General features: G+C 67.5%; 54 protein-coding genes, 1 tRNA gene and 1 pseudogene (1 of these 56 cut by a window edge). 35 read left to right on the plus strand and 21 right to left on the minus strand.

Annotation, left to right across the window (positions count from 1 at the left end):
* A protein-coding gene (serB, locus tag ABD088_RS12700; protein ID WP_343902294.1) for a phosphoserine phosphatase SerB crosses the window boundary here: on the minus strand, positions 1 to 271 show its 5' end (the start). Its footprint begins 659 nt before the window's first position; only the first 271 of its 930 coding nucleotides appear in the window; it begins with the start codon at positions 269 to 271; its stop codon lies beyond the left edge, outside the window.
* Between the two features lie 132 nt (positions 272 to 403).
* On the opposite strand from serB, the gene ABD088_RS12705 reads away from it, so the two are divergent.
* Genes ABD088_RS12705 through ABD088_RS12715 form a run of 3 tightly spaced genes read left to right on the plus strand, consistent with a single transcriptional unit; the run spans position 404 to position 2,828 of the window.
* Positions 404 to 1,195, plus strand: coding sequence for an ABC transporter ATP-binding protein (locus ABD088_RS12705; protein ID WP_343902295.1), 792 nt, complete (start codon positions 404 to 406; stop codon positions 1,193 to 1,195).
* A 14-nt stretch (positions 1,196 to 1,209) separates the two neighbouring features.
* On the plus strand, positions 1,210 to 2,004 hold the full coding sequence (locus ABD088_RS12710) for a sulfite exporter TauE/SafE family protein (RefSeq protein ID WP_343902296.1): 795 nt from the start codon (positions 1,210 to 1,212) through the stop codon (positions 2,002 to 2,004).
* Positions 2,004 to 2,828: a TrmH family RNA methyltransferase gene (locus tag ABD088_RS12715; protein WP_343902297.1), complete on the plus strand. Its 825-nt coding sequence runs from the start codon at positions 2,004 to 2,006 to the stop codon at positions 2,826 to 2,828. Before ABD088_RS12710 ends, ABD088_RS12715 begins: the two co-directional genes overlap by 1 nt.
* Positions 2,829 to 3,115: 287 nt before the next feature.
* Here ABD088_RS12715 and ABD088_RS12720 read toward each other — a convergent pair whose 3' ends face one another.
* Positions 3,116 to 3,421, minus strand: coding sequence for an EthD family reductase (locus tag ABD088_RS12720; RefSeq protein ID WP_343902298.1), 306 nt, complete (start codon positions 3,419 to 3,421; stop codon positions 3,116 to 3,118).
* Between the two features lie 259 nt (positions 3,422 to 3,680).
* On the opposite strand from ABD088_RS12720, the gene ABD088_RS12725 reads away from it, so the two are divergent.
* The gene (locus tag ABD088_RS12725) at positions 3,681 to 3,935 is read left to right on the plus strand and encodes a type B 50S ribosomal protein L31 (RefSeq protein WP_343902299.1); all 255 of its coding nucleotides are present in this window, start codon (positions 3,681 to 3,683) and stop codon (positions 3,933 to 3,935) included.
* Between the two features lie 58 nt (positions 3,936 to 3,993).
* On the opposite strand, the gene ABD088_RS12730 is transcribed toward ABD088_RS12725, so the two are convergent.
* Entirely contained in the window at positions 3,994 to 4,323 is a 330-nt protein-coding gene (locus ABD088_RS12730) for a GNAT family N-acetyltransferase (protein ID WP_343902300.1), read from the minus strand.
* 127 nt (positions 4,324 to 4,450) lie between these two features.
* Between ABD088_RS12730 and lplAB the strand changes: the two genes are divergently transcribed.
* The gene (gene lplAB, locus ABD088_RS12735) at positions 4,451 to 5,557 is read left to right on the plus strand and encodes a lipoate-protein ligase LplAB (RefSeq protein ID WP_343902301.1); all 1,107 of its coding nucleotides are present in this window, start codon (positions 4,451 to 4,453) and stop codon (positions 5,555 to 5,557) included.
* On the opposite strand, the gene pepN is transcribed toward lplAB, so the two are convergent.
* The 3 genes from pepN to glgC are packed head-to-tail and all read right to left on the minus strand — an operon-like array spanning position 5,554 to position 10,980.
* A complete protein-coding gene (gene pepN, locus ABD088_RS12740; RefSeq protein ID WP_343902302.1) occupies positions 5,554 to 8,178 on the minus strand; it encodes an aminopeptidase N in 2,625 nt (874 codons plus the stop codon). The genes lplAB and pepN overlap by 4 nt on opposite strands.
* Positions 8,179 to 8,214: 36 nt before the next feature.
* Positions 8,215 to 9,693, minus strand: a complete 1,479-nt coding sequence (locus tag ABD088_RS12745) for an SDR family NAD(P)-dependent oxidoreductase (protein ID WP_343902303.1) — start codon at positions 9,691 to 9,693, stop codon at positions 8,215 to 8,217.
* Between the two features lie 45 nt (positions 9,694 to 9,738).
* Positions 9,739 to 10,980 carry a glucose-1-phosphate adenylyltransferase gene (gene glgC, locus ABD088_RS12750; protein WP_343902304.1) on the minus strand — a complete coding sequence of 414 codons (1,242 nt, stop codon included), beginning with the start codon at positions 10,978 to 10,980 and terminating at the stop codon, positions 9,739 to 9,741.
* Between the two features lie 103 nt (positions 10,981 to 11,083).
* On the opposite strand from glgC, the gene glgA reads away from it, so the two are divergent.
* Positions 11,084 to 12,292, plus strand: coding sequence for a glycogen synthase (glgA, locus tag ABD088_RS12755; protein WP_343902305.1), 1,209 nt, complete (start codon positions 11,084 to 11,086; stop codon positions 12,290 to 12,292).
* Between the two features lie 66 nt (positions 12,293 to 12,358).
* On the opposite strand, the gene ABD088_RS12760 is transcribed toward glgA, so the two are convergent.
* Both ABD088_RS12760 and ABD088_RS12765 read right to left on the minus strand, forming a co-directional pair.
* Positions 12,359 to 14,470 carry an acyl-CoA dehydrogenase family protein gene (locus tag ABD088_RS12760; protein WP_343902306.1) on the minus strand — a complete coding sequence of 704 codons (2,112 nt, stop codon included), beginning with the start codon at positions 14,468 to 14,470 and terminating at the stop codon, positions 12,359 to 12,361.
* A complete protein-coding gene (locus ABD088_RS12765; protein WP_343902307.1) occupies positions 14,467 to 15,237 on the minus strand; it encodes a TetR/AcrR family transcriptional regulator in 771 nt (256 codons plus the stop codon). Before ABD088_RS12765 ends, ABD088_RS12760 begins: the two co-directional genes overlap by 4 nt.
* Before the next feature lie 64 nt (positions 15,238 to 15,301).
* Here ABD088_RS12765 and ABD088_RS12770 point away from each other — a divergent pair, with 64 nt between their 5' ends.
* From ABD088_RS12770 to ABD088_RS12780, 3 genes are read left to right on the plus strand one after another with little or no spacing between them, the layout of a single operon-like run.
* Entirely contained in the window at positions 15,302 to 16,630 is a 1,329-nt protein-coding gene (locus tag ABD088_RS12770) for an acetyl-CoA C-acetyltransferase (RefSeq protein ID WP_372710457.1), read from the plus strand.
* A gap of 2 nt (positions 16,631 to 16,632) precedes the next feature.
* A complete protein-coding gene (locus tag ABD088_RS12775; protein ID WP_343902308.1) occupies positions 16,633 to 17,970 on the plus strand; it encodes a 3-oxoacyl-ACP reductase in 1,338 nt (445 codons plus the stop codon).
* Positions 17,967 to 18,842, plus strand: a complete 876-nt coding sequence (locus ABD088_RS12780) for a MaoC/PaaZ C-terminal domain-containing protein (RefSeq protein ID WP_343902309.1) — start codon at positions 17,967 to 17,969, stop codon at positions 18,840 to 18,842. Before ABD088_RS12775 ends, ABD088_RS12780 begins: the two co-directional genes overlap by 4 nt.
* Here the strand turns inward: ABD088_RS12780 and ABD088_RS12785 are convergent.
* Together ABD088_RS12785 and ABD088_RS12790 are read right to left on the minus strand one after the other, a co-directional pair.
* Positions 18,839 to 20,116 carry a glycosyltransferase gene (locus ABD088_RS12785; RefSeq protein ID WP_343902310.1) on the minus strand — a complete coding sequence of 426 codons (1,278 nt, stop codon included), beginning with the start codon at positions 20,114 to 20,116 and terminating at the stop codon, positions 18,839 to 18,841. The genes ABD088_RS12780 and ABD088_RS12785 overlap by 4 nt on opposite strands.
* A gap of 73 nt (positions 20,117 to 20,189) precedes the next feature.
* The gene (locus tag ABD088_RS12790; RefSeq protein ID WP_343902386.1) at positions 20,190 to 20,468 is read right to left on the minus strand and encodes a hypothetical protein; all 279 of its coding nucleotides are present in this window, start codon (positions 20,466 to 20,468) and stop codon (positions 20,190 to 20,192) included.
* A 25-nt stretch (positions 20,469 to 20,493) separates the two neighbouring features.
* Between ABD088_RS12790 and ABD088_RS12795 the strand changes: the two genes are divergently transcribed.
* On the plus strand, positions 20,494 to 20,841 hold the full coding sequence (locus ABD088_RS12795; RefSeq protein ID WP_343902387.1) for a hypothetical protein: 348 nt from the start codon (positions 20,494 to 20,496) through the stop codon (positions 20,839 to 20,841).
* A gap of 242 nt (positions 20,842 to 21,083) precedes the next feature.
* Here ABD088_RS12795 and ABD088_RS12800 read toward each other — a convergent pair.
* Positions 21,084 to 21,878, minus strand: a pseudogene (locus ABD088_RS12800) (M23 family metallopeptidase); the annotation flags it as partial.
* 227 nt (positions 21,879 to 22,105) lie between these two features.
* A tRNA-Leu gene (locus ABD088_RS12805) sits at positions 22,106 to 22,190 on the minus strand.
* Between the two features lie 159 nt (positions 22,191 to 22,349).
* On the opposite strand from ABD088_RS12805, the gene ABD088_RS12810 reads away from it, so the two are divergent.
* Complete coding sequence (locus ABD088_RS12810) at positions 22,350 to 23,678, plus strand: M20/M25/M40 family metallo-hydrolase (protein ID WP_343902311.1); 1,329 nt, start codon at positions 22,350 to 22,352, stop codon at positions 23,676 to 23,678.
* 19 nt (positions 23,679 to 23,697) lie between these two features.
* Positions 23,698 to 24,855, plus strand: coding sequence for an acyl-CoA dehydrogenase family protein (locus ABD088_RS12815; RefSeq protein WP_343902312.1), 1,158 nt, complete (start codon positions 23,698 to 23,700; stop codon positions 24,853 to 24,855).
* Between the two features lie 7 nt (positions 24,856 to 24,862).
* Here the strand turns inward: ABD088_RS12815 and ABD088_RS12820 are convergent, their stop codons facing one another.
* Positions 24,863 to 25,105, minus strand: coding sequence for a DUF5703 family protein (locus ABD088_RS12820; protein ID WP_343902313.1), 243 nt, complete (start codon positions 25,103 to 25,105; stop codon positions 24,863 to 24,865).
* Positions 25,106 to 25,149: 44 nt separating this feature from the next.
* On the opposite strand from ABD088_RS12820, the gene ABD088_RS12825 reads away from it, so the two are divergent.
* The 3 genes from ABD088_RS12825 (at position 25,150) to mshC (ending at position 27,625) form a co-directional block, all read left to right on the plus strand.
* Positions 25,150 to 25,419 carry a hypothetical protein gene (locus tag ABD088_RS12825; protein ID WP_343902314.1) on the plus strand — a complete coding sequence of 90 codons (270 nt, stop codon included), beginning with the start codon at positions 25,150 to 25,152 and terminating at the stop codon, positions 25,417 to 25,419.
* A 73-nt stretch (positions 25,420 to 25,492) separates the two neighbouring features.
* Entirely contained in the window at positions 25,493 to 26,317 is an 825-nt protein-coding gene (locus ABD088_RS12830) for an undecaprenyl-diphosphate phosphatase (RefSeq protein WP_343902315.1), read from the plus strand.
* Between the two features lie 39 nt (positions 26,318 to 26,356).
* The gene (gene mshC / locus ABD088_RS12835; RefSeq protein ID WP_343902316.1) at positions 26,357 to 27,625 is read left to right on the plus strand and encodes a cysteine--1-D-myo-inosityl 2-amino-2-deoxy-alpha-D-glucopyranoside ligase; all 1,269 of its coding nucleotides are present in this window, start codon (positions 26,357 to 26,359) and stop codon (positions 27,623 to 27,625) included.
* Between the two features lie 24 nt (positions 27,626 to 27,649).
* On the opposite strand, the gene ABD088_RS12840 is transcribed toward mshC, so the two are convergent.
* Positions 27,650 to 28,519, minus strand: coding sequence for a PAC2 family protein (locus tag ABD088_RS12840; protein WP_372710578.1), 870 nt, complete (start codon positions 28,517 to 28,519; stop codon positions 27,650 to 27,652).
* 90 nt (positions 28,520 to 28,609) lie between these two features.
* Here ABD088_RS12840 and ABD088_RS12845 point away from each other — a divergent pair, with 90 nt between their 5' ends.
* The 18 genes from ABD088_RS12845 (at position 28,610) to ABD088_RS12930 (ending at position 49,050) form a co-directional block, all read left to right on the plus strand.
* Entirely contained in the window at positions 28,610 to 29,341 is a 732-nt protein-coding gene (locus tag ABD088_RS12845) for an HAD family hydrolase (protein ID WP_343902317.1), read from the plus strand.
* A complete protein-coding gene (locus tag ABD088_RS12850; protein ID WP_343902318.1) occupies positions 29,338 to 30,522 on the plus strand; it encodes a site-2 protease family protein in 1,185 nt (394 codons plus the stop codon). Before ABD088_RS12845 ends, ABD088_RS12850 begins: the two co-directional genes overlap by 4 nt.
* 29 nt (positions 30,523 to 30,551) lie before the next feature.
* Positions 30,552 to 31,646 (plus strand): tRNA (adenine-N1)-methyltransferase, encoded by a 1,095-nt coding sequence (locus ABD088_RS12855; protein WP_343902385.1) that lies wholly within the window; start codon positions 30,552 to 30,554, stop codon positions 31,644 to 31,646.
* A gap of 96 nt (positions 31,647 to 31,742) precedes the next feature.
* A complete protein-coding gene (gene arc / locus ABD088_RS12860) occupies positions 31,743 to 33,518 on the plus strand; it encodes a proteasome ATPase (RefSeq protein WP_343902319.1) in 1,776 nt (591 codons plus the stop codon).
* A 2-nt stretch (positions 33,519 to 33,520) separates the two neighbouring features.
* Positions 33,521 to 35,119 (plus strand): depupylase/deamidase Dop, encoded by a 1,599-nt coding sequence (gene dop / locus ABD088_RS12865; protein ID WP_343902320.1) that lies wholly within the window; start codon positions 33,521 to 33,523, stop codon positions 35,117 to 35,119.
* An 89-nt stretch (positions 35,120 to 35,208) separates the two neighbouring features.
* Positions 35,209 to 35,412, plus strand: a complete 204-nt coding sequence (locus ABD088_RS12870) for a ubiquitin-like protein Pup (RefSeq protein ID WP_343902321.1) — start codon at positions 35,209 to 35,211, stop codon at positions 35,410 to 35,412.
* 2 nt (positions 35,413 to 35,414) lie between these two features.
* The gene (gene prcB, locus ABD088_RS12875; RefSeq protein ID WP_343902322.1) at positions 35,415 to 36,194 is read left to right on the plus strand and encodes a proteasome subunit beta; all 780 of its coding nucleotides are present in this window, start codon (positions 35,415 to 35,417) and stop codon (positions 36,192 to 36,194) included.
* Positions 36,194 to 36,913, plus strand: a complete 720-nt coding sequence (gene prcA / locus ABD088_RS12880) for a proteasome subunit alpha (protein WP_343902323.1) — start codon at positions 36,194 to 36,196, stop codon at positions 36,911 to 36,913. The genes prcB and prcA overlap by 1 nt, the downstream gene beginning before the upstream one ends.
* 2 nt (positions 36,914 to 36,915) lie before the next feature.
* A complete protein-coding gene (pafA, locus tag ABD088_RS12885) occupies positions 36,916 to 38,286 on the plus strand; it encodes a Pup--protein ligase (protein ID WP_343902324.1) in 1,371 nt (456 codons plus the stop codon).
* Between the two features lie 112 nt (positions 38,287 to 38,398).
* Positions 38,399 to 39,355, plus strand: a complete 957-nt coding sequence (locus ABD088_RS12890; RefSeq protein WP_343902325.1) for an FKBP-type peptidyl-prolyl cis-trans isomerase — start codon at positions 38,399 to 38,401, stop codon at positions 39,353 to 39,355.
* Between the two features lie 22 nt (positions 39,356 to 39,377).
* Positions 39,378 to 39,773, plus strand: a complete 396-nt coding sequence (locus tag ABD088_RS12895) for an FKBP-type peptidyl-prolyl cis-trans isomerase (protein ID WP_343902326.1) — start codon at positions 39,378 to 39,380, stop codon at positions 39,771 to 39,773.
* Positions 39,774 to 39,846: 73 nt separating this feature from the next.
* Positions 39,847 to 41,892: a helix-turn-helix transcriptional regulator gene (locus ABD088_RS12900; protein ID WP_343902327.1), complete on the plus strand. Its 2,046-nt coding sequence runs from the start codon at positions 39,847 to 39,849 to the stop codon at positions 41,890 to 41,892.
* The gene (locus ABD088_RS12905; RefSeq protein WP_343902328.1) at positions 41,889 to 42,254 is read left to right on the plus strand and encodes a hypothetical protein; all 366 of its coding nucleotides are present in this window, start codon (positions 41,889 to 41,891) and stop codon (positions 42,252 to 42,254) included. The genes ABD088_RS12900 and ABD088_RS12905 overlap by 4 nt, the downstream gene beginning before the upstream one ends.
* A 22-nt stretch (positions 42,255 to 42,276) precedes the next feature.
* Complete coding sequence (tatA, locus tag ABD088_RS12910; RefSeq protein WP_343902329.1) at positions 42,277 to 42,522, plus strand: Sec-independent protein translocase subunit TatA; 246 nt, start codon at positions 42,277 to 42,279, stop codon at positions 42,520 to 42,522.
* 6 nt (positions 42,523 to 42,528) lie between these two features.
* Complete coding sequence (tatC, locus tag ABD088_RS12915) at positions 42,529 to 43,332, plus strand: twin-arginine translocase subunit TatC (protein WP_343902330.1); 804 nt, start codon at positions 42,529 to 42,531, stop codon at positions 43,330 to 43,332.
* A 51-nt stretch (positions 43,333 to 43,383) separates the two neighbouring features.
* Positions 43,384 to 46,230: a DEAD/DEAH box helicase gene (locus tag ABD088_RS12920; RefSeq protein WP_372710449.1), complete on the plus strand. Its 2,847-nt coding sequence runs from the start codon at positions 43,384 to 43,386 to the stop codon at positions 46,228 to 46,230.
* A gap of 86 nt (positions 46,231 to 46,316) precedes the next feature.
* The gene (locus ABD088_RS12925; RefSeq protein WP_343902332.1) at positions 46,317 to 47,933 is read left to right on the plus strand and encodes an amidohydrolase; all 1,617 of its coding nucleotides are present in this window, start codon (positions 46,317 to 46,319) and stop codon (positions 47,931 to 47,933) included.
* A 385-nt stretch (positions 47,934 to 48,318) separates the two neighbouring features.
* Positions 48,319 to 49,050, plus strand: coding sequence for a polyprenol monophosphomannose synthase (locus tag ABD088_RS12930; protein WP_343902333.1), 732 nt, complete (start codon positions 48,319 to 48,321; stop codon positions 49,048 to 49,050).
* 91 nt (positions 49,051 to 49,141) lie between these two features.
* Here ABD088_RS12930 and ABD088_RS12935 read toward each other — a convergent pair whose 3' ends face one another.
* The 4 genes from ABD088_RS12935 to ABD088_RS12950 form a co-directional block, all read right to left on the minus strand.
* Positions 49,142 to 49,489, minus strand: a complete 348-nt coding sequence (locus tag ABD088_RS12935) for an RNA polymerase-binding protein RbpA (RefSeq protein ID WP_343902334.1) — start codon at positions 49,487 to 49,489, stop codon at positions 49,142 to 49,144.
* 196 nt (positions 49,490 to 49,685) lie between these two features.
* Positions 49,686 to 50,642 (minus strand): SPFH domain-containing protein, encoded by a 957-nt coding sequence (locus tag ABD088_RS12940; protein ID WP_343902335.1) that lies wholly within the window; start codon positions 50,640 to 50,642, stop codon positions 49,686 to 49,688.
* Positions 50,643 to 50,729: 87 nt separating this feature from the next.
* Positions 50,730 to 51,194: an NfeD family protein gene (locus ABD088_RS12945; protein WP_343902336.1), complete on the minus strand. Its 465-nt coding sequence runs from the start codon at positions 51,192 to 51,194 to the stop codon at positions 50,730 to 50,732.
* Between the two features lie 126 nt (positions 51,195 to 51,320).
* Complete coding sequence (locus tag ABD088_RS12950; RefSeq protein ID WP_343902337.1) at positions 51,321 to 52,181, minus strand: putative RNA methyltransferase; 861 nt, start codon at positions 52,179 to 52,181, stop codon at positions 51,321 to 51,323.
* Positions 52,182 to 52,221: 40 nt separating this feature from the next.
* On the opposite strand from ABD088_RS12950, the gene ABD088_RS12955 reads away from it, so the two are divergent.
* Positions 52,222 to 54,321: a S9 family peptidase gene (locus ABD088_RS12955; protein ID WP_343902338.1), complete on the plus strand. Its 2,100-nt coding sequence runs from the start codon at positions 52,222 to 52,224 to the stop codon at positions 54,319 to 54,321.
* On the opposite strand, the gene ABD088_RS12960 is transcribed toward ABD088_RS12955, so the two are convergent.
* The 3 genes from ABD088_RS12960 to ABD088_RS12970 all read right to left on the minus strand — a co-directional run bounded on the left by ABD088_RS12960 (position 54,318) and on the right by ABD088_RS12970 (position 56,386).
* Positions 54,318 to 55,004, minus strand: coding sequence for a peptide deformylase (locus ABD088_RS12960; RefSeq protein ID WP_343902339.1), 687 nt, complete (start codon positions 55,002 to 55,004; stop codon positions 54,318 to 54,320). The two genes, ABD088_RS12955 and ABD088_RS12960, sit on opposite strands and share 4 nt — an antisense overlap.
* Positions 55,001 to 56,155 (minus strand): cell division protein ZapE, encoded by a 1,155-nt coding sequence (zapE, locus tag ABD088_RS12965; RefSeq protein ID WP_343902340.1) that lies wholly within the window; start codon positions 56,153 to 56,155, stop codon positions 55,001 to 55,003. Before zapE ends, ABD088_RS12960 begins: the two co-directional genes overlap by 4 nt.
* Before the next feature lie 66 nt (positions 56,156 to 56,221).
* Positions 56,222 to 56,386, minus strand: coding sequence for a hypothetical protein (locus tag ABD088_RS12970; RefSeq protein WP_343902341.1), 165 nt, complete (start codon positions 56,384 to 56,386; stop codon positions 56,222 to 56,224).
* A gap of 53 nt (positions 56,387 to 56,439) precedes the next feature.
* On the opposite strand from ABD088_RS12970, the gene ABD088_RS12975 reads away from it, so the two are divergent.
* Positions 56,440 to 56,994 carry a GNAT family N-acetyltransferase gene (locus ABD088_RS12975; protein WP_343902342.1) on the plus strand — a complete coding sequence of 185 codons (555 nt, stop codon included), beginning with the start codon at positions 56,440 to 56,442 and terminating at the stop codon, positions 56,992 to 56,994.
* The last annotated feature ends 2 nt before the right edge of the window (positions 56,995 to 56,996 follow it).

Genomic DNA, 56,996 nt, shown 5'->3' on the forward strand with positions numbered 1-56,996 from the left:
CATGTTCGGCGCCGTCACCTCGCAGCTCGGCGACCAGTGCGGCCCCCGAGGTCTGCAGCGGATCCCGAGCATCCGCCGTCGTGCCCCCTGCACCCGGTGTGTGGGACACAGCGCGTCGGGTTCCTGCGTAGCCCGGCCCCTCGAAGGTGGTGCAGTCATGCACCGCAAAGCCGTGGGAGGCCAGGACGGCGTCGAGTGCGGCGGCATCCAGCCGGGACGAGGGCGCATCGTCGAGACGGTGGTGGGATACGAGGTAGGCGCAGATCTCCATGGGGGTGATTCTTTCGTGCCGGGGCCCGGGCGCGCCAGTTCGCGTCGGCCGGTGGCCCGCTGTGCGACGCGGCCGGGGGCACGCGAGCCCACGTTTGGTTGATCATGGCGGTGTTGCCTTAGGGTTTTGACCATGAATGATGTGCTTTCCTTTGCCGGAATCGACGTGGTCCGGGGTCAGAAGAACCTCCTGACGGGTATCGACTGGCAGGTGAAGGACGATGAGCGGTGGGTTGTCCTGGGCCCGAACGGTGCGGGAAAGACCACGCTGTTGCAGATCGCCGCGGCGCGCATGCACCCCACGCGGGGCACCGCTTCGATCCTCGATGAGACCCTGGGACGCGTCGACGTGTTCGAGTTGCGTCCGCGCATCGGGCTGTCCTCCGGCGCCCTGGCCTCCCACATCCCCGCCCACGAAACCGTATTGAACACCGTGGTGACCGCCGCCTATGGCACCACCGGTCGGTGGCGCGAGAAGTACGATCCGATGGATGAGCGGCGGGCCTTCACCCTGTTGCATGACTGGGGCATGTCCACGCTCATCAACCGGAAGTTCGGTTCCCTGAGCGACGGCGAACGCAAACGCGTGCAGATCGCCCGCGCCCTGATGACCGACCCGGAACTGCTGCTGCTGGACGAGCCCGGAGCCGGCCTGGATCTGGCTGGCCGCGAGGACCTGGTGGCGCGCCTGTCCGAGTTGGCGGCCGATGAGGAGGCCCCGGCGATGGTCCTGGTGACCCACCACCTCGAGGAGATCCCGCCGGGGTTCACCCACGCCCTGTTGCTGAACGAGGGATCCATTGTCGCGGCGGGTCCGATCGGGGACACGCTCACCGAGGCCAACCTGGCGGGCACCTTCTCCATGGACCTCGCCCTGCGCGTGGACGCCGGCCGGTACACCGCCGTCGCCCGCCACGGCGCCTAGGACCGCCGCCGCCCATGGATCTGTGGAGGGAACTGCTCGTCGGCTTCGCCGGCCTCTGGGCCGGGACGATCAACACCATCGTCGGCTCCGGATCGCTGGTGACCTTCCCCGTGCTGGTCGCACTGGGGTATGCCCCGGTGAACTCGATCATCTCCAACGCCATGGGGCTGGTGGCCGGCGGGTTCTCCGGTGCCTGGGGGTACCGTCGGGAGGCACGCAGCGTCCCGAAGACCATGCTGAAACTGCTGCCGGCCTCGCTGCTCGGTGGCATCCTCGGGGCGTTCCTGTTGCTGCACCTGCCCGAATCCGTGTTCGGGTACGTGGCACCGGTACTCATCGCGATCGCGGTGCTGCTGGTCATCTTCCAGCCCCGCCTGGCCCGCTGGGTGCGGGAGCGGCAGGTCGGCGGGGAACTGCGTCCGACGCACGCCGATGAGCAGAAGCTCCCACCACTGGTCTACGTCCTGGTTTTTCTGATCGGCGTGTACGGCGGCTACTTCACCGCGGCGCAGGGCATCCTGCTCATGGCAGTGCTCGGGATCTTCTTCCACGGTTCGCTGCAACAGTCCAACGCCATCAAGGTCATCCTCTCGCTGGTGGTCAACCTCGTCGCCGCGGTTTCCTACCTGCTCTTCGCCTTTGACCGGATCAACTGGCCGATCGTGGCGCTGATCGCCGTCGGCTCGCTCATCGGCGGCTTCATCGGCGCCAAGGTGGGCCGCAAGCTCTCGCCCCTGCTGCTGCGCGGATTCATCGTGGTGCTGGGCCTTGTGGCGCTGGTGAACATGATCGCCAAGCTGGTCAACTGATGCCGGTCATCGAGTTGGAATCCTCGGCCGACCCGCGGGTCGCCGACTACGTGGCCCTGTCCGACGCCGCCCTGCGCCAACGCACCGATCCGGGCCGGGGGCTCTACATCGCCGAGAGCTCCAAGGTCCTGCGCCGGGCGCTGGCCGCAGGACATGTGCCGCGTTCGTTCTTCCTGGCCCCCAAATGGCTGGACGGCCTCTCCGACGTCCTCGACGCCTACCCCGAGGTGCCGGCCTTCGTCGGGGCGCCGGGCATGCTGGAGGAGATCACCGGATTCCACCTGCACCGTGGTGCCCTGGCGGCCATGAACCGGCCCGCCCCGGTTCCGTTGGCCGAGGTGATCGACGGGGCCCAGGCCAACTCGACACCGGGGCGCTCGAGGATCGCCATCTTTGAAGACATGGTCGATCACACGAATTTGGGGGCGGCCTTCAGATCAGCGGCTGCCATCGGGGTCAACGCGATCCTGATCAGCCCGCGCTGCGCCGATCCGCTGTACCGGCGCTCCATCAGGGTTTCCATGGGAACCGTCTTCCAGATTCCCTGGGCGCGGATCGACTCCTGGCCCGCCGACATCGATGTGCTCAAGGAAGCCGGGTTCACGCTTGCGGGGATGACCTTGGGGGAGGGCGCGATCACCCTGGACGAGCTGGCTGCCGAGGACCATCAGCACTTGGCGTTGGTGTTTGGTACCGAAGGAGACGGACTGAGTGAGCCCACGGACCGGAAGCTCGATCGGCGCGTGACGATCCCGATGATGGGTGGAGTCGACTCGCTCAATGTCGCGGCGTCGGCCGCTGTTGCCTTCTACGCGACGAGATGACGGGCCACTGAGAACGGCGCTCAGGGGGCAGATCTTCAGGCGCGCTTTTCTTCCTCTCGAGGAATCACCGGTGCAGTGGAATCCACGGTGTCCCGCGACCCGCTGTTCGATCACCGCCATTAGTCCACCCCCGGCAGCCAGAGCCAGCAGCGGAATAATTGCCGCGCGCCCCCGAGGGACCCTGTGGCCCAATTGCTGGCCAGGCGGAAGGCGGCGGGCCCGTGGGTTCCGTTCCAGCCCGACGCGCTGAGGGCGCTGCCGTCCGCCAGGTTCACGACTACTGGTATTTAGCCGATCTGCGGGGTGACCGGGTAATCCAGCATCACGGCACCCCCAGTTGCGTAGTTGGGCACGTCTGCCTGGACGGCTTGGCCTTCCGGTGAACTCAGCGCGGCAACCATGTCGGCGTGGCTGGAAAAATCACCTTCGAACACCGCGAAGTACGGGGATCCGTCGCCGGTGACTGCAAGTGAATAGCGTGAGGCCTTCAGGCCCGGGAGCTGCGCAGCCAAGGGTAGATGTTTGTTGATGTAGTGGTCCTCGAACACCGCGCGGTCCGTGGGCTCGGGGTACAGAACGAGTAATTTATGCATGAGCGTGGATCCTTTCCGAAAACCTCGCAGGTGATAGCTGACGACCCTAACCCAAGACCGCAGGTGAGATCCATCACTCTCGGCGCATGCCGCGAGGTGGACCGCGGCTGGGGGTCGGGAACTGCGCCCCCGCTGAGCGCGGCGATTTCCGTCGCTGTCCGGCCGTGGGCTATAGTAAACAGTCGGTTCCGTGTCGAACGGAACGACGTACCCGTATGGCTGCTGGCAAAATCCAGGGGCTCGAGCAAAGGTTTACAACATGAAGTCCAACACGCACCCGCAGTACGCGCCGGTCATCTTCAACGACCTCGCCTCCGGCGAAAAGGTCCTGATCCGCACCACCGCCACGTCCAAGAAGACGGCCGAGTGGGAAGATGGCAACACCTACCCGATCATCGACGTCGAGATCTCCGCTGCCTCGCACCCGTTCTACACGGGCAAGCAGCGCATCATGGACTCGGCCGGTCGCGTCGAGCGCTTCAACGCCCGCTTCAAGGGCTTCGGTAAGAAGTAGGCACGGGCTTCATGTCCCAGGGGACCCTTCGGGGTCCCCTGCGTCGTTAACGAGCGGTTCAGTCGAAGAGGGCCATGTGCGCGCTGCCCACCGGGTCGATGTGCTCGGCGAAGTCGTCGTGCGTCGTGGTCCACTTCTTGACGTAGGGGCACATCGGCACGACACGGAAGCCCGCGTCCACTGACTGCCGGACGGCTTCGCGGGTCAACGTCGAGGCCAGGCCCCGGCCACCGAAGGCATCGTCGATGACCGTGTGGTAGAGGATGCGTTGCGGTGTTCCGTCATCCTCGGTATCACGGTAGGACGAGGACCCCGCAGTCTCCCCGTCCACGGTGATGTCATAGCGGTGCTTGGTGGTATTGAGTGTGACGTCGATGGCTTCGGCCATGATGGCTCCTTCGGGTGGCTGTCGCTGGCGGTTTGATGGTGGGGTTTCCGGCCGCGCGTCAGGCCGGACGGCGCTCATGCCCGCCAGTGTAGCCCGGGGGAGCGCCGGCAGTTACTAGGATGGGTGCATGCCAGTTGATGATGCAGCACCCCGCGAAGCCAGCCCCTACACCCACCACGGCGAATACAAGGTCCCCGGCGGCAAGCTCGTTGTCGCCGACCTCGAGGTGGCCGACATCGGCCCCGACGCACGGATCGTCCGGGCCAACATCAATGGCGACTTTTTCCTCGAACCCGACGAGGCGCTGGACGACATCAACTCGGCCCTCGTCGGACTGGACGCGGCCTCACCCCACTCGAGCATCCGCGACGCCGTCGACGCGGCGGTGGACGATGACGCGGTCATGTTCGGCTTCGATCCTGCTGCCGTGGCGACCGCGGTCCGCCGGGCCCTCGGACATGCCACCGGGTGGGAAGACCACGACTGGGAAGTCATCGGCCCGCGGCCTCTGCCCATTGCGGTGAACGTCGCGCTGGATGAGGTGATGACACGTGAGGTCATGGAGGGCTCCCGCCGTCCCACCCTGAGGATCTGGGACTGGAACGAGCCCGCGGTGGCGATCGGCAGTTTCCAATCCGTGCGCAACGAGATCGACCCCGAGGGGGCGGCCCGGCACGGGGTGACCGTCGTGCGCCGGATCAGCGGCGGCGGGGCGATGTTCATGGAGGCCGGCAACTGCATCACCTATTCGCTCTACCTCCCGGCATCGCTGGTCGACGGCATGAGCTTCGCCGATTCCTATCCGTTCCTCGATGCCTGGGTCATGGAATCGCTGCAACGCCTGGGGGTGGAGGCCTTCTACAAGCCGCTGAACGACATCGCCACCCCGCAAGGGAAGATCGGGGGAGCGGCCCAGAAGCGCTTCGCCGGCGGCGCTGTCCTGCACCATGTCACGATGAGCTACGACATCGATGCCGACAAGATGACCGACGTGCTGCGCATCGGCAAGGAGAAGATCTCCGACAAGGGCATCGCCAGCGCGAAGAAGCGTGTCGACCCGCTCAAGCGCCAGGCAGGCATCCCACGCGCGGAGATCATCGAGACGATGATCTCCACGTTCGCCGCGCGCTACGGTGCCACCCGGACGGAGATCGGGGAGGCGACGCTGGAACGGGCCGACCGGCTCGCCGATGCGAAGTTCCGCACCGACGAGTGGTTGAACCGGGTTCCCTAGACGGCTGCCTGCCCGCGCAGTGCCCGTGCCAGCTGGTCCCGCTGCTCGATGATGATGCGCCGCAGGGCCCGGGGTGCATCGGCGTTGGACTCCAGCCAGGCATCGGCGGTGAACAGGACCGGGTGGGAGGCCGGGCCCTCCGGGCCGAGGTCCTGGTCGCCGGGGAACAGCCCCTGCACGGTCCGGGTGGCCAGCCCGATGCTCCGCTCGGCCCAGATCCCCGCCAGTGCCGGCCAGTAGCGCTCATAGTATGGGTCGGTGAGTTCGTGCGTGCCGACCAAGAAGCCATCCACTGTCGCGGTGAGCACGTCGTTGGACAGGGCGAGCCCATCGGCCCCGACACCGGTCAGGGCCGCATCAAACGCTGCACCCTTGACCTCCGCCGCGGGACGGGCTGCCATCGCCAGGGCGTGGCCCACGGAGGCGACCGCTGACGGGTGGCCCGCCCGCTCGGCATCGAGTGTCGCGGCGTCGGCGTGGCCACGCGCTGCGGCGGCCTGCAGCAACGCCCAGCGCAGCTGCTCGTCCACGGTCAGGCCAACGACCGGAGCCGAACCGTCCAGCAGGCCGGCGGTGACCTCGTCCAGACCACCGTGGCGGGCCAGCCCCGCCAGCCGCCGGGCAAACGCGACCTGCGCATCGGAACCGGGCTCGGCACCGAGCAGGAACCCGTGGACGGCACGCGCCAACGCCTCCTGCTCGGTCTGCCGGACCGCCGGCGGGCAGTAGCGCCGCACCGCGGATTCGGCCTGGTCCAGGATCATGGTCAGCACACCCACGTCGGTGATGGTGTCCACATGCCGGCGCACTGCCTGCAGGAACACCGGCGCCGGGAGGACCGCGTCGCGGACCATGGACCAGAGAGCTGCCCAGGCGGTGGCACGGGCCAGCGGTTCGGCCAACGATCCCAGGTGCTCCAGCAACACCGCCAGGCTGCCGTCGTCGAACCCGACCTTGGCGTAGGTCAGATCCCCGTCGTTGGGCAGGATGAGCGCGGGACGCGGTGCGCCCACCAGCTCGGGGACCTCGGTGCGGGCACCGGAGACGTCCATCCGGAAGCCGCCGGAGCGCTCCAGGGCGCCATCGCGCAGGTCGAAGGTCCCCAGACCCAGCGTGTGGGGGCGGACGGCGGAGGCACCCGTGGTGGGGTCCACGCCCTCCTGGACGATGACCGCAGAGGTGATGATCCCGTCGCCGTCCTCCTCCAGCTCCACCCGCAGCGAACCCACGCCCGCGGTGCGCAGCCACGCATCCGCCCACGCACCCATATCCCGGCCGGACGCCTCCTGGAGCACCGCGAGGAAGTCGGCCAGCGACGTGTTGCCGAATTCGTGCCGGCGGAAGTATGTGCGGGCCGCTGCGGTGAACGCCTCCCGTCCCACGAATGCATCGAGCTGTTTGAGCACCGAGGCGCCCTTGGCGTAGGTGATGCCGTCGAAGTTCTGCCGGGCGGCCTCCAGATCGGGGATGTCCGCGACGATGGGGTGGGTGGTCGGCAACTGGTCCTGCACGTAGGCCCACGCCTTGCGGCGGTTGGCGAAGGTGACCCAGGCGGTGTCGAAGCCGGTGGCCTCGTCGACGGCCAGGGTGCCGATGAAGTCGGCGAAGGACTCCTTCAGCCACAGGTCATCCCACCAGCGCATGGTCACCAGGTCGCCGAACCACATGTGCGCCATCTCGTGCATGATCGTGTTCGCCCGGCCCTCATACTGGGCCTCGGTGGCCCGCGAGGTGAAGACATAATGTTCGGTGAAGGTCACCAGTCCGGGGTTTTCCATCGCGCCCAGGTTGTATTCGGGGACGAACGCCTGCTCGTACTTGCCCCACGGGTAGGGGTAGTCGAAGAGCTCGTGGAAGAAGTCCAGCCCCTGCTTGGTGGTGGCGAACAGGGCGTCGGGGTCGAAGTGCGGTGCCAGCGAGGCGCGGCATGTCAGGCCCAATGGGACCTCGAGCGTGCTCCCATCGGCCAGGGTGCGGTGCCACCTGTCGGTGACGTAGTGGTAGGGGCCCGCCAGGATCGTGGTGATGTACGTGGACATCGGCAGGGTGGTGGCAAAGCGGCTGGTCGCGGTGCCGTCGCCGTGGTCGGTGCGTTCGGCGATCGACTGGTTGGAGGCCACATGCCAGCAGGCGGGGGCGGTCACGGTGAACGTGAACGGCGCCTTCAGATCCGGCTGTTCGAACGTGGCGAACACCCGCCGGGCATCGGCCGGTTCGTACTGCGTGTAGAGGTAGGTCTGGCCATCAACCGGGTCCACGAACCGGTGCATCCCCTCACCGGAGGTCGAATACAGGGCAGTGCCGTCGACCTCGACGACGTTCTCCCCGGGCTCGGTGGTGACGTGGATCCGCGAGCCATCCACGGCGGTCTCCACCTCGAGCGCCCGTCCATTGTGCACGACGGCGGTGACCCCACCATGGATGGAATCCAGGAAGGTGGCCACACCACCTGCGGTGGCGGTGAAGGCCACCCGGGTGCGGGAGCGGTAGCCCGCCACGGAGGCGTCCGGGGCCCCACTCAGATCGAGGGCCACCTCGTAGGAGTCGAGGGCAAGGAGCCCGGCACGCTCGGCGGCTTCGTCGCGGGTCAGGTTCTGGTTCTGGGGCTGCTGGTTATCCACCCCACCATTGAACCATGAAGCAGGTGTTGCACATCACTACCAGGGGGAGGGCCGGTAGTCCTTGATGAAGCAACCGCGCAGGTCCTCGCCCGCTTCTCCGGCGACGATCGGGTGGTAGACCCTCGCAGCACCGTCGATGAGGTCCAACGGTGCGTGCCAGCCTTCGGCGGCGTGGCGGATCTTGGATTCGTGCGGACGCTCATCGGTGATCCAGCCGGTGTCCACCGCGGTCATGAGGATCCCATCGGTTTCCAGCAGTTCCTCGGCAGCCGTGCGGGTGAGCATGTTCAACGCGGCCTTGGCCATGTTCGTGTGGGGATGCCCTGCACCCTTGTAGACACGCGAGAACTGGCCCTCCATCGCCGAGACATTCACGACGTACTTGCGCCGGGATGCCGCCGCTGCCATCGCCGGGCGCAGCAGGCTGGCCAGCAAGAACGGTGCAGTGACATTGCACAACTGGACTTCCAGCAGTTCCAAGGCCTCCACCTGGCCCAGGTTCTGCGTCCAGCTGTTCACGGACACCAGGTCCGGGACGAGTCCGCCGGCATCGATGGCGGTCCCGGCGGCGATGCGTTCCAGCGATGCCGAACCCGCGGTCATGGCCAATTCAGCCAGGCGCTCGGGGGGCACGCCCATGGTCGATTCCAGCGCCGCAGTATCGAGGTCGAAGGCAGCTGCCAGTGCCTGCGGGTGGGCCTGCGGGGCAACTCCTGCACCCCAGACCTCGGGCCCGCCGTTGGCGGTCGAGAGCTCAGGGGCCAGCGGGCGCGCCTCCGCCTCGATGAGGTGTCGGTAGGCATTGCCGGAGCGGCGGACCGTCTGCGCCGCATTGTTGATGAGGATGTCCAAGGGGCCGTCGGCGGCCAGCCGTTCGGCCAGTGAGACCACCTGGGACGGGTCACGCAGGTCGATGCCCACGATCCGCAGCCGATGTAGCCAGTCACCACTGTCATCCAGCGCGGCGAAACGGCGCGCCGCATCGGCGGGGAAGCGGGTGGTGATGGTGGTGTGTGCGCCGTCGCGCAGCAGCCGCAACGCGATGTGCATGCCGATCTTTGCCCGCCCCCCGGTCAGCAGGGCCCGCCGACCGGTCAGGTCCACGCGGGCTTCGCGCCAATGCCGGCCGCTGGCCGCGCAGTCGGGGCAGAGCAGGTGGTGGAAGGCATCGACCTTCGTGAACGGCTGCTTGCAGATATAGCACTTGCGCGGCTGCCGGTACTCCCCGGCGCTGCCGTCGGCGGTGGCCGAGGAGAGGTCGAGTCCCTCGGTCTCGTCGTCCAGTCGGCTCGCGGCCCCCGTGGCGGTCCGTTCCATCACCTCGCGATCCGCGTCCAGGACTGCTTGGCGCGCTTCGGTGCGGCGGGCGCGCTTGACCTCCTTGAACATCTTCGCGGTGGCGCGGCGCACGGCGATGAACTGCTCATCGTCGTCGGGCAGCTGGTGGATGCGCTCCAGGACGCCCAAACAGGCGGCCAGGTCGTCGGGGGTGATGGGGGAGAAATGCTCAGTCATGACGGGAGAACTCTACCGCCTGCACCCACCGATCGACGATCCGGCCTACGCCGTGACCTCCTGCCCCTTGGCGAGGATGGTCAGGCCTGATTCGGTCACCGTGAAGCCGCGGGAACGGTCCAGGTCGGCGTCGACTCCGATGGTAGCCCCGGGGGGAACGACGACGTTCTTGTCGATGATCGCATGCTGGACCACCGCGCCGGCGCCGATGACGACGTTGTCCAGCAACACCGACGTGGACACCTTTGCCCCGGCGTCCACCCGCACGTCCAGGGACAGCACCGAACTGATCACGGTGCCACCGGAGATCACGACGCCGGAGGCCAGCAGCGAATCGTGCGCCTCCCCGGGGGTGCCGTCCTTGGCGCGGATCAATTTGGTCGGCGGCGAGCTGTGGTGGCGGGTGTGGATCGGCCACTCGTGGTTGTAGAGGTTGAATTCGGGGATGGGTGCCACCAGGTCCATGTGGGCGTCGTAGTACGACTCCAGGGTGCCGACATCGCGCCAGTAGCGCACGCGCCGCAGGTCTTCGCCGGGGACGGGGTTGGCGGAGAAGTCGTAGACCGCGCAGTCACCGCGTTCGACGAAGCCGGGGATGATGTCCCCGCCCATGTCGTGCTTGGTGTCCTCCCGATCGTTGTCGCTGCGCAGGGCCTCCAACAGGGCCGAGGTGGTGAAGATGTAGTTGCCCATCGAGGCGAGGAAGCTATTCGGGTCATCGGGCAGGCCCGGTGTGGAATCGGGTTTCTCCACGAAAGCGGCAATCCGGTCAGGGCGCGCCGGGTCGACCTCCACGACGCCAAATTGGTTGGCCTGGTCCAGCGGCTGGCGGACCGCGGAGACCGAGGCGGAAGCCCCGGAGGCGATATGCGCTTCCAGCATGGCGGAGAAATCCATCCGGTACACGTGGTCCGCTCCCACGACGAGGACGTAATCGGGTTTCGCGTCGTGGATGAGGTTCAAGGACTGGTAGATCGCGTTCGCCGACCCCAGGAACCAGTCCTTGCCCAGCCGCTGCTGCGCGGGGACGGAGGCCACGTAGTTGCCCAACTGGGTGGACATCCTCCAGGTTTCGGAGACGTGGCGGTCCAGGCTGTGCGACTTGTACTGGGTCAGCACGACCACTTGGAGGTAGCCGGAGTTCACGACGTTTGACAGCGCGAAATCGATGAGCCGGTAGCTGCCGGCAAACGGCACCGCAGGTTTGGCCCGGTCCGCCGTCAACGGCATCAGCCGCTTTCCTTCTCCGCCGGCCAAAACCACGGCGAGGACCTTCTGATGGGGCATGCCGACTCCCTTGACTTCGTTCCAACCCGGCGGGGGTGGGCCGCCGGCTTCACCTTGTGGGATCAGACTATGGCAGAACTCACGAAGCGACTACGTTGGTGGTGTGAGAGTCGACATTATTACCAAGGAATTCCCGCCGGCCATCTACGGGGGAGCCGGTGTCCACGTCGCGGAGCTGTCCCGCGTCCTGGCCCCCCTGGCGGATCTGCACGTGCACGCCTTCGGCGCCGAACGGGATGCCGACTACCACGGCGCAACCGTTGCCAGCTATGCCGAGCCAGCAGATCTGGCGGCAGGCAATCCGGCGCTGGCCACCCTGGGTACCGACCTGCGCATCGTCCCCGCGCTGGCAGGAACGGACATCATCCACTCGCATACCTGGTACGCCAACATGGCCGGCCACCTCGGTTCGCTGATGCACGGCGTACCGCATGTGCTCAGCGCGCACTCGCTCGAGCCGCTGCGCCCTTGGAAAGCCGAACAGCTCGGCGGTGGCTACGCGGTGAGTTCCTGGGCCGAGTCCACCGCGTATCACGCAGCCGACGCCATCATCGCCGTCTCGGACGGGATGCGGGGCGACATCCTGTCCGCTTACCCCGGGGTGGATCCGAACCGCGTCCACACCGTGCACAACGGCGTCGACGTCGAGGCCTGGCAGCCGGCCCCCCATCTGGATGACCTCCCCGGATTGGGGATCGACCCGGCCAAGCGCACCGTGGCCTTCGTCGGGCGCATCACCCGCCAGAAGGGGGTGCCGTACCTGTTGCGGGCCGCAGCACTGTTGCCCGCCGACGTCCAGCTGGTGCTCTGCGCGGGAGCCGCCGATACCCCGGAGCTCGCCGCCGAGGTGGCCGAACTGATCGGACGCTTGCGGGCGACCCGGGATTCCGTCGTGGTGATCGAGAGGATGCTGCCGCGCCACGAGCTGATCCAGGTCCTCACGCAGGCGACCGTGTTTGCCTGCCCGTCGATCTACGAGCCGCTGGGGATCGTGAACCTGGAGGCCATGGCCTGCTCCACCGCTGTTGTGGCCAGCGCCGTCGGGGGCATCCCGGAGGTCGTCGTCGACGGGGAGACCGGATATCTGGTGCCGTTGGAACAACTGCCCGATGCGTCCGGGACCCCGCGGGACATCGAACGCTTTGTGGGCGATTTCGCCGCCGCATTGAACCGGGCCTTGGAAGACACCGGCCGCGCAGCCGACATGGGGGCCGCTGGCCGGCGCCGTGCCACTGCCCAATTCAGCTGGGATGCCATCGCCGCCAGGACCCTGGAGGTCTACCAGGCGGCCATCGACGCCCACCGGAGCTGACCGGGCATGACGATGCCGGCGCCCCCTCGGGGACGCCGGCATCGTCATGCGTGAGGTCCGAGCCGGTCAGGCGCCGACCTTGCGGCCCTTCTTGGCTGCGGATTTCGCGGCATGGCGTTCTGCCTTTTCCGCTGCCTTGCGTTGGGCGACCAACACCTTCTCGTCCACAGGGGAGTCCGGCAACGCCCGCTGGCGCCGCAGGTACTCGGCGGCCTCGTTCTGTCGCTCGGCCTCGATGCCCGTCGCGACCTCCGCGCGCAGGTGCTCGGGGCCGTAGCCGAAGGCATCGACCAGATCCTGGGCGTGGGGACGCAGGCGGGCCAGTAGGCGGTTGATGTAGGGCCCCAGGGTCCGGGCCCGCTGGCTCGATAGCCGACCGTGCATCTGGTACCAGGCCAGGTCCTTCTCGATCAGCTGGAGGCCGAAGAGGTCACGCACCCAGGTCATGACCTGGCGCGTGTCGGCGTCCTTGATGTTCTCCAATGCTGCGGTGAAGGATTCCCAGAGCAGCAGTTCGCCGTGGGCGCGGGCCGCTTCGATGATCTCGTGCTGGTTCTCGTTGAAGACCCGGGCACCCTCGGCCTGCGGGAGCTTGGCTGCCCCACGCATGGCGTCGGCGACTTCGCCCACTGCCGTCCGGACACGATCGGTGAGCAGGTTGCGCTGCGTCTCGGCATCCTTGAGGAAGTTCGCCGAACGCTTCTCCGAACCGGTATCTGCCCACGTCTGGGCGAATTGACGCAGACCCGAGCGGTTGATCGCGACATTGCCGGCCTGGCGGACGACATAGCGGGCCAGGACGCCGGCATCGAGGTGGCGGAATTCCTGGGCATAGTCGGTCAGCAGGCGTTTGGCCACCAGTTGCAGCAGCACGTTGTTATCGCCCTCGAACGTCACATACACGTCCAGGTCCGCGCGCAGTGAGGTGAAGCGGTTCTTGGTGATGAACCCGGCACCGCCGCAGGCCTCGCGGCTTTCCTGGAGGATGTCCAGGGCATTCCACGTCGACGTCGGCTTCAGTGCTGCTGCGAGGGTCTCCAGGTCCTGGCGGTCCTCGTCGGTGTCCAAGGTGCCGGAGAAGACGCCGTCGAACTTCTCGAGCAGCGATTCGTGGGCGAAGGACATGGCGTAGGTGGTGGCGATGCGTGAAATCAACCGGCGCTGGTGGCGCTGGTAGTCCATGATCACTTCTTCCTGGATGTTGGAAGTGGCGTTGAACTGACGGCGCTGGTGGGCGTAGGTGACTGCGATCTGCAGGGCGACCTTCGACGCGGCGACCGCTGCCCCGTCCAGCGAGACGCGGCCCTGCACCAGGGTGCCGAGCATGGTGAAGAAGCGGCGGCCCGGGCTGGCGATGGGGGAGGTGTACTTCCCCGACGCGTCGACGTCGCCGTAGCGGTTCAGGAGGTTGGTGCGCGGAACCCTGACGTGGTCGAAGTGCAAGCGACCGTTGTCGATGCCGTTCAGGCCGCCCTTGAGTCCGTCGTCTTCCCCTCCGACGCCGGGCAGGAATCCCTTGCCGTCGCGGATGGGGACGTAGAGGGCGTGGACGCCGTGGTTGACGCCCTGGGTGATGAGCTGGGCGAAGACGACGGCGGCCTGGCCATGCTGGCCGGCGTTGCCGAGGAATTCCTTCCACGCCGCGCGGAACGGGGTGTGGATCTCGAACTCGTCGGTTTCCGGGATGTAGGTGGCTGTGGTGGCCACGCTGGCCACATCGGAACCATGGCCGATTTCCGTCATTGCGAAAGCGCCGGGGATTTCCATGTTCAGGATGCCGGGCAGCCACTTCTCATGGTGTTCCTGGGTGCCCAGGTGCATGACAGCGGAACCGAAGAGGCCCCACTGGACGCCCGCCTTGATCTGCAGGGAGGGATCTGCGGTGACCAGTTCCTCGAAGGCGGCGATGTTGCCGCCGTGGTTGTCGCTTCCTCCCAGGGACGGCGGGAACGCCCGCTGGATGGCGCCTTCGTCGACCAGCAGCGAGAGCTGCCCCAGGACGCGCTCACGGTGTTCGGCCATGGACTGGCCCTCCACCTTCTGGAATTCCTCGCGACCGGCGATGGCACGGGAAGCACGGCGCTCCTCGGCCCACTTGCCCAGGAGCTGTTCGCCAAGAGCGGCGACATCAATGCGGGGTTCCGGGCGGCCCGTTGCCGCCGTGTTCTGCTGGGTCACGATGTGTGCCTTTCCAGTTTGGTACTGCTTGTCTCAGTGGTGATGGAGGTGGTTGGTTCAGTGGCCTGTGGTGGGGGCGGACCGGCGGACCCTCCGGCAATGCCGAAGACCAGCCAGCCGGTGATGTTCCGGGTGAGCTCTTCCTCCGTGGGTTTGTCGGGGGAAGCCGTCGTGCGCAGCCAGCTTTCGCCTGCCGCACGGACCATGCCGATCGCTGCGCCGGGCCACAGGTTCAAGACGGTCGTGGCTTCATCACCCGCGGTGCGTTCACGCAGGTAGGCCTTCATGCGTTCCGTCATCATCTGCGTCAGTTCGGCGAAGAAGTCGTCCATCGGCTCGCCTGCTGTCGCTGTCCCGATGGACGCGTGGGGTTCCGCCGAGGTCCCGGTGACATAGAAGTAGACATTCGGTGAGGTCTGCGCCATGTGGAGATACGCCCTGACCATGGCCCGAAGTCCCGCTTGTTCGGTGGTTGCCGTGCGGGCGGCCTCGACGACCTTCGAGCGCATCTGGCCCACGACGATTTCGCCCATCGCGCGCCGCAACCCCTCCTTATCGCCGAAGTAGCGATAGAAGACCGATTTCGACGTACCGGCCGCGGCCGCGCAGTCTTCCATCGAGGCGTTGGGTCCGAGCCGGTGGATGACCGAGCGTGCGGCCTTGACCAGTTCGGTCCGCCGTTCCGCCCGATGGGCGTCCCATCGGGCGGAACGGCCGTCACCTGCCACGGTGGCCGTGGTGTCGGGGGAGATGCGGGAAGAGTTCACGATACCCAGCGTATCAGGTACGCTAGGTATCGGTAATCCACCTCACATTGTCAGGAGTCATTCCATGGCCGACCAGGCTACCCCCACCCAGGCATCGACGTCCGCCACCATGGGCCTGCGGCCCGCCGTGGTGATCGGCGGCAACCGCATTCCGTTTGCCCGTTCGGATGGCAAGTACTCGACGGCTTCCAACCAGGAGATGCTCACGGCTGCGCTCGACGGTCTCGTCGCGCGCTTCGGTCTGCAGGGACAGCGCATTGGCGCCGTCGCGGCAGGTGCCGTCCTGAAGCACTCCAAGGACTTCAACCTCGTCCGCGAATCCGTCTTGGGCACCGCGTTGGCCCCGACCACCCCCGCCTACGATGTCCAGATGGCCTGCGCCACCGGCATGGAAGCCATTGGGTCCCTGGCGAACAAGATCCGCCTCGGACAGCTCGAATCGGGCATTGGGGGCGGTGTCGATACGACCTCGGACGCGCCGATTGCCGTCAGCGAGGGCCTGCGCTCCGTGCTCCTCGAGCTCTCCCGGGCCCGGACCCTGCAGCAGCGACTGGGCGCCCTGTCGAAGTTCCGTCCCAAGGACCTGACCCCCAACGCCCCGGGAACCGGGGAACCGCGCACCGGGATGTCGATGGGCGACCACCAGGCCGTCACGACTGCCGCCTGGGGCATCACCCGCCAAGCCCAGGACGAATTGGCGCTGGCGAGCCACAAGAACCTCGCCGCGGCCTACGACCGCCACTTCTTCGATGACCTGATCACCCCCTTCCGCGGTGTATCGAAGGACACCAACCTGCGCGCCGACAGCACGCTGGAGAAGCTGGGCACCCTGAAGCCCGCCTTCGGCAAGAACCTCGGCGAGAAGGCCACCATGACCGCCGGCAACTCGACTCCGCTGACGGACGGCGCTTCCGCCGTCCTGCTGGGTTCCGAGGACTACGCCCGCGAGCACGACCTCCCCATGTTGGCCAACTTCGTGGACTTCGAAGCCGGTGCCGTTGACTTCGTCAACGGCGAGGAGGGCCTGCTCATGGCTCCGGCCTACGCGGTGCCGCGCCTGCTGGCGCGCAACGGCCTGACCCTGCAGGACTTCGATTTCTACGAGATCCACGAGGCCTTTGCCGGCACGGTGCTCAGCACGCTGGCCGCCTGGGAGGACCCGGAGTTCTGCGGCACCAAGCTGGGCCTGGATGCCCCGCTGGGCGCCATCGACCGCTCCAAGCTCAACGTCAACGGTTCCTCGCTCGCCGCGGGGCACCCGTTCGCCGCCACCGGCGGACGCATCGTGGCCACCCTGGCCAAGATGCTCCACGAGAAGGGATCCGGCCGTGGCCTGGTCTCGGTGTGCGCTGCCGGTGGGCAGGGCGTCGTCGCGATCCTGGAGGCACGCTGAACATGGCCGACAACTACCTGAAGCTCGTCAACACCGGGTTCACCAAGGAACTCGCGAAGTCCCTGGGTCTGCCCCGGCCGTCCATCCTGCGCCGCTACCGGAGTGGCCAGCCCCTGGTGCCAGGTCCCGTCGTCGTTCTCGGCGCCGGCATGGCAGCCCATGATCTGACCGAGACCCTGCTGGGTTGGGGACTGGATGTGCGCCGTCATGCCGGGGGATCCGAAAAGCTCGGTGCGCTGATCCTGGCCCTCGACACCGTGGAGGCACCGGGTGACCTCTCGGCCGTCGCCCTGGAGACCGGTGCCGCGTTGCGCAACCTGCTCCCGGGCGGGCGTGTGGTCACGATCTCGCGGCCGGCGGACGCCGCCGATGCCCCGGCCCGCTCCGCGGCACGCCACGGCGTCACCGGACTCCTGCGGTCCCTGGGACGTGAAATGCGTGGCGGGGCCACGGCCAACGGTATCCTCCTCGCCGAGGACATCCGCGCCGATGCACCGTCCGCCACCGCGGCCCTGCACTTCCTGCTGTCGGGCCGCAGCGCGTACGTCGACGGCCAGTTCCTGGCCATCGAGTCCACGCGTGGCGAGCTGCCGGCGGACTGGGACCAGCCGCTGGCCGGCAAGGTCGCCGTGGTCACCGGTGCCGCCCGCGGCATCGGCGCTGCCATCGCCCGGACCCTGCACCGTGACGGGGCCACCATCGTGGCCGTCGACGTCCCGCAGGCCGGGGACGCCCTGGCGAAGGTCGCCAACGAGGTCGGTGGCACCGCCCTGCAATTGGACGTCACCCGCGAGGACGCCGGCCAGATCATCCTGGACCACGCCCAGCAGCGTCATGGCCACCTGGACATCGTGATCCACAATGCCGGGATCACCCGGGACAAGCTGCTCGCCAACATGGATGCCGCCCGGTGGGACTCGGTCATTGCCGTGAACCTGGAATCCCAGCTGCGCATGAACGAGGCCTTCCTGGCGGCGGACCTGCCCGGACTGCGGATTGTCTCGCTGGCATCGACCAGCGGCATCGCCGGCAACCGCGGGCAGACCAACTACGCGGCCTCCAAGGCCGGGGTCATCGGCATGGTGGCCTCCACAGCGTCGGCCATGGCCGAACGTGACGGGGGCATCAACGCCGTGGCGCCGGGGTTCATCGAAACCGAGATGACCGCCAAGATCCCGGTCGCCACCCGCACTGTGGGCCGGATGCTCATGCCGTCCCTGATGCAGGGTGGGCAGCCGCTGGATGTCGCCGAGGCCATCGGGTTCCTCGCTTCGGACGCAGCCGGCGGCATCAACGGCCAGACACTGCGCGTGTGCGGGCAGTCGCTGGTGGGCGCATGAGCCGCCGCGAGGTCCGCCTCGCTGCGGTCCCTGCGCTGCCCCGGCTGTACGCCGAGGCACTGGGCAACCAGGTCCGCACGAAGCTGACCGGTTCCTCCGGTTCGCTGGTGTTGCCCGAGGTCGAGCACTGCGTGACCGGGGTCCGGGCGGAACTGCCCCGGCTGGAGGCGTACCAGCAGCTGGTGGGCGATACGGTGCGCGGCACGTTGCCCAGCGTCTTCGTCCACGGCACGGTCTTCCCCGTGGCCATGTCGGTACTGGCTGCCCGGGACTTCCCGCTGCCGCTGCTGGGCATGGTGCATCTATCCAACCAGGTCGAGCACCTGCGTCCGATCCGCGTGGACGAGACCCTGGACGTCCGCGCCTGGGCAGAGAAGCTGCGTGACCACCCTGCAGGCACCGCAGTCGATGTGGTGTGTGAGGCCAGTGTCGGCGGCGAGGTGGTCTGGGTGGGTACCTCGACCTACCTGGCCAAGGGGATCTGGGCGGGACAGCGTCCCGAGCGCCGCGGCGATCGTCCGGAATTCGTGGCACCGGTCCAGACCGGAGCCTGGCGCCTCGGTGCCGGTGCAGGGCGTGACTACGCCGCAGTGCTCGGCGACTACAACCCGATCCACCTCGGTGCCTTGCCCGCCAAGGCGCTGGGCATGAAACGCCAGATCGCCCACGGCATGTTCCTGGCCGGCAAGGCACTGGCCCAGACGGCCCCACGGGATGGCGGATACCACTGGGACATCGTGTTCGAGGCCCCGGTGCTGCTGCCCTCCACCGTCAGTTTCGGGGTGGCCAGCACCCGGAAGCTGATGTCCTTCCAGGGGTGGAACGCCCGATCGGGCAGGCGCCACTTCCACGGGGCGGTTCGTCCGCTCTAGGAATGATCCCGCGCATGATCGGCGGCGGCCCGGGCATAACTGTCCAGGGCCGCCGTTGCCGTATGTGCCCAACTGAAGGCCCGTGAACGCACGACGGCGGCGCTGCCCATCTTCCGCAGCTCGTCCCGGTGCGTGGCGGCATGGGCAATGGCATCGGCCCAGCTGCCGGCGTCCAGGTCGGCCACCAGCACTCCCGTGGAACCATCGGCAACACTGTGGCGCAGCCCGCCGACGTCGTGCGCCATCACCGGTGTCCCGCACGCTTGCGCCTCCATGGCCACCAGGCCAAAGGACTCGCTGTAGGAGGGTACGGCGACGACGTCGGCGGAACGGAACCACGCGGCCAGCTCGTCGGCCGGAGCTGGTGGCAGCCGGTGGGCGGTGTGCTCGAGGTGCTCGTCGCCGATCAGCCGCGCCAGATCCAGTTCCTTGGAGCCGCTGCGCGATCCGATGATCGCCAATTCGACGTCGATGTCCGGGCGCAGCCGTCCCAGCAGGCCCAGGGCGCGCAAGAGGATCTGCGGCCCCTTGAGTTTCTGGATGCGTCCGGCGAACGCAATGCGCAGTGGGTCCGCTGCAGGGCCCGGGGTATGCCCGGCATCGCCGAACCAGATCCGTGGCCCTTCGGGGCGGAAGACCTCCAGGTTCACCCCGGGGGCCACCAGGTCGATATGCGCGCGCGGTGCACCGTAGTCGGCCACCAGCTCGTCGGCCTCCGCAGCGGTGTTGGCAGTCAGCCGGGTGGCCCGTCGTGCCAGCACCGTTTCCGCCTCGACCCGGGAATCCGGTTCGTCCGCGTCCTGTTGCAGGCGGCGTTTGACCTTCGCCATGGTGTGCATCGTGTGGACCAGCGGCACGCCCCAGGCGCTGGCGAGCTCCAACCCGACGAGGCCCGACATCCAATAGTGGCTGTGCACGAGGTCGTAGCGGCCATATCCTCCGGACAGGATTCCGGCGGTGATCTGGGGAAGATAGGGGGGGAGTTCTTCCTTGGCCACCGGACCGTCGGGCCCCGCGGGAAGGTGATGGACCACCACCCCGGGGCCGACTTCCACTGCCCCCTGGGCGTGGGTACCCCGGGTGAACACATCGACGACGGAGCCGGCCGCGGCGAGGGCCAGGGCGACCTCCCGGACGTAGACGTTCATGCCTCCGGCATCGCCGGACCCGGGCTGGTCCAGCGGTGAGGTGTGCAGGCACAACATGGCCACGCGTGGACGCCACGGGAGGGCGCGGTGGGGCTGCTGGTCGGGAGAGTGGCTGGCGTGGGGCATCAAGGTCCTGGACGGGGGCGGCCGGTGTCAACCGGTGGTCCCTTGAAGAGTAGTCCGCGGATCGGCTTCCGGCCTACTTGGTGCTGTCCTCCGAGGGCCTGGTGGGAACGGGGGTGGCCGCCAGTACCTCGAGGTCGGCCGCGACCGTATCGTCGGCGATGCCGTCGGGGAACCACGTCGGGCACAGGTCCGTCACCTGGTGGACCGTGGGGTCCGTGGGGAGGCGGTCTGCCTTCGGGAGCTCAGCGGTCAGCGTGGAGTCGAGCCAGGCGAGCTCGTTGGTCGACAGCGGACGGTCAGCGACGTCGACTGGACCAGATGCCGCTTCCTGGTCTTCCTGCTGGTAGGCCAAGCAGAGTGACGCCAACGACGGCGGAGTGCTGACCGGGCTCTCGGGTTCCGGGGTGGGTGTCCCGGGTGTGGGTGTCGGGCTGGGGTTCTCGGTGGGCTTCGGCGTGGGCGTTGTGCTCGGTGGTGCCGGGGTTTCGCTCGGTGTCGGCGTCGGTGTGGCACTCGGGGGAGTCGTGGGCTTCGGTGTAGGCGTCGCGGTTGGTGTCGCCGGAGAAGAGGCCGTGGGAGGCGCCGGCCGATGGGTCGGGGACGCGGAAGGAGTCTGGCTCGGCGGGGCCGGCCGTGGGCGCGAAGGCGAGGACGGTGCGGACGCAGACGGGGTCGGAGTGGAATGGGCTGGCGGTTTCGCAGCAGCGGTCGACACCCGTGGCTGAGTGGTGGGGACTGCTGACGTGGACGCGTTGGCAGTAGGTTCCGCACCACCTGTGGACGGCGCGGAATCGGCGGGGGTTGAGGGAGTCTGCTTTGTCGAAGTCGGATCGGGCGCGGTGCTGGAGGCCGCAGTGACATGGTCAGCGGGAAGAGCCCGTGTCCGGGCAATTCGTTGGCGTTCCGCTTCGGTGACGGGGCGCACGTGGCCGGGCAGTAACGGCAGGTACTGGGCCGGATCGACCCACTTGCCGTTGAGATAGACCTCGAAGTGCAGGTGGCATCCCGTGGAGTTGCCGGTGGTTCCTGAGAGTGCCAGCAGATCGCCGCGTCGGACGGTGTCACCGACCCGGGCAACCAGGAGCGAGTTGTGGCTGTAGGCGGTTTCCACTCCGCTTCCGTGGTCGACCCGGACTCGTTGGCCGGAGTGGCCGGCCCAGGCCGACTGGATTACTGTGCCGTCTTCGGCGGCGCGCACGGGGGTTCCGCAGGCCACTCCGTAATCCTGGCCAATGTGGATGTAGGAACCAGGCCCGGTTGGATTGAGCCGCCATCCAAACGCGCTGGTGATGCGGGTGCTGGAAACCGGGGCCGACAGGGCGAGGCCGCCGGGAAGGAGCCCGGACGGCCCGGTGGCGACGTGGAGGGCGCCGCCGGAGCGGGATACCCCCTCGCCGTTTCGGGCGCTGCCGTCAGGACTGACCTCGGACCTGACGTCCGGTTGGTAGCCGGGGCTCCACGTTTCTGCCCACGTCGTGGCGTCGGCATCGCCCAGCAGCGGGGTGCTGTCCGGAATGGCATACACCGGGCTCACCACGGGAATGGACGTGGAAGCTGAAACGGTAGCCGTCAGGGCGGGGCTTCCCGGGGCCAACTGGCCCGTCGCCGGCGCGGTTCCGAGGAAGAGGGTGCCGGTCGCGACGACGCCGATCCATTTAAGGACCGCACGCGGGGGAGTAGCGCGATGCGCCGGATGCCGCGGCACGTGCTGGCCCATTTTTCCCCCGAGGATATGGAACGTGGCCCTCCTCTTCGAACGCATCGATCGGGAGGGCTGTGGTCCACCTCACGTTACCCGTGGATGCAATCCAAGGCCAGAGCAATCGGGTGTGAAAATCCAACGGATAGTCATGTCGCGGGCGATGGCGGTATGCGGCGACATTCGGCGGCCGTCCTGCCTTGCGGGGGATCGCTGGGGGGCTCCGTCGAAGCAACCTGCTGGCGTGACGTGGGCATGAAAAAAGCCCCGGAAAACCGGGGCTTATTTCGTGCGCGGAGGGGGACTTGAACCCCCACCCACTATACGTGGACTAGCACCTCAAGCTAGCGCGTCTGCCTATTCCGCCACCCGCGCAGGTGATGCCATTCGACCGGTCCTGAAGCTCCGTGGAACTTCTGACCCGGTGAAAGCAGCGAGTAAGACTCTAACATGAGGTTTGAGTACTTCCCAATTCCGCACTCTTTGCCGTGGTGACTAGGCTGGAGCCACCCGAACAACCCGGAAGGTCAGGCCATGACGGAGCTAGGAAATCCCGGAGCCGCCGGCATCACGGCAGCCGACGAAGTCGAGGAGATCTGCCGGACGCTGATCCGCTTCGACACCAGCAACTTTGGCGGCAATGATGCCCGCCCCGAACGTCCCGCCGCGGAGTATGTGGCAGGGCTGATGAGCGGGGGAGGACTCGACCCCCAGATCTACGAATCGTCCCCTGGGCGCGCCAGCGTGGTCGCCCGCATGGAAGGCAGTGACCGGTCGCTGCCGGCGCTCGTGGTCCACGGGCACCTCGACGTCGTCCCTGCCCAGGCCGAGGACTGGAGCGTCGACCCCTTTGCCGCCGAGGTGAAGGACGGGATGATCTGGGGACGCGGGGCCGTGGACATGAAGGACATGGACGCCATGATCCTGGCCGTTCAGCGGCAGATGCACCGGGACGGCATCCAGCCCCAACGAGACATCGTCTTCGCCTATTTCGCCGACGAGGAAGCCGGCGGCACCTACGGAGCCCGGTGGATGGTGGACCACCACCCGGAGGTCTTCGAGGGGGCGGGCGAGGCGATCAGCGAGGTCGGCGGATTCTCCTCCACCATCGGCGGTCGCCGTGCCTATTTCCTGCAGACCGCCGAGAAGGGCCTGCACTGGTTGACGCTGCATGCCGGCGGGCATGCAGGACACGGATCCCAGATCAATGACGAGAACGCCATCACCCGGCTGGCCGGTGCCGTCTCGCGCATCGGGGAGTACGAATGGCCGCTCGAATACACCAAGACCACGCGGGCGCTGATGGAAGGCGTTTCGGAGCTGACCGGGATCGAGTTCAACGAGGAGGACCCCAGCGCCCTGCTCGATGCGTTGGGCAACGTCTCACGGTTCGTGGGGGCGACCTTGCAGAACACCTCGAACCCGACGGCGCTGACGTCCGGGTACAAGCACAACGTGATCCCCGGGGCTGCCGAGGCCTTCCTGGATTGCCGCACCCTGCCGGGCCGCGATGAACTGCTGAAGGAGACCCTGCGGGAATTGGCCGGGGCCGGCGTCGACTTCTCCACCGTCCACGCGGATACCTCGCTGGAGGTCCCGTTCTCCGGTGGACTGGTCGACAACATGGTTGCCTCCATCCAAGCCGAGGACCCGGGATCGGTGGTGCTGCCCTACATGCTCTCCGGCGGAACCGACAACAAGTCACTCTCCCGGCTGGGCATCACCGGATACGGTTTTGCACCCCTGCGCCTTCCCGACGAACTGGACTTCACCGGCATGTTCCATGGAGTCGACGAACGCGTCCCGGTCGATGCGCTGCAGTTCGGCACCCGGGTGCTCTCCCGGCTGTTGACCACCTACTGACCCGAAGGGACCCGCCGCCATGGAACCGATCCGTGCAATCCTCACCGATGAGCTGCTCGAGCGCATCCGCTCCCGGGCAGCAGGGTACGACGCCGCGAACACCTTCTGCGCGGAGGATCTGATCGAGTTGGGTGAAGTCGGCTACCTCAAGGCCCTGCTGCCCCTGGATCGCGGCGGGCTGGGCTGGGGCATGGAGCGCACGACGGCGGCCCAGCGCCTGTTGGCTGCCCATGCCCCGGCGACCGCACTCGCGGTGAACATGCACCTGGTCTGGTCCGCCGTTGCGCAGCTGTTGGCCGCCCGGGGGGACGAGCGGCTGGACTTCGTCTACGACTGGGTTGCCGCCGGGGAGATCATGGCATTCGGCGTTTCCGAGGCAGGCAACGACTCGGTCCTCTTCGATTCCGTCACCCGCGCCGAGCCGAGCCCCGAGGGCGGTTACGACTTCACCGGGATGAAGATCTTCACCTCGCTGGCTCCTGCCTGGACCAAGCTCGGGGTCTTCGGCAAGGAAGGGGAGAGCGACGCCGCGCGGCTGGTGCACGGGTTCATCGATCGTGCCGATCCGGGGGTCGAGACCATCGAGAACTGGGACACGCTGGGCATGAGGGCCTCGCAATCACATTCGACGAAGCTCACCGCCGCCCACGCGGACGCCGAGACGATCCACAGCACGCTGCCGACCGGACCGAACGCCGACCCGCTGGTCTTCGGCATCTTCGCCGCGTTCCTGACCCTCACGGCGTCTGTCTACGTCGGGTTGGCCGAGCGTGGTGTCGAACTCGCAGCGGAGAGGCCGGCGAAGCGCACGTCCCTGAGTCATGGGGGACGGGCGCTCGCCCAGGACCCCGATGTCCGTTGGCAGGTAGCCGACGCCGGTTTGGAAATCCTGCGGCTGGACGCCCAACTGCGGATGACCGCCCGGGACCTGGACGACGTGGTGGACCACGGCTCCTCGTGGTTCCCGCGGCTGGTGACGCTGCGCACGCATGCGGGGGACACCGCGCGGCGTACCGTCCAGCTGGCCCTGCAGGTCTCCGGTGGCGGCCAGTACTTCCGCGGCAGCGAACTCGAGCGGCTGTACCGGGACGCCCTGGCCAGCCTGTACCACCCCTCCGATGCGGAGTCGGCGCATTCGACGGTCGCCACCTGGCTGTTGGGCCCGCTGGCGGACTGAGGGCGGATCAGCCGGGGAAAACATCCAGGGTGCTGGTCACCCGCATGATCCGCCGGCGCATCCAGTACCGGCGCATACCGCCGGTATAGAGGCGAGTGGTGCGCAATTCCCATTTGCCGTACTCGGCATGGTCGGTGAGCTCACGCCGGGCATCGGCCACCGACTGGCCCGGACGCACGGTCAGGACCAGGTACTCGAAGCCGCGGGCGGTGTCGGTGAACTTCTGGGCAGGAGCTGGGGAATTCTTCATGATCTGGTATCCATTCTGCGCGCTCTGCGGGTAACGTCTAGACCATGAGCACAGATCCGCGTGTTGCCCTGCAGGCCCTGATGGCCTCGCTCGAAGAACATCTCTCCGCGGTGTCCTCGCGCCGTGGCGAGGACGACCCGGCCGTGGAAAGCGCGGTCTTCCGGATGATCGATGCGTTCGAGGAGTACGAGGACGCGTTGTACGACACCTACGGCGAAGTCACCCCGCTCGACGTCTACGACGATGACGAAGAGGACGACGACGATGGGGATTCGGACGACGCCGACTCCAATGAGGCGGACGCCAGGGGCTGAGCACCCGGCACGCGGTGCGGCACGCACCACAAATGTGGGCCTCCTACCGTGCACGTGAAGTAGTGTCTCACTCGTGAATTGGTTTGAAGCGGCCTTTTTGGGCCTGATCCAGGGTTTGACCGAGTTCCTCCCCATCTCCTCCAGCGCCCACCTGCGCATCGTGGGGGAATTCCTCCCCAACGCGGCCGACCCCGGCGCGGCTTTCACTGCCATCACGCAGTTGGGGACCGAGACCGCCGTCGTGCTGTTCTTCTGGCGGGACATCGTGCGCATCATCGGCGCCTGGTTCCGCGCCATCACCGGCAAACTGCCGCACAGCGACCCGGATGCACGCATGGGTTGGCTGATCATCATCGGTTCGCTGCCCATTGCCATCCTGGGCCTGCTGTTCCAGGACCAGATCGAGACGACCTTCCGCTCCTTGTGGATCGTGGCCACCATGCTCGTCGTCTTCGGCGTGATCCTGGCCATCGCGGACCACTTCGGCAAGCAGGAACGCGAGCTGAAGGAACTGACGTTCAAACACGGCATCTACTTCGGCCTGGCCCAGGCCCTGGCACTCATTCCCGGGGTGTCCCGCTCCGGCGGCACCATCACCGGTGGCCTGCTGATGGGCTACACCCGTGAAGCCGCGGCCCGGTACTCCTTCCTGCTGGCCATCCCCGCCGTCTTCGCCTCCGGCCTCTACCAGGTCGCCAAGAGCTTCGGCGAACCAGCCGTCTACTCCGGCGGGCAGACCCTGCTGGCCACCGTCGTCGCGTTCGTCGTCGGCTTCGTCATCGTGGGCTGGTTCCTGAAGTTCGTCTCCAGCCACAGCTACAGTGTCTTCGTGTGGTACCGGATCGCGTTGGGTCTGGTGCTGTTTGTGCTGCTGGGCTTCAACGTCATCAACGCCTAGCAGAACCCCGCTCCACCGCCTCCGAAAGGCCGATACGCTTTGCACGCTTGGTCCGCGCCCACCATCCCCTCCGTCCCCGGCACACCGCCGCCACTGCGGATCTTCGACTCCTCGACGCGTGCGTTGGCCACCCCGGCCACCGACGGCCGGGCCAGCCTGTATGTCTGCGGCATCACCCCCTACGACGCCACCCACATGGGTCACGCCGCCACGTATGTGGCGTTCGACCTGTTGCACCGGTACTGGCTCGATGCCGGGCTGGACGTCACCTACGTCCAGAACGTCACCGACGTCGACGACCCGCTGCTCGAACGGGCGACGGCCACCGGCGTCGACTGGCGGGATCTTGCCGCAGGCCAAACCGACCTGTTCCGTGGCGACATGGAGGCGTTGAACACGCTCCCTCCCCGGCACTATGTCGGTGCCGTGGAATCCGTGTCCTGGATCGTTCCCGTGGTCGAACAACTGCTGGAGAAGGGCATGGCCTACCGGGTCCCCGGAACTGACGGGGCCCCCGGCGGGGACGTCTACTTCGATTCCGACGCGGCAGCTTCGGCGACCTGGTCGCTGGGATCCGTCAGCGGCTACGACCACGAGACGATGGCCGGTTTCTTCGCCGAGCGGGGCGGCGACCCCGAACGGCCGGGTAAACGCAACACGCTGGACCCGCTGTTGTGGCGAATCCGCCGTGAGGGCGAACCCTCCTGGGACGGAGCAAGCCTCGGCGAGGGGCGTCCCGGCTGGCATATCGAATGCTCGGTCATCGCCCGGCGCTTCCTGCCGGCCCCCTTCACCGTGCAGGGCGGAGGATCTGACCTGATCTTCCCCCACCATGAGTTCTCCGCTGGCCATGCCACCGCCAGCGACGGCAAGCCACTCGCCGAACACTACGTCCACACCGGCATGGTGGGCCTCGACGGCGAAAAGATGAGCAAGTCCCTGGGCAACCTGGTCCTGGTTTCCAAGTTGCGCGGCGCCGGGGAAGACCCCATGGCCGTGCGTACCGTCTTGGTCGGCCAGCACTACCGCACCAACTGGGAATGGACTCCCGCATTGCTCGAGCAGGCCAAGACCCGTCTGGCTGCCTGGCGGGAACGGGCAGCAACCACCAGTACGGACCGCGCCGCCGAGCTGGCGACCGCACTTCGTTCCCGGTTGGCCCAGGACCTGGACTCGCCGGCTGCCGTGCGGGAGCTCGACGCGTGGGCTGCCGAATCGGCCGACACGGATGCGTCCGATGCCGGGGAAGGAGCGGTCCACGCGGTCATCGACGCACTGTTGGGTGTCCGTCTGGCTCCGGCGAACTAGCGGCTCCTGCGCGGGGCGGCGGGCTCAGCTGTCGTTCCCGCCGTCCCTGCGCTTGAGGTAGCGCTCGAATTCGCGGGCGATGGATTCCCCGCTGGCTTCGGGCAGCTCGGTGGCGTCCTGCGCCTGCTCGAGCTGCTGCACATAGGCGGCAACTTCGGGGTCCTCTGACGCCAGTTCATTCACCCCGCGCTGCCAGGCCTCGGCCTCCTCGGTCAGCGCCGTGAGCTCAAAGGGTGTGTGCAGCACCTCCTCCACCTGCCGCAACAAGGCCAGGGTCGCCTTGGGGGAGGGGGACTGGCCGACATAGTGCGGCACCGCAGCCCAGATCGACGCGGTGGGAAGTCCTGCCGAATCCGCGGTTTCTGCCAGCACTCCCAGGATGCCGGTGGGCCCTTCATAGGTGGTGCGGTCCGCGCCGAGCACGCCACGCAACGATTCGTCCTCGCTGGAGAGGCTGGCGGGCAGTGGCCGGGTATGGGGAACATCGGCCAGCAGCGCCCCGACGAGGACCACTGCCTTGACGTTCTGCAGTTCGGCCTGTGTCAGCAGCTCCGCGGTGAACGCCTGCCACCGGTAGGTCGGCTCGGTTCCACGGACCAGGAGCAGGTCGACCCCGGTTTCGGCCAGCGGCGCCCGGTACATGCGGGTGCTCGGCCAGCGGATGGTCCGTTTGCCCGCCGCATTGCGGCGCACGCTCGGACGGGAAAACTGGTAGTCGTAGTAGTCGTCCTCGGACAGCTGGCCCACTTGCTTGGCCTCGAACGTCTTGGCCAGGAACCGCAGCGCGTCGCTGGCGGCGTCACCGGCATCATTCCACCCCTCGAAGGCGACCACCATGATGGTGGGCCGCCTGCCGGATCCGGGATGAGCCTCGGCCGCAATCAGCTCGGGCAACGAGCCGTGCGTTACGTTTTCCTCTGCCACGGTCTCACCCTAGCGCGAACACTGGCCGAGGCAACGGCCTCGCCCAAGTAGAATTGGGGTATGAGCGCCTTTTCCCCCCACGCCCTGCGCGGCACGAATGCCTTTGACGCCCATGCCGGACTCCAAGCAGTGCTGTGGGACATGGACGGCACCATCGTCGACACCGAGCCCTACTGGATCGCCGCGGAAAAAGACCTGGTGCAGCGCCACGGCGGCCACTGGAGCGACGAGGACGCCTTCCGCCTGGTGGGGCAGGCCCTGCCGACCAGTGCCGGCATGCTCCGTGACGCCGGAGTCGACCTCGGGATCCGCGAAATCATCGACGAGCTGACGTCCCAGGTCATGGAGGGGCTGCGCACGGATACCGTGTTCCGTCCCGGGGCCCGCGAACTGCTCGCGGACCTGCGTGCCAATGGTGTGCCGTGTGCGCTGGTCACCATGTCGGAGGAACCGCTGGCCCGGCTGGTGGCCGAAGCGCTCCCGGAGGGGACGTTCGACTTCCTGGTCACCGGGGACATGGTCTCGGCCGGCAAACCCGATCCAGCGCCCTACCATCTGGCCTTCGACACCATGTCAGACCGCATCCAGGGACTGCAGCGTCGCCGGGTCGTCGCACTGGAGGACTCGGTCCCCGGCGTGCGCTCGGCCGTCGCCAGCGGCATCCCCACCATCGCCGTGCCCCACATCGCCACCCTGCCCGAGGACGGCGGCTGGACCGTCTGGCCCACCCTCGAGGGTGTTGGCGCCACGGACCTCGATGCCTTCGTGACCGTTGCCGGGGCGACTGCGTGAGCGGCCCGTCCCAGCACGCCAACGCCGGGGGCCAGCCGGCACCGCCGGCCGATGCGCATCAGGAGAAGCGCCCGGGCATCCCGCTGGGCCGCATCGGCGGGGTCCCGGTCTACCTGGCCTGGTCCTGGTTCCTCATCGCCGCCTTCATCCTGCTGGTCTTCACCCCCAACGTGATGCGCGCGCTGCCGGGCATCGGCCTGGGCGCCTACGCGGTGTCCTTCACCTACGCCGTGCTGCTGGCCCTGTCGATCCTGGTCCACGAGCTCGCCCACGCGCTGTGTGCCAAGGCCTTCGGCTGGCCCAACGCCCACATCGTGCTCACCCTCTGGGGCGGACACACCCAATTCGGCAGCTTCCACGCCACCCCGGGCAGGTCCCTGGTGGTCGCGTTGGCGGGTCCGGCGGCGAACTTCGTGTTGGCCGGGCTCGGCTACGGCCTCGAAATGACCCTGCAACCCACCGGGGTCTTCGGCCTGCTGCTGAACATCCTCGTCTGGGCCAACTTCCTGGTGGCGCTGTTCAACGTCCTGCCCGGGCTTCCGCTCGACGGCGGGCGGTTGGTCGAATCCGCGGTCTGGGCCGGAACGGGCTCGCAGGAGAAGGGCACGGTGGCCGCCGGCTGGGCCGGACGCATCATCGTCATCGGCATCGCCGCCTACATGATCCTGCTGCCGCTGCTCAACCGCCAGCCGGTGGACCTGCAACTGACAGTGGTCGCCGTGCTGCTCTGCGGATTCCTGTGGATGGGCGCCAGCGGGGCCATCACCGATGCCCGCATGCGCCTGCGCCTGCCGCGCATCTCGGCGTCGGAGCTGATGGAGCCGGCCAGTGCGCTGCCGGCGTCCTCCGTCGTCGCGGACATCGACCGCCGCCTGATGCAGGTGCCGGGACACATCCTGCTCTGCGCCACCTCGGGGCTTCCCGAGGCCGTCGTGGACCGGGCCTCGGTGGACTCGGTCCCCGCACCGCTGCGCAACACCACCCCGTCGGTCACCGTGGCCCGCGCACTGGCTCCCGGCGCCGTCGTGCGGGCCAGCCGTTCGGGACGCGACCTGATCACCTACCTGGCCAGCCTGGACGGCAGCGAATACGCGGTCGTCGACGACACCGGACGGATCGTGGGCCTGCTCAAGCAAGGCACCGTCGTCTCCGCCATCACCGGCAAGAAGGCCGCTTCATGAACCACCCAGCCAACGGAACGAGCCCCATCATGCCCGAAACCCCCGCCCATCCCGCAGCCCCGCATGGCTCCGCACACCGCAGGGGCCCCTTCGCCCCCGGTGACCGGGTCCAGCTCACCGACGAGAAGCGCCGGATGAACACGGTCACCCTGACCCCCGGCGGCCAGTTCCACACCCACCGCGGGGTGCTGGACCACGACACGTTGATCGGTGAGCCCGAGGGCATCGTCGTGGAGAACTCCGAGGGCCGGCGCTACCAGGCGCTGCGCCCGCTGCTGAAGGACTTCGTGCTCTCCATGCCGCGCGGTGCGGCCGTCGTCTACCCCAAGGACGCCGCGCAGATCGTCACGATGGGCGATATTTACCCCGGGGCCCGCGTGCTGGAGGCCGGTGTCGGTTCCGGCGCGCTGTCGATCTCGCTGCTGCGCGCTGTCGGGGACGCCGGCTACCTGCACAGCATCGAACGCCGCGAGGAGTTCGCCGACATCGCCCGCGGCAACGTCGAGACGATCTTCGGCGGCCCGCACCCGGCCTGGAACATCAGCATCGGCGACTTCCAGGACCAGGCCACCGCCACCGAGGAGCCCGGCTCCATCGACCGCGTGGTGCTGGACATGCTCGCCCCGTGGGAATGCGTCGATTCGGTGGCCACCGTCCTGGCGCCCGGAGGCGTCTGGGTCAACTACGTCGCCACGGTCACCCAGCTCTCCCGCACCGCTGAGGCCATCCGCGCCGACGGCCGCTTCACCGAACCCGAATCCTGGGAGTCGATGGTCCGCGGCTGGCACCTCGACGGCCTGGCCGTGCGCCCGGACCACCGGATGGTCGCCCACACCGGTTTCCTGCTCACCACCCGCCGTCTGGCCGACGGGGCCGCCGGCATCCCGGGACAGAAGCGCGTGAAGAACACCGAATTCGCCGCCGAGGACCTCAACGCCTGGACCAAGGAGCACGACGACGATGCCTGGGCCGCGCCGAACCTGGGCGAACGCGGGGTCTCGGATAAGAAGCTCCGCCGTGCCGCCAAGGATGCGAAGTCGATGAAGCAGCGCGGGGCCTTCCGTGACGCAGACGGCAACGGGCTGGACCCCGAGGATTTCCCGGAGCCCGACGCCGACCGCTGACACCTGGCGTTAACACAGCGGGCGCGCGGGGGCCGGGGGTGGCTACGATGAAGACAACGGCCCCCGCGGGGGCAGACGGCAACGAAGGGTGCTCACATGCCGGAGAACACGACACCAACCCCCGGGCCCGAGGGGGCGGGGCGCGACGCACGGCTGCAGAGCCAGCTCGACATCGCCGAGCGCCAGCTCAATGTGCTGCGTGACAAGGCACGGAACCTGGACCGCCAACTCGGCACCGCCACGGCGAACAATGGCCGGCTGACCGCCATGCTGGAGCGCACCCGCGACCAGATCGTCACGCTCAAGGGAGCCCTCGACCAGGACGGGGACACCCCGTTCACCTTTGGCACCATCGTGTCGCTGAATGCCCGCACGCACCCGGCGGCCGGGACGGCCATCGCCTCCACCGCGGTGCAGAGCGCGGACATCATCCAGGGCGGACGCAAGCTGCGGGTGGCCATCAGTCCCTTGCTGAACTTCGAGGCGCTGCAGCTCGGACAGGAAGTGCTGCTCAACGAGTCGCTGACCATCGTCGCCGGCCTCGGGTTCGAGGCCTCCGGCGAACTCGTCTCCGTCAAGGAGGTCATGGACGACGGGCGGGTCCTGGCCGTCGGACGCGCCGATGACCAGAAGGTCATCCGCCTGGCCGGACCACTGCTGCGCGAGAAGGTCAGGGTCGGCGATTCGCTGGCCATCGACCCGCGCACCGGCCTGGCCACCGAACGCGTCCACCTCTCCGAGATGCAGTCCCTCATCCTCGAAGAGGTCCCCAACATCACCTACGCCGACATCGGCGGGCTGGGGCCGCAGATCGAGCAGCTCCGCGACGCCGTCGAGCTGCCCTTCCTGCACCAGGACCTCTACCGCGAACATGGGCTCAAGGCGCCCAAGGGCATCCTGCTCTACGGGCCCCCCGGTTGCGGCAAGACGCTCATCGCCAAGGCGGTCGCCCATTCGCTGGCCGAACGCACCGCCGAACTGCGCGGAGGGGAGAGCGCACGCAGCTACTTCCTGAACATCAAGGGCCCCGAACTGCTGGACAAGTACGTGGGGGAGACCGAACGCCACATCCGGCTGATCTTCTCCCGGGCCCGGGAAAAGGCGGCAGGCGGGAACCCCGTCGTCGTCTTCTTCGACGAGATGGATTCACTGTTCCGCACCCGTGGCACCGGCGTCTCCTCCGACGTGGAGACCACGATCGTCCCACAGCTGCTCAGTGAGATCGACGGCGTCGAGAAGCTCGACAACGTGATCATCATCGGCGCCTCCAACCGTGAGGACATGATCGACCCGGCCATCCTGCGCCCGGGCCGGCTGGACGTGAAGATCAAGGTGCTGCGCCCCGATGCCCAGGGCGCCGCCGAGATCTTCGCGAAATACCTCACCACCGACCTGCCGCTGCACGCCGACGACCTGGCCGAGCACGGGGGCAACGCCGAGGCGGCGGTGCAGGCGATGATCCGCCAGACCGTGGAGGCGATGTACTCGACCGAGAAGGAGAACGAGTTCCTGGAGGTCACCTACGCCAACGGCGAGACCGAGACGCTGTACTTCAAGGACTTCAACTCCGGTGCGGTGATCCGCAACGTGGTGGACCGGGCCAAGAAATCGGCCATCAAGGACCTGCTGACCTCCGGCGAACGCGGCCTGCGCATCGAGCACCTGCTGCGCGGGGTCATCGAGGAGTTCCACGAGCACGAGGACATGCCCAACACCACCAACCCCGACGATTGGGCGCGGATCTCCGGGAAGAAGGGCGAGCGGATCACCTACATCCGCACGATCGTCCAGGACAAGTCCAGCGCCGCCACCGGACGCAGCCTCGCGGGCGAGCCCGGGCAGGGGTACTCGAACACGGGGCAGTACCTGTGAGCGTGCGCCGGGTGATCGGGCTCGAGACCGAGTTCGGGGTGCTCGCCCCGAGCCAACCGGGGGCGAACTCCACGATCCTCTCCGCCCAGGTCATCAACGCGTATGCGGCCACCGTGCGCTCCGGGTACGGGCACCTGGCCGGCACCCGCTGGGACTATGCCGACGAGGCGCCGCTCTCCGATGCCCGTGGCTGGAACATGTCACGGGCCGTCGCCGACGCCTCGCAGCTGACCGACACCCCGCGCGAACTCACCGCCGAGGAGATCGCCCTGGCTGGCGGCGACTCCCGGGCCGGACAGACCCTCTACAGCGAGGAGGACGGCGACGGGCATGTGCTGATGAACATGGTGCTGGGCAACGGTGCACGGCTCTACGTCGACCACGCCCACCCCGAATATTCGTCCCCCGAAACCACCGGCCCCCACGCCGCGGTGCTCTACGACCAGGCGGGGGACCAGGTGGCGCTGGCCGCCCAACACCGGATCGCCGAGTCACCGGGATTCGCCGAGGTGCTGCTCTACAAGAACAACACCGACAACAAGGGGGTCAGCTACGGGGCGCACGAGAACTACCTGATGCCCCGCTCGACCCCCTTCGACGACATCGCCGCCGGGCTGCTGCCCTTCTTCGCCACCCGGCAGATCCTGTGCGGGGCCGGACGCGTCGGGTGCGGGATGACCGGGAAGGACCCCGGCTACCAGATCAGCCAGCGCGCCGACTTCTTCGAGGCCGAGGTGGGGCTGGAGACCACCATCCGCCGTCCCCTGGTCAACACCCGCGACGAACCCCACGCCACCTGGGAGAAATACCGGCGACTGCACGTGATCGCCGGGGACGCGAACCTGGGCCAGGTCTCCACGCTACTGCGCGTAGGCACCACCGCTCTGGTGCTCACCCTCCTCGAGGCCGGTGCCGCCCCGTCGCTTGCCTTGCGTGACGCGGTGGCCGCAGTGCAGCAGATCAGCCACGACCCGACCCTGCGCACCGTCGTCGAACTCGCAGATGGTCGGCGGATGCGGGCGCTGGACATCCAGCAGGCCTACCTCGACGCCGCGCGGGACCACTGCTCCCGCACCGGTGCGGACGATGCCCAGACCCTCGACGTGCTCACCCGCTGGCAGGACACCCTGGACGCCCTGTCCCGGGACGTGGCCTCGGCGAAGGCCACCGTGGACTGGGTCGCCAAACTGGATTTGATGAACCGCTACCGCGACCGCGACGGGCTCGCCTGGGATGATGACCGGCTGGCGATGATGGACCTGCAATGGGCCGACATCCGCCCCGAAAAGGGGCTGTACCACCGGTTGGCCGCGCGTGGGCTGATGGAGACCCTGTTCACCGCGGACCAGGTCCATTCCGCCGTCGTGCATCCGCCCGAGGACACGCGCGCCTACTTCCGTGGCCGCTGCCTGGGCGCCTACCCTGACGACGTCCTGGGTGCCAGCTGGGATGCGGTGACCTTTTCCATCCCCGGACGCCCCGGCACCCAACGCATTTCCACCCCCGAACCGCTGCGGGGCACCCGCGAACTGGTCGGCGGGCTGTTCGACGCCGGGCTGGACGTCGGCGCGTTCGTCGACGAGCTGCGCCGCGGCAGCTGACGGGGCCCGGGACGCCGCCGTGACATGCGGCGCAACAGTGACAAGATAGAGGCATCGGCGGTACGCCGCCCCGAGATGAGGAGCACCCCATGGCACAGGAACAGCAACGGCACCAGCCCTCCACCCAGGAGCAGGAAGTGGACGACGCCGGTGCGCCGGCACCCGCGCCGGCCTCACCTGCCGCGCAGGCCCAGACGCAGGACGTGGACGACCTGCTCAACGACATCGACGGGGTCCTGGAGACAAATGCTGAGGAGTTCGTGCGCGGTTTCGTGCAAAAGGGCGGACAGTAGCCGTGCAGACCCCCGACGGACCGTCCTTCGTCGACTACCTGGTGCGTGAACGCCCCGACCTGCTGCCGGCCCGCGAGGCGGTCCCGGCCCCCGAGGGGCTGCGCCACGCCACCACGATCGCCGCCCTGGCGTATGACGGCGGGGTGGTCATGGCAGGTGACCGGAGGGCGACCATCGGCAACGTCATCGCCAGCCGGCACATGGAGAAGGTCTTCGCCGCCGACCACTACTCGGTCGTCGGCATTGCCGGTTCGGCCGGCATCGGGCTGGACCTGGTCCGGTTGTTCCAGGTCGAGCTCGAGCACTACGAGAAGATCGAAGGGGCGCTGCTCAGCCTCGACGGCAAGGCCAACCGGCTCGCCGCGATGATCCGCTCCAACCTGGGCCTGGCCATGCAGGGGCTCTCCGTCGTCCCGCTCTTCGCCGGGTACGACCCGAGTCAACAGGCCGGACGGATCTTCTCCTTCGACATCACCGGCGGCCGGTTCGAGGAGATCGAACACCACACCATCGGTTCCGGCTCCGTCTACGCCCGCGGTGCGCTGAAGAAGCTCTGGCGCCCGGGCCTGGACGCCGCCGCGGCCATCCGCGTGGCCATGGAGGCGCTCTACGACGCGGCGGATGACGACTCCGCCACCGGGGGGCCCGATCTGGTCCGGCACCTGTGGCCCGTCCTCTACCGCGTCGACGCGCACGGCTCCTTCCGCATCCCCGACGAGGAGCTGTCCCGAATCGCCCACGAGATCGTCGCCGAACGCTCGGCCACAGCCCGGGAGGCCTGATGAGCGCCCAGTTCTACGTTTCGCCCGAACAACTGATGAAGGACCGGGCGGACTTCGCCCGCAAGGGCATCGCCCGCGGACGCTCGGTCATCGTGGCCAGCTGCCGCGACGGGATCGCCCTGATCGCCGAGAACCCCTCACGGACCCTGCGCAAGATCGGTGAGATCTACGATCGGATCGCGTTCGCCGCGGTGGGGAAGTACAACGAGTTCGAATCGCTGCGCCAGGCAGGCGTCAGGTACGCCGACACCCGCGGCTACTCCTACGACCGGGAGGACGTCACCGGCCGGGGGCTGGCCAGCGTGTACGCGCAGAGCCTCGGATCCGTGTTCACCGCCGACACCAAGCCGTTCGAGGTCGAGCTGGCCGTGGCGGAGGTGGGGGAGGACCCCGCCACCGACCAGGTGTATCGGGTGAATTTCGATGGATCCATCTCCGACGAACCCGGGATGGTGGTCATGGGCGGTGATGCCGCGGCGTTGGCGACCGCCCTCGACGGCGCCTGGGCCGGCCGGGACCTGGCGTCCTGTGGTTTCGGCGACGTCATCCGCAGCGCGGCGGCCGCCCTGCCGCAGCTGGCAGGCACGCCGACCGCCGACCTGCTCGAGGTGGCCGTGCTGGACCGGGTGCCACCGCCCGCCAGCGGCACCCGCCGCACGTTCAGACGTTATTCCAAGGACGAGGTCATCCAGACCCTCGCCGGAGAGGACGGTGCCTGAGCATGGACCGCCGCATCATGGGGATCGAAACCGAATTCGGGATCGCGTACTCCTCGCCCACCGGACGCCCGCTCACCCCGGAGGAGGTGGCCCGCTACCTGTTCAAACCGGTGGTGGCCTGGGGCCGCAGCTCCAACGTCTTCCTCACCAACGGGTCCCGCCTGTACCTCGACGTCGGATCGCACCCCGAGTACGCCACCGCTGAATGCGACGACGTCGCCCAGCTGATCAGCCACGACCGGGCGGGGGAGTCCATCCTCAACGGGCTGGTCACCAGCGCCGAGGAGCTCATGCGCGCCGACGGGCTGGACGGGTCCATCTACCTGTTCAAGAACAACACCGACTCGGCCGGCAACTCCTATGGCTGCCACGAGAACTACCTCATCCCGCGCAAGCTCGAGTTCTCCCGGCTGGCCGAGATCCTCATCCCGTTCCTGGTCACCCGGCAGCTGATCGCCGGCGCCGGCAAGGTCCTGCCGGTGGACGGCGAACACCGCTACGCGTTCTCGCAGCGAGCCGACCATGTGTGGGAGGGCGTCTCCTCGGCGACCACCCGGTCCCGACCCATCATCAACACCCGCGATGAGCCCCACGCCGACGCGGAATACCACCGGCGCCTGCACGTGATCGTCGGGGACTCGAACATGTCCGAGACCACCCAACTGGTCAAGCTCGGCTCCACCGACCTGATCCTGCGCATGATCGAGGCCGGGACCATCATGGAGGACCTGCGCCTGGAGAACCCGATCCGCAGCATCCGGGAGATCTCCCACGACCTCACCGGACGCCGGACGGTCCGCCTGGCCAGCGGGCGGGAGCTCAGCGCCCTGCAGCTGCAGGAGATCTTCTTCGCCAAGGCCAGCACGTTCCTGGAACGCCACGGCGCCCACACCCCCCACGTGCCCCGGGTGATGGACCTGTGGCGCCGAGCCCTCGACGCCGTGGCCAGCGGGGACGCCTCCGGCATCGACACCGAGATCGACTGGGCCATCAAGCACCGGCTCATCCGGCAATACCAGGACAGGCACTCCCTGGAGCTCTCCTCCCCGCGAGTCGCCCAACTCGACCTGACCTACCACGACATCAACCCGCAACGCGGTCTGTTCGGGCTGCTGCGCTCCCGCGGGAGCGCAGCCACCGTCGTCCCCGAGGCTGACATCGCCGACGCAGCCGAGAACCCCCCGCAGACCACCCGGGCCAAATTGCGCGGCGACTTCGTCCGCGCGGCCAAGGACGCGGGACGGGACTTCACGGTGGACTGGGTCCACCTCAAACTCAACGACCACGCAGGGCAAACCGTGTTGTGCAAGGACCCCTTCGCCAACACCGATCCGCGGGTCGAGGAGCTCATGGGACTCATGGGCCCCCGCTGATCCGGCGCGCCGCCTCAGCCCATTCACAGGCAGCGACCCTAAGCTTGACGTGGCCTGAACGCCGGGAAACCGAGCGCGGCGGGCCCCACCAGACCAATGTACGACGACGAAAGTGGATTTTGTGCGCAAGCTGCTGGCACTGGTTCTCGGGGTGGCGCTGCTGGCGCTGACCGCCTGTGGATCCGGAACCCCGAAGACCGTGGGCGCGGCTGAGCCGCTGTCCTCCATCAAAGTAACTCCCGGGGCGGACGACAACACCGCCCCGAAGGTCGAGTTCGACACGCCCATGAAGGCCACCGCCCCCGGGGCCAAGGTCATCGAGGAAGGTGACGGCGCGGAGATCAAGGCCGGGCAGGACGTCAGCTACAAGATGGTCGGCTACAACACCAAGGACGCCAAGGAGATCGGCAACACCTTCACTCAGGCACCCTTGACCCTGTCGGTGGAGGACGCCCTCAAGAAGCAGGACGCCGAGATCTACGACGTGCTGCTCGGCACCAAGGTCGGATCCTGGGTCGCCTACGTCCGCCCGGACGACACCGCAGCAGCCACCGAGGGTGCCTCGAAGTCGGCCGAGCCGGCAGAAGCCGCGCAGGTGCTGATCCTCAAGGTCCTCGACGCGAAGGACACGCCACGCAAGCTCTCCCAGGATGACGTGAAGAAGCTCAAGGACGATGGCGCCTTGCCGACTGTCGAGTTCAAGGACAACAAGCCGACCATCACCATCCCGAAGGGCAAGGACGCGCCCTCCGATCTGGTAGTTGACGTCCTCAAGGAAGGCGACGGCACACCGGTCGGCAAGGGATCCACCGTGACGGCCAACTACGCCGGTGTGCGCTGGGACGACGGAAAGGTCTTCGACTCCAGCTACGACAAGGGCAAGCCGCTCGACTTCGACATCAACGGCGTCATCAAGGGATGGACCGAAGGACTCGACGGCATCAAGGCCGGTTCCCGCGTGATGTTGACCATCCCCGGATCGATGGCCTACGACGGACAGTCTGGGGCGCCGCAGGGTACCCTCGTATTCGTTGTTGACGTGAAGTCGGTCAAACCGGCTTCCAAGTAGGGACCAGGAAAGGACACCCATCTTGTCTTTTGGAAAGCGCGAATACGATCGCACCAAGCCCGAGGTTGATTTCCCCGGCACGACCCCGCCAGCAGAGCTGGGCATCGAGGACCTGATCGTCGGTGACGGCGCCGAGGTGGCACCGGGCACCACGGTTTCCGCCCACTATGTGGGTGTCGCCTGGTCGACCGGCGAGGAATTCGACGCCTCATGGAACCGCGGCGAGCCGCTGGACTTCCGCGTCGGCGTCGGCCAGGTCATCCAGGGATGGGACCAGGGGCTGATCGGGATGAAGGTCGGCGGACGCCGCCGCCTCGAGATCCCCTCGCACCTGGCCTACGGCGAACGTGGTGCAGGAGCTGCCATCGCCGGCGGCGAATCGCTGATCTTCGTGGTCGACCTGGTGGACGCCCGCTAACCCGGCCACCACCGTTGACGGCGTCGCCCCTGGCCTGGGGCGGCGCCGTCGTGCTTTCTAGTAACGTAAGCGTGTGTCTGCCAAACGAAACCCGGGTGCGCCCTCGCGCACGGAGAAGCTCGTCAGCCTCACCTATGCGCTGATGTCCCGCCGCCGCGGCTACACGCGTGCCGAACTGCGCGGCATCGTGGACGACTACCGGGGCCTGTCCGACGACGCCTTCGAGCGCAAGTTCGAACGCGACAAGGAGGACCTCCGCGGCCTCGGCGTCCCGTTGGAAACGATCCTCGGAGATGCCTATTATGGCAATGACCGGCAGGACGCCCACTACGTCGTCCGCCCCGAAACGTACCGCCTGCCCGCCGTGTCCTTCGCCCCGGCGGAGGCCCTGGCCCTGGGCCTGGCAGCCCGGGTCTGGAAGGACCCCACCATCGCCAGTGCCGCCGACCGCGCCTTCAACCGGCTCTCCCCGGCAGCCGATGGTCCCGACGTCGCGGGCGCATCCTTCGAGACCTTCGAGCCGCGCATGCACGCTGCCGATGCCGTGTTCCGCGATCTGCTCGCCGCCGTCTGGGACCGCACCCCCATCCGTTTCACCTACCGCCCACCCTCCGGGGAGGCCGCGGTGCGCACCATCGAGCCCTGGGGCATCGGCAACCGGTTCGGGCACTGGTACCTCGTGGGCTGGGACCGCGATCGGGAAGGACAGCGGATCTTCCGGCTCTCGCGGATCAGCTCCGAGATCGCCCGCCGCCCCGGTACCGTCGATCGCCCCGAGGGTTTCCGCATCGGAACGGTGTTGGACTCCCTGGATCCCGACTCGGCCCGCCAACGTGCCACGGTCCGGCTGGCGCCCGGTCGCGGCCTGGCACTGCGCAGCCGCGCCATCGACCCCGGCGATACCCCCGGCGTGGACTCCCCGGAGGGCGGCAACAGTGGTGCCGACACCATCAGCTTCGACTACCAGGACGACGAGGCCACTGCCGCCGAGCTGGCCGAACTCGGCCCGGCCATCGCCGTGCTGGCCCCGGAGACCCTGCGCGCCGCCGTCGTCCGCCATCTTTCGGGAGCCCTGGAAGCGGCGCGGATCCCGGCCCCGGCCTACACGTTCGGCCAGGCGCGCAGCGGTGGGCGGCCGTCCTCCTCGGACGTCGTGGCGCGGGCGCTGGACATCATCGCCTACGTGGTCCGCGAAGGTGCGCCACTGATCGATGAGACGGCGGCGCACTTCGGGCTGAGTCGTCGCCGTCTGATCGACGACCTCGCCATGATCCAGATGTGCGGTGTCCCCAACGGGCTTCCCGACGAGCTGATCGATGTGGACTTCGAGGGCGACCGCGTGTCCATCGCCAACGCCGAGGGGCTCTCCGCGCCGATCCGGCTGAACCTGCTCGAGGCGTTTTCCCTGCTGGTGGGGCTGCAGACCCTCCTGGACCTGCCCGGGGGACAGGACCGCGACGCAGCACGCGGCGCCTTGGAGAAGCTGCGCGGTGCTGCGGGGGAATTCGGCGACATGGACCAGATCGCCTCGGCCCGGCTCTCCGCGACCGAGGCCTCGGCAACGCGCGACACCGTCACCGCCGCGGCCGCCGGCGACCAGGTCCTGCATCTGAGCTACTACCACCCGGGGCGCGACGACATCAGCGAACGCGACGTGGAGCCGATCCGGCTGCTGGAGGACGCCGGCCGGACCTACCTGCAGGCCTGGTGCCGGCGCGCCGGCGGTCGCCGGAACTTCCGGCTCGACAGGATCCTGGGCGCTGAACCGACGGGGGAGACCTACCTCCGCGACCCCGCACGCCATGCAGCCGCCGAGGGGACTTTGTACACCCCGGCCCCCGAGGACACGACGGTGGTGCTGGGCTTCGCCGCGCGGTTGCACCGCCTGGCCGACGAGTTCGCCCCGGTGCAGAGCACCAAGTCCCCGGACGGCACCCTGGTGGCTCAGGTCGGCATCGCCGAATCCGCCCAGCTGCCGGGCCTCGTGGCCCGTCACGGGGGAGAGCTGCGCGTCATCGACCCCCCGACGGCCGTCGACGCCGTCCGCCGCTGGTTGGAGGCCGCCCTGGCCGCCCATGCCGACCGGCAACCCCACGCCCCGACCGAGGAGAACGCATGATGCCCTGGTGGTTCTGGATCCTGTTGTGGACCGTGCTGGTCCTGGCCGCGCTCGTCGTCCTGGCGCTGTGTGCCTTGCACCTCTACCGGCGGTTCATGGCGATGTTCACCGAGGTCACCGAGGCAGGGGACGCGCTGGTCTTGCCCCCGGGCGACCCCCTGGAGGAGAACCTGTCGGCCGGTCCCCGTCCCGCTGCGGGTGCCGCTGTGCTGTTCAGATCCCGCGAGGATGCGCGCACCGAATACGACGACGGAAAGCTCACCCGCCGACGGGGCAGGCGGCAGCGCCGGATCGAGGGAAAACGTGCCCGCGGACAGGCCCAACGCGTCCGCGACCTGTACCCGCGTGACGTAGACTTGTAGGCAGACGAAAGGAAGTTCTCCCATGATGGGTCTACAGGGATGGCATATTGTCATCATCGTTGTCTTGGCGCTGCTCCTCTTCGGCGCACCCAAGCTTCCCGGCTTGGCCCGTTCACTGGGTCAGTCGATGCGCATCTTCAAGTCCGAGGTCCGCCAGATGAAGGACGACGATCCGAAGGACACCAAGGAGCCCAAGGATCCGTACGCCTCTGACGAGCCCGTCGAGGGCAAGGTCGTCGATCCCGACCACCGCGGACCCAAGCTCTAGTTCTCTGTGACAGAACGTACCGGGCGCAAATCCAACCCCGAGGGGAGGATGGCGCTCAAAGCACACCTGATCGAGCTGCGCAATCGGCTCTTCATCTCCCTCGGGGCGCTGTTCCTCGCAGCCATCGGCGGGTTCTTCCTGTACCGCCCCGTGCTCGATCTGCTGATCAAGCCACTCAAGGACGCCGGCGGCATGGCGAACTTCAGCACCGCCGTCTCACCTTTCGACATCATGATCAAGGTGTCGCTGTTCCTGGCACTGATCATGGCCTCCCCGGTCTGGCTGTACGAGCTCTGGGCGTTCATCGTCCCGGGGCTGAAGAAGAAGGAGAAGCGCACCGCGCTGGGCTTCATTGCCGCCTCCGTGCCGCTGCTGCTGTTGGGCATCTACCTGGGCTACTGGGTTCTGCCGCACGCCCTCATCTTCTTCCTCGGGTTGACCCCCGACGTCGCGGTCAACCTGATCACCATCCCGGAATACCTCAGCTTCGTCCTGCGCCTGCTGCTCGCCTTCGGCTTGTCGATGATCATCCCCGTGCTGCTCGTCGGGTTGAACATGATCGGCATCCTGCCGGGCCGGGTCATCGTGAAGAACTGGCGCATCACCGTCTTCCTGATTTGCCTGGTCGCCGCCATGGCGGCACCCGGTGGCGACGCCTTGACGATGTTCGTCCTGGCCGGCCCCCTGCTGGTGCTGTTCGCGGCAGCCACCGTCATCTGCCTGATCAACGACAAACGACGTGCCAAGCGCCGTCTGGCGCAGGAAGAGGAGAACGAGCGGCTGATCGCCAACGGCGAACCGGTCGACTGACCCCCTCCCGCTCACGGGTAGGGTAAGGGCGTCGCCGAATACCTCCAACCAATGAAGGGGTGCTCAGGCATGGCCTCACCAGCAGAGCAATACGCCGCATGGCGCGAACGCGCCGCCGAGTCGAAAACCGAGCTCGGGGCGTTCCGGCGTGGACTGGAGTTCGACCTGGATCCGTTCCAGATCGAGGCGTGTGCCGCCGTCGAACAGGGCCGTGGGGTCCTGGTCGCCGCCCCCACCGGGGCCGGGAAGACCGTGGTCGGCGAATTCGCCATCCATTGCGCATTGCAGCGTGGCATGAAGGCCTTCTACACCACACCCATCAAGGCCCTGAGCAACCAGAAGTTCAACGAGCTCAGCGCCTACTACGGCCCCGACAAGGTCGGCCTGCTGACCGGCGACACCACCATCAACGGTGAAGCGGACGTCGTCGTGATGACCACCGAAGTCCTGCGCAACATGCTCTACGCCGACTCGGACACCCTCACCGGCCTGGCCTACGTCGTCATGGACGAGGTCCACTACCTCGCCGACAAGTTCCGGGGCGCCGTCTGGGAGGAAGTGATCATCCACCTGCCGCAAAACGTCCAGGTCATCTCCCTGAGCGCCACCGTCTCCAATGCCGAGGAATTCGGCGGATGGCTCGATACGGTCCGCGGCGACACGGCGATTGTGGTGTCCGAACACCGTCCGATCCCGTTGTGGCAGCACGTCATGGCCGGGGGACGGATGCTCGAGCTCTTCGCCGACGACGTCGCCTTCAACGAGGCGGCGGCGATCGAGGGCGGGGCGCACGAGCGGAGCATTGCCGTGAACCCGGAACTCACGAAGCTGGCCCAACGCGATGAACGCCGCAACTTCCGCGGCGGTGGCGGACGCGCCCACCGACGGGGCAAGGGCCATGGCGGACCGTCCCGTCCGCCGGGACCACCCGAGAACCACCGGGTGTCCCGCCCTGAACTGGTCCTCTCCCTGGACCAGGCCGGCCTGCTGCCGGCCATTGTCTTCATCTTCTCGCGCAAGGGATGCGACGCCGCCGTCGCCCAATGTGTACGCACCGGTTTCTTCCTGACCACCGAAGCCGAATCCTCGAGGATCGAACGCGAGGTCGACGCCATGGCCCAGGAGATCCCCCCGGGCGACCTGGACGTCATCGGGTTCTGGGCCTGGCGTGAGGGCCTGCTGCGCGGTTTCGCAGCCCACCATGCCGGCCTGTTGCCGATCTTCAAGGAGGTCGTCGAGAAGCTCTTCGCCCAGGGGCTGGTCAAGGCGGTGTTCGCGACGGAGACCCTCGCCCTGGGCGTGAACATGCCAGCGCGGTCGGTCGTGCTGGAGAAGCTCGAGAAGTTCAACGGCGAATCGCATGTCTCGATTTCCGCCGGCGAGTACACCCAGCTGACCGGTCGGGCGGGACGGCGTGGCATCGACGTCGAAGGCCACGCAGTGGTCCTGTGGCAGCCGGGGACCGACCCGGCGGCCGTCGCGGGGCTGGCCTCCAAGCGCACCTATCCGTTGAATTCCAGTTTCCGGCCGACCTACAACATGTCGCTGAACCTTTCATCCCAATTCGGGATGGGGCGTGCCCGCAGCATCCTGGAGTCCTCGTTCGCCCAGTACCAGGCAGACCGTTCCGTGGTTGGTTTGGCCCGCCAGGTCAGGAGCCGTCAGGAATCGATGGCGGGCTACGCCGACTCGATGGCCTGCCACTTGGGCGACTTCCAGGAGTATGCGCGCATCCGCCATGAGCTCGGCCAGGCGGAAAAGGACGCCTCGCGGACGGCTCACCGGATGCGCCGCTCCGCCGCGGAACAGTCACTGGAACTGCTCCAACCCGGCGACGTCATCGACGTGCCCGGACCGCGCCGCCTCGGGCGCAGCGTGGTGATCGCCCTGGCCGACTCCCTGCGTGATCCGCGCCCCACGGTGCTCACCGAGGACCGGCAGATCCGCCGCGTGGGCGTCCAGGACCTCGAAGGACCCGTCGAGGTCATCTCGAGGATCCGTATCCCGAAATCGTTCACCGGACGCACCCCCAAGGAACGCAAGGATCTGGCGGCCTCGCTGCGCAACGCCTTGCACGAACACCGTCCACCGCGCCGCGGCGCCGAGGGCTTCGACTTCCCGGGCAGCGACCAGCAGGAGGCCAGGATCACCGAACTGCGCCGCCAGCTCAAACGCCACCCCTGCCACGGATGCACCGAACGCGAGGACCACTCCCGCTGGGCCGAACGCTGGTGGAAGCTCAAGACCGAAACCGACCGGTTGTCCGGGCAGATTGCCGGGCGGACGAACACCATCGCCAAGACCTTCGACCGGGTCTGCTCGATCCTGCGCCACTACGGTTACCTGGCCCTGCCCGACGGTGGAGCAGACGACGCCGTCCTGGTGACCACTGCTGCCGGCAACCGGCTGCGGCGCATCTATGGTGAGCGTGATCTGCTGACCTCGCTGGTTCTTGAATCGGGATGCATGGACGGATTGTCGGCCGCCGAACTCGCGGGTTTCGTCACGACGCTCGTCTACCAGGCCAAACGCGAGACCTCCGGTGCGCACCCGAAGATGCCCAGCCGGGCGATCGAGGAGGCCTGGATGGTGGCCGTGCGGAACTGGTCGGAACTCACGGATCTGGAGGTTGCCAACCGTCTTCCGGAAACGGGGGAGCCGGATTCGGGGTTGGTGTGGCCGATGTACCACTGGGCGCGGGGCAAGGACCTGAAGGAATGCCTGCGTGGGACAGACCTCGCGGCCGGCGATTTCGTACGGTGGGCCAAACAGGTCATCGACACGCTGGACCAGCTGGCCAAGGTCCCGGATCTCTCGCCGGTGTTGGCGGGCCGGTGCCGGGCGGCAGTGGACTCCATCCGTCGCGGTGTGGTCGCCTATTCCAGCGTGGCTGACTAGCCACCGCGACCGGCTAGACGCACATCCGCGCGACCCAGAAATTTTCGGTGACCCACCGGTCGCCTCTTGCAGGAAAGGAAGTACACATGTCCGGACTGGTCATGTACCGCAACGGAGCCATCTACAGTGCGGCCGATCCATTCGCCACCGCCATGCTGACCGACGGCGGCGAAGTCGCCTGGGTCGGCCAGGAAGCCGCCGCCGAGGCGCTGCTGGACTCGAAAATGGAAGTAGTGGACCTGGAGGGCGCGCTCATTGCCCCGGCCTTCGTCGACTCCCACGCGCACCTGACCGAGACCGGCGTTGCCCTCGCCTCCTTGGACCTCTCCACCTGCGCCTCGCTGTCCGACCTGCTGCAGGCGGTCACGCAGCGTGCAGCAGCGGAACCGGGACCCATCGTCGGCGCCGGATGGGATGAAAGCCAGTGGCCCGAAGGGCGCATCCCCAGCGTCGACGAACTGGAGGAAGCCGCCCCGGGCCGTGAGGTCTACCTGACCCGTGTCGACGTCCACTCAGGGCTGGTCAACCGGACCCTGGCGCAGCAGGCCGGACTCGAGGGACTGGATGGGTGGGACGGCGGCCCGCTGGCCGTTCGTGAGGTACACACCCGGGTGCGCGAGCAGGTGCTGGCCTTCACCGGCGAGTCACGCGCCCGCTATCAGCGTCTGGCCCTGCGGCATCTGGCGTCCAACGGGTACGGCGCGGTGGCCGAAATGGCGGCCCCGCACATCGGTACCCGCGATGACGTCGCCGCACTGAACACCCTGCTTGACCAGGAAGGTGATGACCTGCCTGCCGTACGGATCTACTGGGCGCAGGCGGTGTCCTCGGCCGACGAGGCACGGCAGGTTCTCTCGGAGTTCGACGGCGACCGCATGGCAGGACTGGGCGGGGATCTCAACATCGATGGGTCCCTGGGCTCGCGGACCGCCTACCTCCGGACCCCCTACACGGACGACGCCTCCAACCGGGGGACGCTCTACCTGGAGGCCGAGGAAATCGCGCAGCATGTCCAGGCCTGCACCGAAGCGGGTATCCAAGCAGGATTCCACGTCATCGGTGATGCGGGGATGGACACAGCGATCGCCGGTTTCCGCCGCGCGGAACAGCGCCTGGGAGCGGCGGCCATCCAACGGGGGCGTCACCGGATCGAGCATGCGGAAATGCTCGACGACGAGGCGATCAGCTTCTTGCTGGACCTGGGCGTCACGGTGTCGATGCAACCGCTCTTCGACGCCATGTGGGGTGGGCCCGGCGAAGAATACGATCAGCGTTTGGGAACCGAGCGCTCTGCGGCCATGAATGAAGTGGGTCGGCTGCTGGCAGCCGGGGTACCCGTCTGCCTCGGCTCCGATAGCCCGGTGACGGCAACGAGTCCCTGGGCGACCGTGAAGGCGTGTCTGGAGCACCACACGGAGACCGCCCGCGTCTCGGCACGCGCGGCCTTCGTGGCCCACACCCGTGCCGGCTACCGGGCGTTCGGGGATCCGGACCCACTGGCTGGCCAGTTGGTTCCGGGTTCCGAGGCGACCTTTGCGATCTGGGCCGCGTCGGAACTGGCAGTCCAAACCCCCGATGCGCGGGTCTCGTCGTGGAGCACCGATGCACGGGCAGGAACCCCGATGCTGCCGGTACTCGATGAGGAACTCCCCACATGTTTGCGGACCGTACGGCGGGGCCGGACGATCTACCAGCGCTCCTGAACGGCAGGGGGCCCGGACGCGATCCGTTGACCCGGCGACGCGCCGGTGCTGACTAGGGGTTGCATCCAAAACCTCTAGTCAAAGTGCAGTTGACAGGCAAGCGTCAGCAGATAGGGTGGATTCTCAACGGCGATGGTAGTTAGGCCTACGACGTCGCGCCGGTCTTCCGGTAAACAACACAGGCAAGGCCCCGGGAACAGTAGAAAACAAATCGATTTCGCATGCGTGCGTGCTTTTTGGTCCGAAGTTCCCGGGGTCTTTCCATGCCCTCGCCCGCTCGGCCCGTATAGTAGGACATTGGCTTTCCCCGCCGGCACTTTGGTGGGGCGCGGACCTGGGGTCCGCAGCCTGGTCCAACGCCTCAACAGTCCAGAAGGGTAACCGCGTGCGGGTAATCACGATCATTCCGACCTACAACGAGATCGAGTCGCTCCCCATCACCATCAAACGGTTGCGGGAGTCCGTCCCGGAGTCGGATGTCCTGGTGGTCGACGACAACAGCCCGGACGGCACCGGCGAGTTCGCCCGGAAGCTCGGCGAGTCGGATCCGCAGATCCATGTCCTGCACCGGGAGGGCAAGGCCGGTCTGGGCGCCGCCTATCTGGCCGGGTTCACGTGGGGTCTGGAACGCGATTATGACGTGCTCGTGGAGCTCGACGCAGATGGTTCGCACCAGCCGGAGCAGCTTCCGCGGTTGCTGGAGGCGCTGACGGCACAGAACGCCGACCTGGTCATCGGGTCCCGCTGGGTCCGTGGCGGTAGCGTCGTGAACTGGCCGGCCTACCGCAAGCTGATCTCGGTGGCGGGCAGCACCTACTCCCGGCTCATGCTGGGCTTGGGCACCCGGGATATCACTGCCGGGTTCCGGGCCTTCCGGCGTGAAACCCTCGAAGCCCTGGATTTCAACTCCGTCGAGTCCGTGGGATACGGCTTCCAGGTCGACATGACTTTCCGCGTCGCACTCATGGGCAAGAAGATCGTCGAGGTGCCGATCACCTTCGTCGAGCGGGAGCTCGGAGTCTCGAAGATGAGCGGGAACATCGTGGTCGAGGCAATGCTCAATGTGACCCGCTGGGGCCTGCGCGCGCGTTGGAAGAAGCTCACCGGCAAGGCCTAGATCCCCAAGCTTCCACCCAAACTGCGAAGAGCCGGGCTACGCACCGTATGGTGCGTAGCCCGGCTCTTCGGACGTTAAGGGGTATGGAATCCTAGGCGGTGACCTTTTCGCCGCGTGCGGCACGGAGCTTGTCGAGCCGGTCCTTGAGGATCTGCTCGAGCTCGTCGACCGAACGGCGTTCCAGCAACATGTCCCAGTGGGTACGTACCGGCTTGTCGTTGGACGTGTCGGGCTTTTCGCCGTTGACGAGGAGCGCTTCCTTGCCGGTCTTGGAGACCCAGGTGGGAGGAATTTCTGCTTCAGTGGAGAACATCACGAAAACCTGTTCCCCGTCGGCGCACTGGTACTCAACGCGCTGGCGCGGTGCTGGCTCCACGCCGGCTTCCGTCTCCATGCTCTGTGCGCCCAGGCGCATTCCGCGAAGACTGCGATCGCTCATGTTTTCTCCCTACTGCGTGCTGCTGCTGACGTCTATGTTAAGAACGCCGAAGTCCGGGTGAACATTCCCCAGCCCATCGGCGGAAGTCTCAAAGTCACCAGTATACGCGTTCCCTTCGGGGAACCCGTCGGTTGACCAGACACAGCGGGGCGCGGAGGTGGCCCTCCGCGCCCCGCTGGATCCGAGATGGCTGCAGCTACGGCTGGCGTGGCTGTTCCGGCGACTGTGGCCGCGTCGCGGTGGCGTCTGCCGAAGGCGAAGCCTTCTGGCTGTCGTCTCCGTCAGTGAAGTTGCCCAAGGCGCCTCCGATGCCCTTGAGTGCCTCACCGACCTCGCTGGGGATGATCCACAGCTTGTTCGAGCTGCCCTGCGCCAACTTCGGCAGGGTCTGCAGGTACTGGTAGGCCAGCAACTTCTGGTCCGGGTTTCCGGCGTGGATGGCGTCGAAGACCTTCTCGATGGCCTGGGCCTCGCCGTCGGCGCGGAGGATCGCTGCCTTCGCATCACCTTCGGCGGCCAGGATGGCGGCCTGCCGCTGTCCCTCAGCCGTCAGGATCTGGGACTGCTTGGTGCCCTCGGCCGTCAGGATCGCCGCACGGCGATCACGTTCGGCGCGCATCTGCTTCTCCATGGAGTCCTGGATGGACAGGGGCGGATCGATGGCCTTGAGCTCAACGCGGGAGACACGGATGCCCCACTTGCCCGTGGCCTCATCGAGGACTCCACGCAGCTGGCCATTGATCTGGTCGCGGCTGGTCAGGGCCTCTTCGAGGTTCAACCCGCCGACGACGTTACGCAAGGTGGTGGTCGTCAGCTGCTCGACCGCCTGGATGTAGTTGGCGATCTCGTAGGTGGCGGCTCGGGGTTCGGTGATCTGGAAGTAGACAACCGTATCGATCGAGACCACCAGGTTGTCCTCGGTGATCACGGGCTGCGGGGGGAAGCTGACGACGTTCTCGCGCAGATCCAGCAGCGGCAGCAACCGGTCAACGAAGGGGATCAGCAGAGTCAAGCCAGGACCGAGGGTGCGCTGGTACTTTCCCAACCGCTCGACGATGCCTGCCCGTGCTTGCGGTACGATGCGTACGGAGCGCAACAGCACGATGATCACGAAGACCGCGAGTACTGCCAGGACTATGCCTAGGCCTGTCATAAGTGGTTCCCCTATTCTGTGTGGCCCCGGAGGGGCTGGTGGCGGAACCCAGGCCGTGTCACCACGGCGCTGGATCCGTCGGAGTATCTAGTGGCCGTGCGCCTGGGCACGGGTGGTGATGAATGCGGTGGCACCATCGATGCGGACGACTGTGCCATACATGCCCGGAGCCAGCGCGGTTTCGTCCTCGCTGCGCACACTCCAGGTTTCGCCGCCGATCTTTGCCCGGCCACCCATTTTCGTGGTGGGCTCCAAGACCAGCGCATCCTGACCGACCAGGCGGTCGACGTTGGTGAGCCGATCTGCTGGCCCCTTGTGGAGTTGTCGGAGCGCGATCGGCCGTACGAAGAAGATCATGGCCAGTGACAAGAGGCAGAAGACCAAGGCCTGGAGCCAGAAGTCGCCGCCTGCCAAGGCGACGAAGACGCCACCCAGCGCACCGACGCTGAGCATGATGAAGTACAGGTCCAGTGACATCATCTCGATGATCGCCAGTATCAGGAACAACGCCAGCCAGAAGACCCAGGCGTTGGAGAGGACCCATTCGAACATATCGGCACCCGCATCAACTTCGGGAGGGCACCTTTCGCCCTCGGTCCTTCCATCTTGCCCGATGGGGCACCTCGAGATCATCAGCCTTGGGAGGTATGTTCGAGCCGACGGGCGGTCCGGGTGGTGTCAGCGACGAAGAAACACCTGGATCCGGAAGGCCGCTGTCACCACTGGGGGCACTGGGTGGACCGTCAGGAGCTCCCGTATCGCTGCCGCGTCACGATGGTGTCCTGCCGGTCCCATGAGCGCTAGCCGCACCGCGTCATCATCATCCAAAAGATGAAGCGGGGTCCTGACTTCCCGGGTGCGCAGGTACTCGAAATCGTCGCCGAGGGCGTCGGCGACCGCTTCCTCCTTGCCGGCTCCGATGGAGAGCAAGCCCAACGACTCCGCGGCTTCGCCCAGATGCTCCGGCAGGGGAGTGGCCACCAGGGCGTGGCCACCGGGAGCCAGTACGCGGGCGAACTCCCCTCCATTGCGGGGAGCGAAGACGTCCAACAGCAGATCCACCCCGCCGTCGGCCACCGGCAGTCGTCGCCAGAGATCCCAGACCAGTGCCTGGGTGCGCGGCAGCTTCGCCGCCCTGCGCATCGCGTGGCGCGAAATGTCCAGCGCCAGCGCCAGCGGGCGACTCCCGGTCGCCGCGTCGAAAGCCCCGGCCACCGCATCCAGGTAGTAGCCCGTTCCCGCACCGGCATCGAGGATCCGCGGGAGTGCCCCTTGGTGGACAGACACCGCCTCCTCGGCCAGCGCCCGCGCCAGGGGGGCGTAGTGTCCGGCAGCCTGGAACTGCGCCCGGGCTTCCACCATGGCTGAGGTGTCCTCCCGGAAGGAGGTCCCGCGTCCGGTCAGGAGGTTGAAGTAGCCCTGCTTGGCCGCGTCGAAACGATGTCCCCCGGGGCACGTCAGCGCCGCAGTGGGCTGCCGGATGGCCGTGAGGGGTTCGGTGCACACCGGGCAACTCAGGTCGATGGAATCATCGGTCACGACTATTTCCTTCAATAAGTCTTTCAGATACGCTCGCTGTGTGAAACCAGACCAGCTTGAGCTCCTGACCACTGTATCCGCACCGACGTTGAGCCCCGACGGCCGCGTGGCCGTCTTCGCAGCCAGCCACCCCAGTTTCGACGCGGACTCCGGCGTGGGCCAGTTGTGGTCGCTCGATCTGACCGTCGACGGCGCGGAGGCGCAAAACCCACGTCGGCTGACGCGGGGGAGCGGTGACACCGCACCCCGGTTCTCACCCGACGGCCGGGTCCTGGCCTTCCTGCGCCCCAATGCCAAGGGCCGGATGCAGCTGGCCGTCGTCGACGCCCGGGGCGGCGAACCGCGACTGGTCACCGACCGCCATCTGGGCGTCAGCGGCTTCACGTTCTCGCCCGACTCGAGCCGGGTGGCCTTCACCAGCAGGACCCCTGCCGATGGACGCTACGGAACCGTGGAAGGTATCGACGCTGGAGCGGAGGACCCCCGGCGCATCACCGGCTTCCAGTACCGCTTCAACGGACTGGGTTTCGGCAACGACAAGCGCTCCGGCATCCACCTGCTCGAGCTCCCTGACCTGGACGCCGAACCGTTCGTCAAGCCGGTCGGCCGAGCCGCCCGGGGTGCGGGCGACGATGGCGGCACGGCCAGCGGGGAGTTCCCGCCGGCCCGTCTCATCACCCCACCGGACTACGACTGCTCGAGCCCCGAGTTCGGCCCCGACGGGTCCCATGTCTACTTCACCGCCGCCTTGCATGAGGGAGCCGACCGGGATTTGCGCTCGATGATCCACCGGGTCCCGGTGGCCGGGCTGGATACGTCAGAAGAAGGCCAGCCGGAGCCCGAACTGGTCGCCGGCTCGGCCACCGGGGATACCTCCTACGATGGCGCGCGCTTCAGCCGTGACGGAGCTTCGCTGTTCCTGCTGGGCAGCGAGGTGGGGGAGTCCGGTATAGATTTCGTGGCGCGCAACGCCTCCGTCCATGTGCTCGCCTCCGAGGACATCGGCACGGGCCAACCGCGCCGGCTGACCGATCCGGACACCGTGGACTACACCGAGTCCGGATCACTGTTCCGCTTCGGGAGCGGGCGCATCGCCGCCCTGGCACGCGTGCGCGGTTCGGCCGAGGTGCACGTCGTCTCGGCCGATGGGCAGACCGAGGTGCTGGTCTCCGGCCACCAGCAGGTGGAGGGAGTCGCCGAGGAGGGCGGCGCCGTCGTGCTCTCCTACACCGATCCCACCACCCCCGGCGAGATCGGGGTTCCGGACTCCGGCGGGGTGCGCCGGCTCACCGATTTCGCCGCGCCGCTGCGCGAGGCCACCCGGATCATCGAACCACGCGAGCTCGAGCTCGACTCGGCCGACGGGTATCCGGTGCACGGTTGGATGTTCCTGCCCGACGGCCCCGGCCCGCACCCGGTCCTGCTGAACATCCACGGTGGACCCTACGCCCAATATGGCTGGGGCTATTTCGACGAGGCGCAGGTCTATGCCCGCGCCGGCTACGCGGTGTTGCAGTGCAATCCGCGCGGCAGCGCCAGCTACGGCAGGGCGCATGGGTTGGCCATCAAGGAGGCCATGGGCACTGTGGACCTGCAGGACGTGCTGGCCTTCCTCGACGGGGCGGTAGCTGCCGAAACCGCGCTGGACGGGGACCGGGTGGGCGTGATGGGTGGCTCCTACGGCGGCTACCTGACGGCCTGGACAATCGCCCACGACCACCGGTTCGCCGCGGCCATCGTCGAGCGTGGCTACCTGGATCCGCTCTCGTTCGTGGGCACCAGCGACATCGGGTGGTTCTTCAGCGAGGAATACACCGGCCGTGATGTCGCCGCCACACTCGAGCAGAGTCCGATGGCCAAGGCCTCCCAGGTGCGCACCCCGACACTGGTGCTGCACTCGGAGGAGGACTACCGCTGCCCGCTGGAGCAGGCCCAGCGCTACTACGTGGAGCTGCTGCGCCACGGGGTCGAGGCGGAGTTCCTCCTGTTCCCGGGCGAAAACCATGAGCTCTCCCGCGGTGGCACCCCCTGGCACCGGCGTCAGCGGTTCGAGGCGATCCTCCAGTGGTGGTCACGCCACCTTCCCGTGCACCCCGGGACCGGGAACGACGACGATGCCCCGGTGGTTGCCTCGGCTTAGAACCCGAGCCCTGCGCGGGCGGCCTCGATGTCCGGGGCCGCCCAGCGTCCGGCGTGCTCGGTACTGGAGGCCAGGCTGCGGGTGATGGCCCGGTCGATGTAGACCGTGCCGTGCAGGTGGTCGGTTTCGTGGGCGAAGATCCGGGCCTGCCAACCGGAGAACGGTCCGTCGATGGTCTCGCCGTGTTCGGTTGTGTACCGGGCGCGGATGTCAGCCGGGCGTTCCACCACTGCCTGGTAGCCGGTGAAGGACAGGCACCCCTCGTAGAATGCCGCGGTTCGTTCCCCGTGTGCCGTGTAGGAGGGGTTGATCGCTGCGAAATAGTCCAGGGGAGCCCGTTCGCGGATTGCTGCGGTGTCGGCTGCCAGCTCGAACCGGTCCTCCAGCACGGCCATGCGCAACGGCAACCCGATCTGGGGTGCGGCCAGGCCCACGCCCGGGGCTGCGTGCATGGTCGCCCGCATGACCTGCAGCACGCGCTCCAGCAAGGCATCGGGAAGTTCGCCCGCGTACTCCGGGGTCCCGGCCCGCAGCACGGGATGGCCCAGCTGGACGATGGGCGGCAGGGTCGCGGCCACGGGCACACCGTCGTCGTCCCAGTGGACCGTGGCGACCATCGTCTCCACGAGATCGAGCACTGCGGCGGGGGAGAGGCCCCCGTGCGTCGGGTGAATCGATGTCACGCTATTTCCTGTCCGTTCTGTCCGGTGCTGCCGACGGTCTCCCGGCCCAGGTCAGGATCGATGCCCGGGCCGACGCCCCAGGGGTGCAGTGCCGATAGCCGGCTGGCCAGGCGGGCGGCGTCCACCGGGTGTCCAGCGGCCGCCGTGGGATCCGGTGTGGCCATGCAGATGAGGTCGGTGCGGATGTCCCGGTCATAGAGCACGTCGATGAGGTTCGCCAACCGCTTCCAGGCGCTGGGTCCTGCCCGGTCAGGCGCCGGGATCCCATCGATGACGACGTGGTCGAATTCCCCGGCCAGGTACAAGTAGTCGGAGGCGGCGGTGGGGCCGTCGCAAATGGCCCGGAAATCGAGCCATACCTGACCGGCAGAGGCCCGTAGCGCCGGGAACTCGTGGGTTGTCGGTATGATGTGGGTTTGTTCCTGCGCTGCGGGAATCGTGAGGCCGGCAGCGCGCAGTTGTTGGGCCGAACCGGGGACCATGACGTGGCCCGAGGCGTATCCCGTACCGCCGGTGGGGTCAGAGGTCAGGGTGCGGTAGTCGGTGCCGCCGTCGAGCAGGGTGACTGCCATCCCGGTTTTGATCAGGTCGATCGTCGACTCGAAGAGGTGATGGAAGTACTCGCTGGGCAACAATTCGTCAGGGGCGTAGTTCGACGTGGAAATCAGCAGGATCCGGCGTTCGAAGATCGCCTGCAGGGTGCGCGCGAAGAACATCGCGTCCCCTGGATCGTGCACGTGCAGTTCGTCGAAGCAGACCACCCGGGTGTCGCCGAGCAGCTCGTCCAGGGCCCGGTCGATGGGCGGCGTTCCATCGGATTCCTGGGCCACCGCTGCGTGGGTCCGGGCGTGCAGTTCGCGGAAGAAGTCGTGGAAGTGCAGGCGACGCTTGCGTTCGGTCTGCAGGGCGGAGTGGAGCAGATCGAGCAGCCACGACTTGCCGCGTCCGGGTGGGCCGTAGACGTACTGGTGGCCTGGGGACTCGGCCGGCCGGCGGGACAGCGCATCGGAGGCCGCCACGGCCAGGTCCTGCATCAGCTCCAGTTGTTCTGCATCGGGCTCCAGACCACGTTCGGCCGCGGCCGCCAGCATGCGATCAAGGATTTTGCGTCGTGAATTCCGGGCACCAAAGGACAAGGATGATCGGCTCACCGGCCATCCATCCCTACGCGGACACTCCGCCGGGAGCCCCCGCCGCCGCCGGAATCCGAACGCAGGTTACGCATCGGGCAGTGCGGTGCCGTCATTGGCGACGGGCTGGTTGTTCCGGGCGTCCCGGATTCCCAGACGGACCGCGGATCGGACGGTAGTGTGCAAAAGGTAGAAGAAAACGATGAGCCCCAGCAGGCTGAGGATCAGGGAATTCACGGCGGTAGCGTCCATGAGGGGCAGTCTAGTCGGTACACGCCGACACGAGATGACGGAAGGGGGTCGCCATGGAAGCCAGTGAAGCCGTCCGGCTGGGCATTGACGCCGCACGGGTGGGGCTAGCCGCTGGGGAGACGCAGGCCGTAGTTGTCCGGGAAGCAGGCTGCGACGACATTCGGGCCATCATGGATCTCAATACCCGTGCCAAACGCCCCAGGGGCACACAGGCGTCCTACCTTGACGTGGTGGAGGATGGGCAACGTCTGCTCGTCGTGGCCTGTAGCGGAACCGAGGTGGTCGGCTGGGCCAAGACGCATTGGTGGGGGCACGCCGATGGCCCGGCTCCTGCAGGTCACTATCTGGGTGGTGTCACTGTTGATCCGGACTGGAGGCGGCGGGGGATCGGGACCATGCTGACCACGTTTCGACTTGGATGGATCTGGGAACGAGCCGTGGAGGCTTGGTACGTCGTCAACGTTACGAACGTGGCATCCATGGCGATGCACCAGGAGTTTGGCTTCACCGAGATTTCCAGGGCCACGGCGTTCCATACGACGACCTTCGAGGGTGGGAACGGCCTATTAATGCACGCGCATCGACCCATCGGTTATCCCAATCAGTAAAA

It is taken from the genome of Arthrobacter rhombi, assembly GCF_039526245.1.
Classification (GTDB): Bacteria; Actinomycetota; Actinomycetes; order Actinomycetales; family Micrococcaceae; genus Arthrobacter_H; species Arthrobacter_H rhombi.

Coding starts and splice junctions, on each gene's coding strand:
- ABD088_RS12780 (WP_343902309.1), top strand. CDS start 17,967: ATGAGCCGCCGCGAGGTCCGCCTCGCTGCGGTCCCTGCGCTGCCCCGG.
- ABD088_RS12920 (WP_372710449.1), top strand. CDS start 43,384: ATGAAGGGGTGCTCAGGCATGGCCTCACCAGCAGAGCAATACGCCGCA.
- tatA (WP_343902329.1), top strand. CDS start 42,277: ATGATGGGTCTACAGGGATGGCATATTGTCATCATCGTTGTCTTGGCG.
- ABD088_RS12770 (WP_372710457.1), top strand. CDS start 15,302: ATGGCCGACCAGGCTACCCCCACCCAGGCATCGACGTCCGCCACCATG.
- prcA (WP_343902323.1), top strand. CDS start 36,194: ATGAGCGCCCAGTTCTACGTTTCGCCCGAACAACTGATGAAGGACCGG.
- ABD088_RS12815 (WP_343902312.1), top strand. CDS start 23,698: ATGGAACCGATCCGTGCAATCCTCACCGATGAGCTGCTCGAGCGCATC.
- ABD088_RS12975 (WP_343902342.1), top strand. CDS start 56,440: ATGGAAGCCAGTGAAGCCGTCCGGCTGGGCATTGACGCCGCACGGGTG.
- glgC (WP_343902304.1), bottom strand. CDS start 10,980: ATGCCCCATCAGAAGGTCCTCGCCGTGGTTTTGGCCGGCGGAGAAGGA.
- pafA (WP_343902324.1), top strand. CDS start 36,916: ATGGACCGCCGCATCATGGGGATCGAAACCGAATTCGGGATCGCGTAC.
- ABD088_RS12725 (WP_343902299.1), top strand. CDS start 3,681: ATGAAGTCCAACACGCACCCGCAGTACGCGCCGGTCATCTTCAACGAC.
- ABD088_RS12870 (WP_343902321.1), top strand. CDS start 35,209: ATGGCACAGGAACAGCAACGGCACCAGCCCTCCACCCAGGAGCAGGAA.
- ABD088_RS12710 (WP_343902296.1), top strand. CDS start 1,210: ATGGATCTGTGGAGGGAACTGCTCGTCGGCTTCGCCGGCCTCTGGGCC.
- ABD088_RS12730 (WP_343902300.1), bottom strand. CDS start 4,323: ATGGCCGAAGCCATCGACGTCACACTCAATACCACCAAGCACCGCTAT.
- arc (WP_343902319.1), top strand. CDS start 31,743: ATGCCGGAGAACACGACACCAACCCCCGGGCCCGAGGGGGCGGGGCGC.
- ABD088_RS12935 (WP_343902334.1), bottom strand. CDS start 49,489: ATGAGCGATCGCAGTCTTCGCGGAATGCGCCTGGGCGCACAGAGCATG.
- ABD088_RS12720 (WP_343902298.1), bottom strand. CDS start 3,421: ATGCATAAATTACTCGTTCTGTACCCCGAGCCCACGGACCGCGCGGTG.
- ABD088_RS12905 (WP_343902328.1), top strand. CDS start 41,889: ATGATGCCCTGGTGGTTCTGGATCCTGTTGTGGACCGTGCTGGTCCTG.
- ABD088_RS12705 (WP_343902295.1), top strand. CDS start 404: ATGAATGATGTGCTTTCCTTTGCCGGAATCGACGTGGTCCGGGGTCAG.
- ABD088_RS12820 (WP_343902313.1), bottom strand. CDS start 25,105: ATGAAGAATTCCCCAGCTCCTGCCCAGAAGTTCACCGACACCGCCCGC.
- ABD088_RS12845 (WP_343902317.1), top strand. CDS start 28,610: ATGAGCGCCTTTTCCCCCCACGCCCTGCGCGGCACGAATGCCTTTGAC.
- ABD088_RS12825 (WP_343902314.1), top strand. CDS start 25,150: ATGAGCACAGATCCGCGTGTTGCCCTGCAGGCCCTGATGGCCTCGCTC.
- ABD088_RS12810 (WP_343902311.1), top strand. CDS start 22,350: ATGACGGAGCTAGGAAATCCCGGAGCCGCCGGCATCACGGCAGCCGAC.
- ABD088_RS12775 (WP_343902308.1), top strand. CDS start 16,633: ATGGCCGACAACTACCTGAAGCTCGTCAACACCGGGTTCACCAAGGAA.
- ABD088_RS12970 (WP_343902341.1), bottom strand. CDS start 56,386: ATGGACGCTACCGCCGTGAATTCCCTGATCCTCAGCCTGCTGGGGCTC.
- ABD088_RS12925 (WP_343902332.1), top strand. CDS start 46,317: ATGTCCGGACTGGTCATGTACCGCAACGGAGCCATCTACAGTGCGGCC.
- lplAB (WP_343902301.1), top strand. CDS start 4,451: ATGCCAGTTGATGATGCAGCACCCCGCGAAGCCAGCCCCTACACCCAC.
- ABD088_RS12945 (WP_343902336.1), bottom strand. CDS start 51,194: ATGTTCGAATGGGTCCTCTCCAACGCCTGGGTCTTCTGGCTGGCGTTG.
- ABD088_RS12855 (WP_343902385.1), top strand. CDS start 30,552: ATGCCCGAAACCCCCGCCCATCCCGCAGCCCCGCATGGCTCCGCACAC.
- ABD088_RS12940 (WP_343902335.1), bottom strand. CDS start 50,642: ATGACAGGCCTAGGCATAGTCCTGGCAGTACTCGCGGTCTTCGTGATC.
- ABD088_RS12715 (WP_343902297.1), top strand. CDS start 2,004: ATGCCGGTCATCGAGTTGGAATCCTCGGCCGACCCGCGGGTCGCCGAC.
- ABD088_RS12785 (WP_343902310.1), bottom strand. CDS start 20,116: ATGCCCCACGCCAGCCACTCTCCCGACCAGCAGCCCCACCGCGCCCTC.
- ABD088_RS12745 (WP_343902303.1), bottom strand. CDS start 9,693: ATGACTGAGCATTTCTCCCCCATCACCCCCGACGACCTGGCCGCCTGT.